Source organism: Nostoc sp., from assembly GCF_041747015.1.
In the GTDB taxonomy this organism is placed as follows: Bacteria; Cyanobacteriota; Cyanobacteriia; order Cyanobacteriales; family Nostocaceae; genus Nostoc.
Genome location: NZ_JBGTFY010000138.1, coordinates 1 through 57,671, shown reverse-complemented (window position 1 = coordinate 57,671; position 57,671 = coordinate 1). Strand labels below are relative to the sequence as shown.

Below are 57,671 nucleotides of genomic sequence, written 5' to 3'. Positions count from 1 at the left end.
ATAACGGGAAACCAAACCATAAGTTGGTTTCATCCCCACCACACCGCAAAAAGATGCAGGTTGCCGAATCGAACCACCAGTATCAGAACCGAGAGCAACCACACATTCTTGAGCCGCCACAGCTGCTGCCGAACCCCCCGAAGAACCACCCGGAACCCGTGATAAATCCCAAGGATTAGCCGTAACTTGATAAGCTGAGTTTTCTGTGGAACTACCCATTGCAAACTCATCTAAGTTGGTTTTGCCTACCATTACTGCCCCAGCATCTATCAGTTTTTGCGTCGCCGTTGATTCATAAGGCGGTACAAAATTTTCCAGAATTCGAGAGGCGCAGGTGGTAGGTATTCCCTTGGTACACAAATTGTCTTTTATCCCTACTGGAATCCCTGCTAGCAGCCCAATTTCTTCTCCGGCAGCAATTTTGGCATCCACAGCGCTTGCCTGCTCTAATGCTCGTTCTGTCGTCACACATAAAAAGCTGTGCAATTTCGGCTCTAACGCTTGAATGCGATCTAAAGCTTCTTGGGTAATTTCAACGGCAGAACGTTCTTTTTTAACTAGCTGTTCGTGCAACTCGCGGATAGATGCCATGATTGCTCTCTTTATGATTCAAGTCCTTGATTTTAATACATATTGGCCAAGATTGGGTATTGGGATAAGACAGTTCCGTTAGCGGATAGCTAAGGTTTATACCATTTTACGAAAACCTTGATACACATAGATTTCTCGTAGGGGCATGGCATTGCCCATTGGTGTCAACTTGAGCCTAGAAATGGCTTAACTGTTGCCTCCCTCACCCGCCTGGAACTAAAGTTCTCTGGCTTTTAGCTAAAGTCTACTGAAGTAGACTAAAAATTTTTGACTATATATTTAGTCATCTTTCAGATGACTTTAGCTATTAGCAAGGAACTTCAGTTCCTTGCGGGACATGACTTTTACGTTAAGTTGACACCTAGGGGCATTGCCATGCCCCTACCAACGTATTTGTATCATTATTAAAGTGAATGGCTCTTTAACACTACTCCCCCACTCTCCAGGCATTTGACTAAGCAGATAATTATGTATTGAAATGTGCTTAATAAGTTTTAGAAAGCAGCAAATATATGATTATTAGCTGTCTATTGAATGAGTTATCAAAGTTTTGATATATTAGCTACTTTCTTGTAAGAGTATGGCAGTCTTTTCTAGTGATATAATTATTTATTCCAAGCGCTATCGATATTACAAGTTTGATAATTTTATCAATTAATTAATTTAACAAAATTTTTTCGGGGGTAGGGTAGGATGGTCAAAATAGCCACACGCAAATATTTAGGCAAACAAAATGTCTATGACATTGGGGTTCAGTGTAACCATAACTTTGCGATTAAAAACGGTTTAATAGCTGCCAATTGTTTCAATAAATCTCATTCGACTGCCTATGGTTATGTAACTTATCAAACAGCATATTTAAAAGCTAATTACCCGCTAGAATATATGGCGGCACTGTTGACGGCAAACAGTGGCGATACAGATAAGGTACAGAGATATATTACTAACTGTAGTAATATGGGTATTTCGATAGATCCGCCAGATATTAATCGTTCTGGTGTTGATTTTACGCCGACGGCAGGAAAGATTCTGTTTGGATTTTCGGCGGTGCGTAACGTCGGACAGAGTGCGATCGCTTGTATTTTGTCAGCAAGAAATGACACAGAAGAGTTTAAATCCCTCGCTGACTTTTGCGATCGCGTCGATTTACGTGCTGTTAATCGCCGGACTATGGAATCGCTAATTTACTGTGGAGCCTTTGACAAAATTGAACCAAACCGTCAACAGTTAATTAACGACTTAGAATTAGTCTATGATTGGGCACAATCTCGCGCTAAAGACAGAGCCAGCGGTCAAGGCAATCTCTTTGATTTATTAGGCGATGGATTTTCTTCGACTCAGAATAAAAGAGCAAATAACGCCCTTGAAACTGCTCCCAAAACTAAACCTGTAATGGATTTCCTCCCACAGCAAAAGTTGCAGAAGGAGAAAGAATTACTGGGCTTTTATGTATCAGATCATCCATTAAAATCCTTACGGCAAATAGCACCACTTTTGACACCAATTAACCTTTCGCAACTCGGAGAACAAAGGGAAGAAATAAGGCTTTGTGCAGTTGTCATGTTGAATAACGTGAAAAAAGTGGTCACTAAAAAAGGCGACCCGATGGCAATTTTGCAAATAGAAGACTTAACTACACAATCAGAAGCTGTAGTTTTTCCTAAAACCTATGAACGCATTAGTTCCCTACTCCAAGTTGATACCAGATTGATTATTTGGGGAAAAGTAGATCGACGCGACGAACAAACTCAATTTATCCTTGAAGATGCAGAACCAGTGGAAACAGTACAAATGGTGATGGTGGATTTAACTCCCCAGCAAGCGGGTAATATCGAAGAACTACATCGCTTGAAAACAATTTTGCAAGAACAGTCAGGAGACAAAGAAAGGGCAAAAATGCCAGTAATTGGAATTATCCAAACTGAAAATTCTCGTAAACTTGTTCGCTTGGGTTGGCAATTTTGTGTACAAGATTCTCGAATAACTGTTCAAGCTTTGCAAAATGCCAGTTTTCTTGCTCATATAAAATCGCTGACTAGTAGCTAACGCTAAAAGCGAAAAGTCCTTCAGTACCGAAAGCAGCTTCAAATCAGTTTTACTGAACTGTCAACAGTAAATTGCCTTAAGTATTAAGGATTGCAATCGTTTTTTTAGTTACTTATGCGGATGATAATTTCCTGTAGGGAGTGGTATCGTTTTATGCCATAGCCCTTAAGGCTGCGACCGGGGGAAGGAGTTAAAACTTGATGATTGTCAACGATTTACATAAATTTGTTTCATACTGTAAAATAATTCAACCCCAAACTCAGGAGGACATTCAAAAGTTTTTTGAAGGGGTGATCTTGTTTCCTTATGATAAGGAACTCTTGTTGCAAGCTTATTTATTTCTGAATATTAAAGACTTGTTTCCCTCGTGCGCTGAATTGTTGTTATTTGAAAAATCTCCAATTTCAGATTATACGGATTTAGGTAAATGCGATTTTGTTTTCCTGACCTTTAAAGGTAGTCTGTTTTTAGTTGAAACTAAGTTTATTGATACAGAAGCAACAGGAGCGACAGAAAGGAAAAGAAGAAATAAACACAGAAACAAGGTATTTGAGCAAGTTATTACTTTGAAAGGACGATTTAGTGAATATTGGAATATGAGACTGGATCAATTAGAGTGCGGGGTTTTTACAACAGATTCAGAACTTGCTTGGCGAGGAAATGGGGTGAATGTCACATCTAAATCAATATCTATCAATCATCTGGAAAAGTGGCGAAGAAGTTATCACAGCAGTAAAAATCTTTCATCTCATCTAGATGAATCAAAGTTTGAGGGGAAGGTTAATTTGAAAGGTTGAGCCTTCACCAAGTATACTTTTGACAGTTATTTGCCCCCCGTATCCTTGGACGATTTGTTGAGCGATCGCAAGTCCGAGTCCAAAGCCACCTGTTTGACGCGATCGCACAGTATCTACACGATAAAAACGATCAAAGATGTGTGGCAAATCAGTGGCGGGAATACCAATGCCGTTGTCTTTGACTTGAATTACCGCACTGTGAGACTGGGTAAAAAGACGTAACTTTACTTTACCATCTGCTGGCGTATATTTGAACGCATTACTCAGGAGATTAATCACGGCTTGTTTGAGCAAATTTGCATCTGCTTGTAAAATGACCGATTGCTCTGGAATTTGAGCGGTGAAACTGAGATTTTGGGCGGGGGCTTGAGTTGCAAATTCATGAGCAAGCGATCGCACCAGTTCGTTTAAATCAACAGATTTTGATGTAGTTTCAGCCAGCGATCCGTCATGGCGCGAAAGAAAGAGCAGATTATTAATTAGGGTACTCATAGACTTGGCAGTTTCGGCAATCTTTTGCAACCGAAATTTTTGCTCAAAGGGGTCTTCGGGTGGTATGAGGGCAACTTGGGCATTGCTCAATACCGTTGCTACGGGTGTGCGTAGTTCATGGGAAGCATCAGCTGTAAATCGTTGTAATTGCTGGTAAGCGCGGAGAGTTGGCCGCATTGCCAATCCGCCCAAAAACCAACCTGTAATCCCGATAATCCCAAAGGTTACGGGAACACCCAAAGTTAAAAATAAACGGGCTTGATTCAAGCTGCTGCGTAGAGAGTTCATTGGAACTGCGGTTTGGAAGTAGCCAATCAGCACCTTATCTTGCAAAACTGGAAGAGTGATTTGACGAACCCAAGTCTTGACAATTGGCAACTGATCTGAGTCAAGAGACGCTTGCACTGTTTGAAATCCAAGTTCTGCGGTTAATTGTTTGACACCCGATGAACCGACAAATTGTAGAAGTTGTTTATTCGCGTCATACCACCGGGCGTACACCAGTCCGCCATTCAATGACACGCCGTTTTCTAAAGGAGTCTGGCCGCGCTGACTTTGATAAAACGAGTAATGGGTTTTTCCGGCAAAGGCTTTACTTTGAAGAAACAGTTCATCATCAAAAAACCGCAACTGCTCTTCCACATTAAGACAGTAGCCCAATCCTGCAAAAGCAAACAGAATTCCGCCCATCGACAGGGCAAACCAGTGAGCAAGATTACGGCGACTGTGATTAAACATTTAAGGGCATTGGGCATTGGTTATTCTCCCTGCCTCCTGCCTTCTTGACTTTACTCATAGGAATTTGGCGGATTTAACCGATAACCCATCCGATGCACCGTTTCTATCCAATCTTTGGCATCAAGGTTTTGCAGACGTTGGCGCAGGCGGCGGACTAATGTCGTAATGGCGTTACTTTCCGGTTCGTCTCCCCAACTCCAAAGGGCTTGCTCAATCTGGTTATGAGATAAGACTTGGCGGGGATGACGCATCAAATATTCCATTAATTGAAATTCTCGGCTGGAAAGTTGAGTGGTTACTGAACCACGTTCGATTGTCAAGTTGGATAAATGAAGTTGTAAATCACCCAAACTGAGTATATCTCCTTGCCACATTGGCGATCGCCTTCCCAATGCCCGTACCCGTGCTAATAACTCCAGCACATCCACGGGCTTGACTAGATAATCATCGGCTCCAGCATCCAAGCCTGTTATTTTATCTAAAACTGTGTCTTTCGCCGTCAGCATCAGCACAGGAGCCAATTTACCTGCCCGTCTATATACTTTACAGAGTTCTACCCCACTTACTTTGGGCAACATCCAATCTAGAATCAGCAAGTCATAGTCTTTACGAAAGGCAAACCATTCCGCCGTTTCTCCATCTGCGATCGCATCTACTGTATGTCCCACTTTTAATAATGCTGTCCGCAGTGGCTCTAACTGTGATGGGTCATCTTCCACGAGTAAGATCAACATCCCATTTACTCTGTTAACTGTGATTTTTGCTCTCCAGTTCTTAGATTAAGCTAAAAGGGTCACATACAGTTTGACAATAATCTATAGCACTGCACAGTATAAGTAAACCACCCATTCCAAATTAATGAAACGTTTGCGGTATAGAAATTACGAATCACGTAGCGCTTTGTGCTTTCCCAACAGGATTACTCATTCCGCAAATATGCGCCAACTTCAATTGTTTCAGGTGTTGCGATCGCTAGGCTTTGTGTTTTGGCTATCCTTGCCATTGATCGGGCTAATTTTTTGGCTGGGGAGCGGCTTTGTGGAAGATCAGATTCTAAATCGCTCCTACTACAACAAAAAATATCTGCTAGCTGATACACGATTAGCACGGCAGATGATGAAAAGGATAGTGGCAATTGAGGTGGAAATTCGACAAGAAGATGGGGTTTCGCTAGTAAATGTAAGAACGAATCACTCAGTTCTCAAAGCGATCGCTTTTGAATTTCCAATAACAGAGCGAAGCCAACTTGAAACCGCCCTCAGTCAGGAGTTAGGCTTACCACGCTATCAGGTTAAGGAACTAATCCGCTATTAAGCGGTAGGGAACGGGGCAGGACAGTAGGGTGATGAAATAATGGGAATAAATCTCTATAGTTGAGTGCGTTTTAAGCGGCATTTTTGACAGCAACAGCCGCCGCAACAACTTGGGGAAGTAATAGATACTTAAACAGTAGTGTTTTCACTGAAATAATGCCCATTCCTACTTGAAATTGAAATAATCTACCGCCGCATTTTCAGATAATTCCATAGATATGTGGTTTGATTGCGAGGTCTATTCAAATTAGCTGAGTGTAAAACTTTTTGATAAACTTGGCAAGCTGAATCATCATTTAAAATCCTGTCATGAATGATTTTTGTCCATTCAGGTGTATTGATCATTAATTGGAGTACAACTTTAATAAAAGCCGCAATTTGTTCTTCTATATCAAAAGATTCGAGAAAATGAATTAAGCTGAACATAGATTGTTTTGATTCATGGGTTTCAACCTACGTATTGCTTCAGCAGCTTTACTTAAAAATGTTATAATCAATATAAAACTTCAAAGATAAAAATATTATGAATTTAGCTATAAAAACTAACTCTACGACACCTGCACCAAAGTTAACTTATGATGTACTAATTGAAAATCAGCAAGATGGCACCATAAAAGCAATATTGTTAGGTTTACCAGACTGTCAAGGTTTGGGAAATACGGAAACTGAAGCAATAGAAAAACTCAGTCAAAGTTTGCAAACTCGGTTAAAAACAGCCAAGATTGTGACTTTAGAAATTGAAGCGCCCAAAGTAGAAAATCCTTGGTTGAAAATAGCTGGTAAATATAAAGATGATCCACAGTTTGATGAGATGCTGGAATATATAGAAGAATATCGACGTGAATTGGATGCAGACAATGAAGCGAGGTAAATTCAGAGGTGAATGATTTAAGGATACTAGATACAGATCACCTCTCATTGATGCAAAGAGGTAATCCATTTATTATCGAACGATTAAATACATTTAATACTCAAGATATTGCCATAACTATAGTTACAGCTACTGAACAACTACGGGGGCGAATGAATATTATTAACAGGGCTGATTCATTAGATGAATTAGTCTTTGCTTATGCCAGATTAAAAGATACATTAGAAGACTTAAATACTCTCAATGTGCTGCCATTTAGTCATGATGCTGGCAAAATTTGCGCTGAATTAGTTAAGCAAAAAATCCGCGTTGGGACTCAAGATTTACGTATTGCGGCAATTACGCTGTCACTGAATGGTATTTTGGTTACTCGCAACTGGAAAGATTTTGAAAAAGTGCCTAATTTGCGTTTAGAAGATTGGACTATATCTTAATTTTTGTCAAGGTTAATTTAACCTAATTTGTTTATAGTTAAAAACTTCAGAGTAATATTCTTAGCTTGCCAGTATTCTTTGGCTGAATTTAAAATATCCAATGCTATTTGGTACTGTGTCGGTTCAGCTTGAGCAAAGATATCAGTATGGTCATACAATATGACGTATTTTTCAGCCGGACACCATGTTAAATCGGTAATACACTCATCAAAAGCATCCCAGTTAGCACCAAAGTATGTAGGAAATTCCATCGCTTCAGCAGCTTGTTTTAAAAATGTTTCTTTGCTATTGATTTTTTGACCATCAAGATAAAAAACTTTAGTTCCTGCTTCACAGATATTTTGTTCTGGAGGTTGAAAACTATTCCTATACAAAACTATTTGTGGATTGTTATCACGAAAAGATGCAGGAAGTTTATCTAGAATTGCGTTAACCATTTCTGAAGCTGTATTGCAAGCCCAGAAAGCAGCTTTAGCATTGCTAACTTTCAAAATTATTGATGCCACTGGTGTGTCTGTAAATATCTTTTTGCTGCGAAGATTTTCAATTAGCTTTCTTCCAAAATATTGGATTTCACCATTATCTCTTTCTTCAATAATATCTTCGGGTTTAAGATGAACTAATCTATCACGTAAATTGAATAGATCGGCAAAATCCTGATAAAGTTTATCTCCTTGAGCAAAAGGACTTTCTAAGGCTTCACTAGCCCGCCTAAACTTATTTTGTGTGTTTTTCTTATTAGAGGTAGACTCATCAATGGCATCAATCAATTTATCTAAAAAAGCTTCAGTTGCTCCAGTTCGCTTTTCACATTTAGCAAGCGCTGGAATTTCATTAATAAAAGCCTCCAATGCTAGTGCGGAAAAAATTATAGATACTAAAGCATCATTTTTTGTGTGAATGTCAAACCCTTTGCTTGCTTTCAAATATCCATGCTTCGCAATTTGATAGAACCGATATGAATCTATAATAAATCCCTGGACTGGTTGCATATTCTTAGCTTGGATTTTACAAAATCTAGTATAGGTTAATACCTCTATCAATTATTGGACTGTTTCACTTAATAAATATTATTTTTTTGTATTTAGATGCTACGCTTTACTGACTAAAAATGATACATAAAACTAAAACAAAAATAAACACCGAAGAAATAAACAAAGCGAAAGCATCTACTCCAAAACAAATCCATATAAATAACCCAATCATAGCAATACAAATAATCAAACCTTTGTTATTAGAGTTTGAATTAGTTGTAGTGATAGATGATTCAGATTTAACCTGCCAAAGTTTAATGGTCTTGTCCCCACTGCCACTAGCCAAGGTTTGACCATCGAGACTAAAGGCTACAGATTTAACCCAGTCAGTATGATCGCTAAGGGTTTGCAATAGATTTCCCTTCCTCACATCCCACAGTTTGATAGTGTTGTCACTACTGCCACTAGCCAAGGTTTGACCATTGGAACTGAAGGCTACAGAAAAAACCGCGCAAGAATGACCAGTGAGGGTTTGCAATAAGTTTCCTTTCCTCACATCCCACAGTTTGATAGTGTTGTCGCTACTACCACTAGCTAAGGTTTGACCATCGAGACTAAAGGCTAGACAAGGAACCCAGCTAGAATGGCCCGTGAGGGTTTGCATTAGGTTTCCCTTATTTACGTCCCACATTTTGATAGTGTTGTCCCAACTGCCACTAGCCAAGGTTTGACCATCGGGACTGAAGGCTACAGAATGAACCGAGTAAGAATGGCCCGTGAGGGTTTGCAATAGATTTCCCTTCCTCACATCCCACAGTTTGATAGTGTTGTCACTACTGCCACTAGCTAAGGTTTGACCATTGGAACTGAAGGCTACAGAAAAAACCCCGGAAGAATGACCAGTGAGGGTTTGCAGTAGGTTTCCTATTACGTGATGATTAATAACTCGCGGTTGTGGTGTTGATTTCACAACAGCAGATGCTTTTGCTTTAACAACACTAGGAAATATATCAATACCAAGTTTTGTAGAGCGATCGCACCAATAACACTTACCATAAGTTTGGCTGTAGTAGTGGCTGTCTACCTTTCCACAGATAGTTAACTCATTAACAGCAAGTCTGAGCGCCTTTACCCAATCCCCAGCAGTTGGGCGCAAGTTAGAATTTTTATAACCATCGTTAAAGCATTTGAAAAAACATCGCTGAACCTCTGGGTGAATAATCTCAAGAGGAAGTGTCCTTTCTACAGGTTGAATCAAACGGTTTGGTGCATACAGCCATAAACCCTGACGGATAAGTTCATTAGTTTCTGGAGTTTCCCCCGCACCTATCCACTTTCCGGCAAAAGGACTTTGACCACCAAATAACAACTGATAGATAATGACTGCTAACCGGAAGCGATCGTGTACTTCCGTTTGATCAATGCTATCAAAATCTTTGCCAATCAGTTCCGGTGGTGTAAAGCCATCTGAACCAACTGAACAACGATAAATCTTGCCATTTACCGGATTCCGAACTTGAAAGGAATCAGTATCAATAATTGAAGGTAAGGCGCGATCGTTTACAAGAATATTTTGCGGCTTGATGTCACCCAAAACATAGCCAGAAATGTGAATTGCTTCAATAATTGAGGCGATATTTAGCGCCGTTGTGTGGAGAAAACGCCAATCAACCTCAAGTTTCAAATCCTTACGACGCTTGGGGTTGTATATATCAATAAGTTCTTTTCCTTCCTTAATTTCCGGCATCAAAAAGCCCACACAATTACCCTGAGCATCTTTTAGTACCGACTTAGGCCAAGCAAAAGAAATATGATTGAGATGAGAGTTTGGCTCTTTGGGTCGGTGCGCTATCATCACCGCCAACTTTTGCACACGTTCAAGAGTTTGGTCGTGGTAAATTTTCGCTAAGTAACCATTGCGATTTGTTTGCCAAACCTTCGCTTCACCACTAATTTTAGGTTTACCCAGCAGAGTAATCGCTTGACCCGTACTGGCACAGGTGAAAACTATCATCGAATTTTACTCTCTATCAAATAAGCACAAAAGTAAAGTTTTATCATCGTCAGTGCGAGAATTTAGCCGTTCAGAGTTGAGGAATTCTATCAGATATTTATCTTCCTCCTCTTGATTAAATTGCTCGTGCAAGTATTCCTCCAAAGGTTTAAAGAAAGGTGAAAAGGGTTCCCAGTCGCTCAAGCGAATTGCTACTTTTTCTACTCCATCAGTGGAAGCACAAATAAACTCTTGTTTTTCGGAAATAACCTTTACCTGCATTTCTTTTACTGCATTTGCTGAAGTAATAAAAGTCGTTTCATTAGCAAACTCACCTTTATCTGGCTGAAACAACAGTTGATACAGCACTTCCGGCAGCTATGAGGTACATCCTCATAGCTGAAAGTGATGATAGGAGAGAGGCAGGGATAAAAACTGTATTGCATAATAGCCGGAAGTGCTGTATTCTGAGTCTTGGAAACGCCTTACAATAAATCCATCCCCGATTTGCATAGCTGCAACCCAGTCAGGAGTTGCCACGAAAACCAACAATGTACAAGCTAAATCATTGACAGAATAATTTTCTTTGTCTGCTTGCTTATGTAACTTTGCAATAGCTATTTTCACAATTTTAGCAAACAGTTGATGAGCTTCTTCTTTGCATAGTGGTTGAGAAAAACCTTGCTCTAATTCTTCTTCCTTCTGAGGATATTCATTAATATCAGAAAAGCATTTGAGTACCGTTTCAACCGCCAACTTAGCACCAATATCCGAATATTTAGCACTACCAGCACCATCAGCAACCGCACCTACAATAATCACATCATTAAAGATGAGATAACGCCCATAATCTTGACAAGGTATTTTCTTGTCTTGATGACTTGTTCCAATCGCAGAACGCGCAACAGCTTTCCAATTCACAAAACTTTCTCCTAAGTGCTAATTTGACCCCATCCCATAGCCGGTAAAGCTACAGCTTGCCCTACTTTGCCACTAGAAACCCGTTTCACCGAAGCAGATAGCCAGACAAACAACTCACGAAAATCTAAGCCATTTAGGGTAACTGGTGGACGTTCAGGAGGAGAAATTTGTTTGAGGATATTCATATCAGCACCCTTTACACCAACCGCAAAAAATGACAGTCGGCTTTGTGCTTCTGCTTCTCTCAATCTTTGCGCGGCTGAATCCCAGGAGTCAGTTGGCGCTCCGTCTGTAATCAAAAACACCCAAGGGCGATAATAGAGAATACCGTTGTTTTGATAAGTCTTTTTCCGGTTTTCTAGAAAATCCAAAGCATACTCAATCGCTGCACCCATTGGGGTTAAACCATCTACTTCCAATATAGGCGGTGTAAATTGGTCAATCGTCACAAAGTCTTGCATCAGTTTAACTATGGGGCCAAATGTAATCATGGCCACTTCCACACTCAGCGATGCTTGGGAATCTTTTTGTACATCTTCTTTGAAAGCAGCAAGTCCTCGATTTAACTCTTGGATAGGCTGACCTGACATAGAGCCAGAAGTATCGAGTAAGAGAATTACAGGGCAACGATTTTCTGGATTTTCAACGAATTCTGGCAATCCTACAGCCATTCGGCACTCCTAATTAAGTAAAATTTTATACATAAAATATAATTCAACCATATTACTTAATAGATACTTAAACAGTAGTGTTTTCACTGAAATAATGCTCATGCCTACTTTAAATTGAAATAATCCACCGCCGCATTTTCAGATAATTCCATAGATGTGTGGTTTAATGCGATGTCTACGACGGGCTGCGCCTACGCAATTATTTGTCTACCTGAAGTGTCCAGCATTCGGTAAACTCAAAAATACTGCGTTATTCCTCATCATGTACCAGGACATTGTTTTATGGAAGGAATAAATTACTCTCAAATCATTCAAGATATTTTAAGCAACCATTCTGCTAATGACGTGGCTAATGGCACAGAAATTCAATTGTTGTTTGATGCAGAACGCCATCATTATCAAGTCTTAAATATTGGCTGGAAAGAACAACGGAGAATTTATGGAGTGATCATTCATGTTGATATCAAAGACAAAAAAATTTGGATACAAAGAGATGGTACAGAAATTGGCGTCGCTAACGAATTAATCGCTGCTGGGGTATCGAAAGAAGATATTGTATTAGGATTTCACGCTCATTATAAACGCGAATTTACTGACTTTGCTGTTGGATAAATAGCAGTAATTAAGCAATAGTAATCTTTGCCCTAATCATCCACTATCAGGTAAACTCAGAAATACTGCGTTATTCCTGATCATGTCCGATTCCCAAGCTGTTAGTGCTGCTGTTGCCAAACTCTACAATACCTACCCCTTTCCGCCAGAAGCCCTGTTAGATGAACCACCTCCAGGCTTTAACTGGCGCTGGAATTGGCTAGCTGCTCATAACTTCTGCACAGGTCAAAAACCTCAAAGGCAAGATATTCGGATTTTAGATGCAGGTTGCGGTACTGGCGTAAGTACAGAGTACTTAGTTCACCTCAATCCTCAAGCTTATGTTGTGGGAATTGACCTCAGTACTGGTGCTTTGGCTGTAGCAAAAGAGCGTTGTCAGCGTTCTGGCGCTACCCGCGTGGAATTTCATCACCTCAGCTTGTTTGACGTGGAACAATTACCGGGTGAGTTTGATTTAATTAACTGTGTTGGCGTTTTGCATCATACCGCTGATCCAATTCGCGGTATTAAAGCCTTGGCGAAAAAGTTAGCTCCAGGCGGCTTGATGCACATTTTTGTCTATGGTGAGTTGGGACGCTGGGAAATTCAACTCATGCAAAAAGCGATCGCACTTCTTCAAGGTGACAAAAAAGGCGACTACCGCAATGGTGTCAAAATTGGGCGACAAATATTCGCCTCTTTACCAGAAAATAACCGAATTGTCAAATATGATAAACAACGTTGGTCACTAGAAAACAAAAAGGATGAATGCTTTGCTGATATGTACGTTCATCCGCAGGAAATTGACTACAACATTGAGACGCTATTTGAATTAATTGATGCTTCGGGATTGGAGTTTATTGGTTTCTCGAATCCGAGTTTCTGGGATTTGGAGAGACTTTTAGGTAAAGCACCAGAGTTAGTAGAGCGATCGCCAGAATTAAGCGATGCCTGCGGCGGGCTAAACCAACGCCAGCTTTACCGCCTGATAGAATTATTAGATCCAGAAGTAACTCATTACGAGTTTTTCCTCGGTCGTCCTCCCCTCATCAAAGCCGATTGGTCAGACGACAACGACCTACTGGCATCAATTCCCGAACTGAATCCTTGTATTGAAGGATTTCCCAGTCAATGTTTCTTTAATTACGATTACCAGATTGTTAATTTATCTGTAGCAGAACTTGAATTTATGCAAAAATGTGATGCTAATTCCACAGTTGCAGAGATTTTAGCAGATGTACAACTGGGATTAGATGGGGTAAGAATGCTCCTCCAACAGCAGCTAATTTTATTGACACTTGGTTAAGTGTATTGTAATTTATACTTCGGTGATGAGCGATCGCCCATCACCACCTTTAGCAAATTAATGTAAATTAGGAAAGTACCCAAGAAATCGGGTATTGTACATCTTGGCGTTGCTGAATCAGGGTATGAAATTCCAAAATTTAAGTTTATTCAAGTCTTAATTCTTTGCGCCTTTGCGTGAGGCTAAATTCATACCTAACTTAATTCAAAAACCCAGATCCGATATAACGACTTTGGAAGACAATTATTTACTCAATAAAGCTGAAATTGGAAGAAATTTGGAATTTTCAAGCAGCGATTATTGATTACTCACCCCTTCACGCCCTGACATCATCAGCCGCTCTCTCGCTTCTGGTGGCGCGGTTTTACTGACTGTCTAACGTTGACAAGAAGTTAATTGTTTTTTCCTAAAGTATTGTTACCGCATCGTGATATGATTCATCTGATTGAATGTGCGGTCATCATAATTTAAGTGTACTGGTTTCAAGTCTCGTGAGCTTGTCAGACGAATCAATTGCGCCCACTCCGACAACGCAACAAGATCCTACAACTGGTTCTGAAAATACAGAATCAGGTAAATCCATGCAAGAGTACTATGAACTCTTCCAGAGGTTATTGTTAATCACGCTTGTCTTGACGGGGGTTATTTTTATCTCTGTGTGGATTTCTTATTCCTTAAACATTGCTCTTAATTATTTAATTGGAGCGTGTACAGGTGTGGTTTACTTAAAAATGCTGGCTAAAGATGTTGAGCAACTTGGTAGTGAGAAAACCCGGATGAGCAAAACTCGTTTTGCTCTATTTATTGGGTTGATTGTTTTGTCAACTCAATTGCACGAGCTAAAGGTTCTGCCCATATTTTTGGGATTTCTAACTTACAAAGCCACACTCCTCGTCTATACGGTGCAAATTGCGTTCCTTTCTGATTCTTAACCAAGTCAGGCTCACAAAGACAACACTCCCATCCTCGCTAGTTGGGGAAAATGCTTGAAGAATGCAAATGCTTAGTGTCTTAAACGCCTTTAATTCTTTTCCCCTCGCCGCATTAGAAGTAGGTCATCATTTCTACTGGCAATTGGGCAATCTTAAAATTCATGGGCAAGTTTTTCTCACCTCATGGTTTGTGATTAGCATTTTAGTAGTGGCTTCAATAGCTGCTACTCGCAACATCCAAAGAATCCCTAAGGGTATCCAAAATTTGATGGAATACGCCCTAGAATTTATCCGGGATTTGGCAAAAAACCAACTTGGTGAGAAAGAGTACCGCCCTTGGGTGCCATTTATTGGCACATTGTTTCTGTTTATTTTTGTGTCGAACTGGTCGGGGGCTTTAATTCCCTGGAAGCTCATCAAGCTACCTGCGGGTGAATTGGCGGCTCCCACCAATGACATTAATACGACTGTTGCATTGGCACTGCTGACCTCTTTAGCGTATTTTTACGCGGGTTTTAGCAAACGGGGTTTGGGCTACTTTAAGAAATATATAGAGCCAACACCCATTTTGTTGCCGATCGCAATTCTCGAAGATTTCACCAAGCCCCTCTCTCTAAGCTTCCGGCTATTTGGCAATATATTAGCGGATGAATTAGTAGTAGCGGTGCTGGTTCTGCTAGTTCCTCTATTTGTACCACTACCCGTGATGGCTTTGGGTTTATTTACCAGTGCAATTCAAGCCCTGGTTTTTGCTACCCTAGCCGGGGCATACATTCATGAGGCACTAGAGGGACATGGCGAAGAAGAGCATGAGGAGCATTAAGCTTCTCAGTTGATAGCACAGTTCCAGCGAGCGGTATAAGCTCAAAACGTCGCAACAGCGATTGGTAAGAACTCGGTGCAGTGTGAAAAACACGTTTCTAGTTGTTAATGTACATTTGTTAGTTCTGTAATTAAACCAAGGAAAATCAAAATGGATCCATTAGTGCAGGCTGCTTCAGTTCTTTCTGCTGCTTTAGCAATTGGTCTAGCTTCAATTGGGCCTGGTATTGGTCAAGGTAATGCTGCTGGACAAGCAGTAGAAGGTATTGCCCGTCAACCAGAAGCAGAAGGAAAAATTCGCGGTACTCTGCTATTAACCTTGGCTTTCATGGAATCTCTGACTATTTATGGTCTAGTTATTGCCTTGGTACTGCTGTTTGCTAACCCCTTCGCAGGATAAGACCTAAAAGTTTTTGTGAGTGTGGAGACGTGAACCATCACGCCTCTGCAATCTAAATATTTTGGGCATTAAGTTGTTGTAATGTAGTTGACCTTTGTTGGCTATGGGTCTCTAAAATATCAAAGGTTGGATGATGTTGCTAGCCATGAAAACTGCTACTCCAGCCAAAGAGGAGAGAAATGTTTGATTTCGATGCTACCTTGCCCTTCATGGCATTGCAATTCCTGCTATTAGCAGCTTTGTTGAATGTAATTTTCTACAAGCCACTGACCAAGGCACTAGACGATCGCGATAATTATATCCGAACTAATACCCTTGATGCGCGGGAACGCTTGGCGAAAGCTGAACGTTTAGCTACTGAATATGAGCAGCAACTTACAGACGCTCGCAGACAATCGCAAGCGACTGTAGAAGCAGCTCAACTAGAAGCTAAGAAAATTACTGCCGAAAAAATCGCTGAGGCTCAAAAAGAAGCTCAGTCTCAACGAGAACAAGCTGCTGTTGAAATAGAGCAACAAAAGCAGGAAGCTATGCGTACTTTAGAGCAACGAGTTGATGCTCTAAGCAGACAGATTCTAGAAAAACTATTGGGGCCAGTTCCAGTTAGATAAACTAACAAGACTGGTTCTCTTGAAAGCATAGGCGCAACTGGGCGCTAGTCCCAGAGCGCTTAATTAAGTGTAAAAAAGGCACTTTCTCCCTTTGAGGAAAGATACTTGATTTCCCTTTGGGGAAAGATACCTTAATTTCCCAGAAGGGAAAATACAACGTATTAGCAAGCGAGCAGCGCACTTGTAAATGGGTATCATGGGGACATTTTTATTACTTGCCGCAGAAGCGAACGCTGTTCATTCTGAAATGGCAGAAGGTGGTTTCGGTCTAAACCTAGACATATTTGAAACCAATATCGTCAATTTAGCGATTCTAGTTGGTACATTATTCTACTTCGGACGTAAAGTTTTAAGCAAGATCCTGAACGAGCGACAAGCTAATATTGCTACCGCAATTCAGGAAGCAGAAGGGCGCTTAAAAGAGGCACAGGTTGCCCTATCCCAAGCGCAAAAGCAGTTGACCCAATCTCAGGCAGAAGCACAACGCATCCGCCAATCTGCTGAAGAAAACGCTATCAAAGCTAAAGAAGCTTTGTTGACGAAAGCAGTGCAAGACGTAGAACGCTTGAGACAAACCGCAGCAGCCGATTTAAACACCGAAACAGAGCGAGCGATCGCTCAACTGCGGCAACGAGTTGCTACACTGGCATTGCAAAAAGTCGAATCGCAACTCAAAAGCGGAATTGCCGACGATGCTCAACAAAGTTTAATTGACCGCAGCATCGCACAACTCGGAGGCAATGTATGACAAGTCAAGTAGCGACAGTCGAAGTAGCCCAGCCTTATGCACAGGCACTTTTGTCAATAGCGCAATCGAAAAATTTGACAGAACATTTCGGGGAAGAGGCGCGTACTTTCTTAAGCCTGTTGAGAGCAGACAAACAGCTACAAAACTTCTTTGGCAATCCGTTTATTCAGTCTGAGAGCAAAAAGGCTCTGATCAACCAAGTACTCGGTGAAGGCGCTAATCCCTACTTACGCAATTTTTTGCTAATACTGGTAGATAAACGGCGCATTGCATTCTTGGAACCAATTCTTCAACAATATCTGGCGCTGTTGCGGCAGCTGAATCAAACCGTATTAGCGGAAGTAACTTCAGCCGTTCCCCTCACAGAAGCTCAACAGCAGGCAATCATCCAAAAGGTAATTGCCATCACTAATGCTCGCCAGGTAGAACTAGAAACCAAGGTAGACAACGAGTTAATTGGTGGTGTGATCATTAAAGTAGGCTCGCAGGTAATTGACGCTAGTTTACGAGGTCAGTTACGCCGCCTTTCATTGCGCTTAACCAGTGGTTAATAGGAGAGACGCGATTAATCGCGTCTGTACTGGAGTTAGGAGTTAAGTAAACAGTAATTTATTTTGACTTTTAACTTCTAATTTTTGCATTTTTAACTCATCACTCAGCACTCATTACGGGCTAAACGCCCCGCTAACGCTAACAGCACTCAAAAAATAGACACATGAGCATATCAATTAGACCTGACGAAATCAGCAGCATTATCCAACAACAAATCGAGCAATACGACCAAGAAGTCAAAGTTGCTAACGTTGGTACTGTTCTACAAGTTGGTGACGGTATTGCCCGGATCTATGGTCTAGAAAAGGCTATGGCTGGGGAACTCTTAGAATTTGAAGATGGCACAATTGGCATCGCCCAGAACTTAGAAGAAGACAACGTGGGCGCGGTGCTGATGGGTGAAGGGCTGGAAATTCAAGAAGGTAGTTCTGTAACCGCCACTGGTAAAATTGCCCAAGTACCCGTAGGAGAAGCCTTAATTGGACGAGTTGTAAACGCTTTGGGTCTTCCCATTGATGGCAAGGGAGACATCAAGAGCACAGAAAGCCGTTTGATTGAATCTCCAGCACCCGGTATTATTGCTCGTCGATCTGTACACGAACCGATGCAAACGGGGATTACAGCGATTGACTCAATGATTCCCATCGGTCGTGGTCAACGGGAATTGATTATTGGCGATCGCCAAACCGGTAAAACTGCGATCGCAATTGACACCATCATCAACCAAAAATCAGAAGATGTAGTTTGTGTCTACGTTGCCATCGGTCAAAAAGCTTCCACAGTTGCTAACGTGGTACAGACATTGCAAGAAAAAGGCGCGATGGATTACACCGTCGTCGTCTTTGCTAGCGCCAGTGAACCAGCAACCCTACAATACCTAGCTCCCTACACAGGCGCAAGTATTGCTGAGTACTTTATGTACAAGGGCAAAGCTACCCTGGTAATTTATGATGACCTCTCCAAGCAAGCCCAAGCTTATCGGCAGATGTCCCTGTTGCTACGTCGCCCACCCGGACGCGAAGCGTACCCTGGAGATGTATTCTACATTCACTCCCGCTTGTTAGAAAGAGCCGCAAAGCTGAGTGACGAATTAGGTAAAGGCAGTATGACCGCCCTACCAATTATCGAAACCCAAGCTGGTGACGTTTCGGCATACATCCCCACAAACGTAATTTCCATTACCGATGGTCAGATATTCTTGTCTTCTGACTTGTTTAACGCTGGTATCCGTCCCGCTGTAAACCCTGGTATTTCTGTATCTCGTGTGGGTTCTGCGGCTCAAACCAAGGCAATGAAAAAAGTTGCCGGTAAGATTAAATTGGAACTAGCCCAATTTGACGACCTGCAAGCCTTCGCTCAATTTGCTTCCGACTTGGATAAAGCCACTCAAGACCAGTTGGCACGGGGTCAACGGTTGCGCGAACTCCTCAAGCAGCCCCAAAATTCGCCACTCTCGGTATATGAGCAAGTGGCAATTTTGTATGCGGGGATTAATGGTTATTTAGATGATGTACCTGTAAATCAAGTAACCACCTTTACCAAAGGTCTGCGGGAATACTTGAAGAGTGGTAAACCCCAGTATGCCCAAGCAGTACAAGCCTCCAAAGCATTAGGTGACACAGAAGAAGCTGCTTTGAAGGAAGCACTGACCGAATATAAGAAGACCTTCAAAGCTTCAGCGTAATTAGTCATTAGTCATTAGTCATTAGTCATTGGTAAATAACTAATGACTAATGACAAAGCGCAAAGTCTAAGCGCCGGCTTCCGGCGATCAGAACTTTGTAAGAGAGGACAAGTGACAAATGACTAAGGACTAAGGACAAGAATATGGCCAATTTAAAAGCAATACGCGATCGCATTCAGTCGGTCAAAAACACCAAGAAAATCACCGAAGCCATGCGCCTAGTTGCAGCAGCTAGAGTGCGTCGGGCGCAAGAACAAGTACTAGCGACTCGCCCCTTTGCCGATCGCTTGGCACAAGTATTGTATAGTTTACAAAGCCGTCTGCGCTTTGAAGATGCAGACCTACCACTACTGAAGAAACGCGAAGTTAAGTCAGTTGGGCTGTTAGTAATTTCAGGCGATCGCGGACTATGCGGCGGCTACAATAATAACGTTATCCGTCGTGCCGAAAACCGCGCCAAGGAAATCAAGGCAGAAGGTCTAGACTATCAATTTGTGATCGTCGGACGCAAAGCTACGCAGTACTTTCAACGCCGCAATCAGCCCATTGATGCCACCTACAGCGGCTTAGAGCAAATCCCCACCGCAGCGGAAGCCAATGAGATTGCCGATCAACTACTTTCCTTATTCCTTTCGGAAAAAGTAGACCGGATCGAATTAATCTATACCAGATTCCTTTCCTTGGTTAGCTCTCGTCCTGTAGTGCAAACCTTACTGCCCCTCGATCCGCAAGGTCTAGAAGCAGCCGATGACGAAATTTTCCGCTTAACAACCCGTGGCGGTAAATTTGAAGTCGAACGTGAGAAAGTGACTAAGCAAGCCCGCACGTTGGCTCCTGACATGATTTTCGAGCAGGACCCAGTGCAGATTCTTGATGCTCTGTTGCCCCTGTATCTGAGTAACCAGCTATTACGGGCGCTGCAAGAATCGGCGGCTAGTGAACTAGCAGCTCGGATGACAGCCATGAGTAATGCCAGTGAGAACGCTGGTGAATTGATTAATACCCTCACACGGTCTTACAACAAAGCTCGACAAGCTGCAATTACCCAAGAACTCCTTGAGGTTGTTGGTGGTGCTGAAGCACTAACTTAGAAATAGCTAATTGTTGGTTGTGATAAATAGCTAGTTACTAATTGTTTTTAAATTAGCAACTAGCTATTTTTAAGTATTTGGGAAATTTAAATTAGTTGACATTGACGGCAGATGGTTTAAGAGGTTGTTTGAAAAGTCGCAAAGTATGCTACGAACCCCTCTTCAAACCTCTCCCCTACAGGGCTACAGTGTACACACAAATCTTTTAAAGTTACTGCGTAACATAGGGTAAGTTAATTCTTGCAAGTCGATGCAACTAAGGTGCGAGTCAATGCAACTAAAACGCAGGTCAACGCAACTAAGGTGCAGGTCGATACAACTAAGATGCGAGTCGATACAACTAAGGTGCAGGTTAATGCAACCAAGATGTAGGTCGATGCAACCAAGATGTAGGTCGATGCAACTAAGGTGCAAGTCGATACAACTAAGATGCAGGTCAAAAGACTTGTGTGTACACCGTAGCCCACAGGGAGAGAGGCTCTGAAACCCTCATTTTTGCACAAACTTTCGTCCACCTCCGTAGACTAACAAAAAATCAAAAATTTCTAACCCACGGATTATGGGTTTTGCCTGTGTAGCCGAGCCAGTGCCTTGGGGAGCCAGCACTGTTTGCGTAGCATCTTCTTTAGGAAACTTAGGAAAAGACGGGCATCCAACGAGCCACTTTAGTTGCAACTGACTGACGACTAAAAGTAGCTAGGGATTGTAATGATAAATTAGACTTTTTAAGTATCCTTTAAGAATATATTAAGAAAACATTTACGGTATAATGTCCCCTAATGTTTTCAATTTTGAATTGCTGTTAAGAATTATATGTGATATCTTCAAAGCAGTTTTAAGAATTCAACCTTCCTGTTTGGTATCGTACCTCTAAGTCAGGGAGAAATCTATGTATCGATTCCAGATAAGTGCATCCACCCAAACAGGCGAATCCATCGGTATCGTCGGTTCTACTCCCGAATTGGGATTATGGGACATTAAAAGATGTGTCCACCTTCGGACAAATGCCGATCGCTATCCTTTATGGTCGACAGACACAGAAATCGACATTCAGCCATCTTTGGAGTCAGGCGATGTCTCACGACAACCCACTCCGTATCTACCCCAAAGAGTTGAATATAAATATATACGTCTCGATTCAAACGGTAATGCGCGATGGGAAGCTTTAGGTTCAAACCGTTGGGTGCCCAGCAATACTGACGAGTCCAGTACTATTGTTGTTGATGATGGCGCATTCGGTTATTTGCAGCCTTATCCATTTGGATACATTGAAGAGCCTGCTGTCAAGATGCCCTTGAAGGAAGATTCTAAAGGACTAAAAATTGTAGTTATCGGCAGTTCCGTCGCCTTTGGTCATAAAGCCTGGTTGTTGAAAGGTTGGGTCTGGCTGTTGGCACAGGATTTGCAGCAAAAATACGGGCATCAACTCATAAATATGTCGGAGGTGGGGGCGAATGTCAGCAGAACGATCGCCCGATTTGCCTCAATTGTCACCCCAGAACAACCGGATGTAGTTATTATTGCCCTGTCTCTAGGCAACGAAGGGTTAGCCCACTGTGCCCCTCACCAACGACGGACAGTACAGCGGCGGTTTGAAAGTGGCTTGCAGCGGCTTGTCAAAATGACGCGGGAAATAGGAGCTATTCCGATTTTGGGCGGAGTCTATCCCAATGGCAACTATGAGTCAGAACATCATTGGTTGCTAAAGGAGACACACAACCGGATGCTGAATTGGGGCGTGACTGTACTAGATTGGTTGGCAGCAGTGGATAATGGGCAGGGACGCTGGAAAGCGGGGATATGCTTCGACCCGGCTCACCCAAACACGGTCGGTCATCGCCTCATGTATGAAGCGATCAATCTGCATTTGTTCCAGATTGACAAAAACAAATTAGCACAAGAAAAACAACGTTTCCGACAGACGAATGAAGTCTCCATCTACCTTGATAATGGGGGCTTCCATGTCTTGGCTCAGATCGAAGAGAATCGTTTACGGATCATCAATCCATCACAATACAGTTACACGATCGCTCCCCATTGGCATGAACTACAAACTGCACTCCAAAGTAAGGCAGGATTAATACCAGGTATTTACATTGCGAAATCTATTAAGGAAGGGATGATCCCCTTCTTTGCCGTGCAAGAGGATGGTGCGATCGCCACTACAATAAATATTCCCCCTAATGCTGACCTAGAATATAGCGCTGCCTTCAATCTCTTTTCGCCGAACAACTCACAAGTTTTGTTCTATGACGGAGACTTGGGGATTTTACAAGCAGATGAACGCCACCTCTGGGTAATCAACGAATCAGACAACGAATACAATATACAGCCGATGTGGCAAGAGGTACGCAAGGCACTGAAAGCTGTGCCATTGGGTGTATATGAAGATCCGCTTCATCCAGATGCACCCTTTCGCACCATGATGATTGGTAACGACGGGTTAGAAAGCCGGGTAAAAGCACCACCCAAGTCAGCAGTGTTTTTCCAATACAAGTGCGAATTATCGGACATTAGCCGTATCGCTATTCTCCCCTTGGGCGATCGCTGTGCCGTCCGCATGATGCTATATAAAATGGAGTATGATGGCCCCGCCTTTCCATTTGATCTAACGCGCACCACCAATATTGCCGATGTTGCCGATGCGATCGAAAACGGTTTTGATGATATGTGGAACCCTGACTTTCTGCACTACAGTCAAGACGCAGGCAGAATCTATCATAGTAAGTGGTCGGGTCTGTCCTTTGCCCATGAAGTCGAGGAGACAGAAGACCCTCTTAATGATATGTCTCCCGTCCATGAACGGATGCGCGTTCGGTACACGGCACGCTCAGAAAGGTTTTGGTATGCACTGCGGCACTGCGACAAAGTGCTTTTCATCCGCACCGGAATTAGCGATCGCGCTGGTGTAATAGATTTGGTTAACAAGCTGCAAAAACAATGCCAGGGGAAACCATTTCATCTTTTGATCCTTTCTCCCCAAAGCGATGATGAGTTTTTAAACCTTCCCAATGTGTTGCATTACAATGTCGAGTTTAATCCCGATCTCATGTATGACGATTTGGGACACTGGATGTACTGCACAGAGGTGATGCGTCAAATTCTTAAATCCCTTGGTGTGTCGAGTAAAAACCTCTTCTGGTGTCCGCCGAATCCTCCGAAGGAGTGAGAAATTAGGGTAGGGGCGATGCCTGCGGTGGTCACTGCGTTGCCCTGAGCTTGCGTTGCCCTGAAGTCAAGCGATCGCCAGAGTGACACCACTCGCGTTTGTTGGGGAGTATGTAGACGCAAAGTAATTTGTTGCTAGATATCGCCGCGTAGGCAGAGCTACAACTTAGGCGATGTCTACGACGCGCTATTCGGCGTCGCACTATTGGTTTGTGAAGCTAAAATTGATCAGTAAACAAGTTCAGCAAGATAACAATACTTCATGCGGCGAGACTCGATATTTTACAAACTATTTCAACAATCTCCCACATTATTATTTGAATTATTAACCAATCCGCCGACAAATGCAAGCGCCTATCGATTTGACTCAGTAGCAGTCAAAGAACCCAAATTTGAAATAGACGGCGTATTCCTCCCACCAGAAAATGCAGGTGCAGGGGTAGTGTATTTCTGTGAAGTCCAATTCCAGAAGGATGAACAGCTTTACGAAAGAGTATTTGCTGAGTCATCACTATATTTTTACCGCAACCGCCAGAGATTTAGCGATTGGCAAGTAGTGATAATTTACCCATCTCGCAGTCTGGAACAAAGCCAGATTCATCCCCATCGCTCATTGCTTAATGGCAGACAAGTGCATCGAATATATTTAGATGAATTGGGAGATATTCGGACTTTACCTTTATGGGTAGCGCTGATGGTATTAACAACAGTCACAGAAGAACAAGCACCAGAACAAGCCAAGTATTTATTAACCAGAACTCAGCAAGAACTATCATCGCCCACAAGTAGCGCCATAATAGAGATGATTACGACGATTATGGTGTACAAGTTTGAGCAATTAAGTAGAACAGAGGTAGAGTCGATGCTCGGAATCACACTCAAGGAAACGCGAGTTTATCGGGAGATTAAAGAAGAAGGGCGCGAGGAAGGGCGCGAGGAAGGACGCGAGGAAGGACGTGAGGAAGGACGTGAGGAAGGACGTGAGGAAGCAACAGTTAATCTAGTTAACCGACTGCTAACAAAGCGATTTGGCGAACTGACTCCAGAAATGCGTTTTGCCATCACTGGTTTACCTTTACCTGTTCTGGAAGACTTGAGTGAAGCACTGTTAGATTTTACCAGTGTGGCTGATTTGCAGTCGTGGTTAGCAGAACGATAAGCCCACTCCTCTCTAGGTGCTGCTAAAATAGAAGCGATCGCTCGCTTGACTTTTAAGAGACTCACTACAATCATGCTTAACTGAACCGTATTGAGGTCTAATTGGGCGTTTACGATCGCTAGGCTCGAAATAGTTCAACCACTGTCGGCTTAATCACTTTCCCCATAGCGTTGCGCGGTAATTCTTCAAGCGTCAAAATTTGGGTTGGCACTTTATAGACAGCCAATCGCTCTTTTGCCCAACTCCTGAAAGATTCTAATGTTAAAGTTTGTGACCGTTGCAATACTAACGCCGCACAGACTCGCTCACCCCACTCTATATCTGCAATCCCAACTACTGCACATTCTTGAATATCTGGGTGCGATCGCAACACTTCTTCAATTTCCAAAGCTGAAACTTTATACCCTCCCGTTTTGATGATATCCACGCTCATCCTTCCCAGAATCCGGTAGTTACCGTTCTCAACTACGGCAGTATCTCCAGTACAAAACCAGCCATCTCGGAAAGCTTTGGCGGTTGCTTGGGGATTTTGCCAATATTCTAAAAACACTCCGGGGCTTTTGACTTGGATCTCTCCTGGTGTCCCTGCTGGGACTAACTCCCCATTCTCATTCACTAATCTCACTTCAACTTGAGGTAGTGGTCTTCCTACATATCCAGACAACCGTTCACCATGTAAAGGGTTTGATAGCGCCATGCCAATTTCCGTCATCCCATAGCGCTCCAACAGAAAATGTCCGCTGATGCTTTGCCACTTTTCTAAAACTTGAACTGGTAACGCTGCTGAACCAGAAACCATCAGGCGCATTTTAGCACAACCTGCTGACATACTCTTTTGGCGATCGCTAGAGGCGTTTTCCCAAGCTGCAATCAACTTCACATAAATCGTTGGTACTGCCATAAATAGGGTTAAGTCACCTTCACAAATTCGGTTCCAAACAATTTCGGCATCGAACTTGCTCAACAGATGGCACTGTGCGCCAGCCCATAAAGCGCAAGTCAATACGTTGACAATTCCATGAATATGATGTAGAGGCAGTATATGCAAAATGCGTTCGCGCAGCGTCTCCGCAGGAGAATCGCTAGATGTCCATTCCCAAGCGGTGATTAAGCTAGTTACTTGCGCTTGAATATTTTCATGGGTTGTAACCACACCCTTCGGTTTACCTGTTGTACCGCTGGTGTAAAGAATCAAAGCGCGTCTAGTGATGTCTACTTCTGGGAGTGGAGCAATATCAGATGGGAGCGTTTCTGAGGTGAGGATAAATCGCAGATTTTGTTCAGTTGCGAGCGATGCCTGCGGCGGTAAACTACGCAGTATAGCCTCAAAATTAGGATGGGCAACGATAATTGATGCTCCAGAATTTGTAATAACATACTCTAATTCTGGTCGCGGGTGGGAAATACACAGAGGTACAGCTATGCCACCAGCCCGCCAAATTCCCCATTGAGTAGCTACATATTCAAACCCAGGTGGGATCAGAAAAGCAACTCGCTGCTCCTGTAAATCTTCAGTATTCTGAAGAAGACTTGTCGCTATTTGACTAGAGGTGTGGAGCAAATCCCGATAGGTAAATGCTCCATCCGTTGTAGCAATCGCTATTTTATCGTTGTGTTTTTCAGCACGAGTAATCAATGGGAGATTCACGTTAATTTACCGATTGAGGGTTGATTTCAGTCTAGTTACTGAAAGCATATAGCAATCCCGGCAGTGGTAAATATGTAATGATACAAAAGCCTGAAATCTTTGTTGGTTAGTGGATAACCAAGCTCCTCCGGGGTGGTAACAGGGAACTCTTAACTCCTGAGATGGAAGCTACTTTTTGATGTTCAGCTACCAGGCGTTGCTTTTGAGTATACTCATTCAGTTTGACTTGAGCTTGAGCATAAACTAGAGTATCTTTGGGAATATTTTGGAGAAGTTTTACAGCACTATTAAAATCACCAATAAATGCTTTTTTATAGGCTTTCTGTAAAAAGTATGCTGCTCTGATCTGCCGCTTTCGACTGTATTCGGCCAACTTGTCTTGAATTAAAGCCCCGGCAGAACTCTCTTGAGGAATTTGACGCAGATAATTTAAGGCAGTAGAAAAGTCTCTTTCTCTAGCTCTTTCGTAAGCTTTTGTTAATAAATATTCTGTCTGTACTTCAATGTTGACGTATGCTTGCTGAACTAGTTTATTTGTTTTAGATTGCCAATATGAAATATCTGGAACTTTAGCAGCCGCATCAAGAACATCTGACCATCTGCTCTCATTAAAAGCTGTTTCAGCTATTTGGTATTCCTGTGCTGCTACTTGCCATTGCTGTTGCCATTCTCCCATTGTGGCTTGAGCTTCTGGATAGACATTGCTGTGAGAGGGAATTGATTTAACCAGTGCGATCGCTTCTTGTAAATCTCCCCTTTGATATTCTTCTGTTGCTTTATATAAAGTGTCTGTTTCTGAGTATGCTGGTGAAGTATTAATTAAAGAATATACACCAAATCCCATCAATAAAGAATTAGCCGCCAGTCCTACTTTCATTCCTGTTAATAACGGGGATAAATTCCCAAATGTAGGATTTTGAGAATTATTATCTTCAATCGCCGCTTTTATCGGAAATTGATCATCTGCTTCTAATATTTCTGGTGGCTGAGTTTCCCAGATTATTTGTTTGAGTACCCGCAGTACGTCACCCGCAGACTGAAAGCGATCTTGGCAATCATAGCGGATCATTTGACTGAGAACAGCAGCTAGATAATCGTTAACTGGCGTGTTTGGCGATCGCCAAAAAATTTCATTAGTATAAGGATCAACTTTTAATTGTAGTGGTTCTAACCCTGTTAAAGCCTGGATGGCAATCATACCCAAAGCATAAATATCACTATTGGGCTGTGTTTGACCAATAAATTGCTCTGGCGGTATATACCCCAATGAAGTAACGGGAATTCTATAAATTGGCAATTCCGCACATATCCCAAAATCGATAGATTGGATTGAGCCAAAGTCAATCAATACTAACTTGCGTAGGGCTTCGTCATTACGTCTGATTAAGTTTTCTGGTTTAATATCGCAATGGATAATGCCTTGAGAGTGAACAAATTCTAGAATACCTAAGACATCTATCAAGAATTCTACAACTTCGCTTTCACTCCACAGACACCCCCACTGTTGATTGATGGGCAATTCCGCAGTCAGCGTATGTCCTTCAATACACTCTTGCACTAAATAAAATCGCTCGTTTTCTTCAAAGCAGGCGATGAATTCTGGAATTTGGTGATGGCTTCCCAGCAGCTTGAGGGTTTGGGTTTCAGTCAGAAACAGTGACCTCAGCATCTCCAAGTAGCCGGATTCGGAACTGCTAACTTTTATCTGCTTAACAACGCATTTGGGATTCTGTGGGTAATCTACGTCTATAGCAATGTATGTTTGTCCAAATACCCCTGAACTCAGGCTTTGGACAATTTCGTAACGCCCTTGTAGTAATTTACCGATTATGTGCTGGCTCATGACCTGGTTACTCAGTAAGTCCTTTTATTTAGTTTTTCTGACATTCCCTCCTAATTTCCGGAATGCTTTAGAAATAAAAAAATAGAATTTTGATACCTTAAATACTAGTTAATTTTTTAAGTATTTTTACGTAAGAAAACAGAATATAATATAAAGTTTATGTAAATTATATATAAAGTTTATGTATTTATATTTAGAATACCGTGTCTTATAATATTGTGATGTTGACGACAGCATTATTAAATGTTAATGAACAATTTTTAGTTTTGTGGATTTTATCTAAACAGTTCAAATTTAGAGAGGTATGCAATGAAAAAGTGTTACAAATTGGCAATTACGGCTGCTATTGTTGGATTCGGATTAGGAACGCTGAACGTAGCGCAAGCAGCAAATGTTAGTTTTAGTAGTTCAAATGAAGGTTGGTGGAGTGCGAGCGCTAGTAACAATAACAATAACGACAACTATCTAACTGGAAATTCCAACCCGGCTAATCTTCGTAGCTTTTTTACATTCGATCTTAGCGCTTTAGCTGGAGTCTCCTCAGCAACTTTGCAAGTTCAACGATTTGAGGGTTCAGGAAATCCAACACAGACTCTTGTTTTTTTTGATGTTTCAACATCTGCTGATGTACTTAGTCAAAAAGTTAATAATCCTAATATTAATATTTATAACGATTTGGGAAGTGGGAAAAACTATGGAACTTTTAACGTCAACACTTTTGGCGATTCAGACGAAATCCTAAGTTTTGTTCTAAACTCGGACGCTATTGCAGATATTAACGCCAGAAGTGGACAATTTTTCTCAATTGGAGGTGCGCTTTTGGGTGATATTGAAACTGGAAACCAGTATCTATTTGGATTCAGCGGTGATTCGTCTGCTACACTTGTGGTTGATGCCGATCTAGCCACCGTTCCAGAACCTGGCACTTTTGGCGGCGCAGCCCTTGCTGGTATTACGGGTTTTTGGCTAAAGCGCAAAAGAAAAGCGTTCCAAGGTCTATAGGCTAATTTAATTTGATGTCTATCCAAAAAAGTATTTTTTCCTAGAAAAATCTCAATGCTCTTGCTTTTTTGTAAGAGCATTTTTGACAGTAGTTTGTAAAAAAAGTTTATAGTTATTTAGAATTATTCTCTGCTTTCTTGTTCCTCGATCGCTTCAGATTTATCTTGTAAAGGCTTCACAACCCGCGCGATCGCTTCCTGAATAAAAGCCTTGATAAATTCATCTCTGCGATTAATTTGAAACTGTCGCTGTACAACCTCCGTCATTCCACCATCACCCCAATCTTGATCATGACGAAAATATTCAATAAAACTTTTACCAGCAATTCGCGTTAAATAAGCTGCTGTTACGCCTTGAATGGCTCTACCAATAATAAAAGTAGCAACATTGAGTTGCAAAGCGGTAGAAAGTAATTGAATTGCTCCCTTAACAATGCCTAAACTGGCGATCGTTTTCGCTAAAGAAAGGGCTAATTCTCGTCCCCGTTCCATATTCAATTCACAGCCGTACACTCTCCCGATTTCGACAACCATTTGAGCATTGACTGCGGCTGTTGCTAATAAATCTACAACTGGTATAGGCGTGACTGATACCACACCAGCACCAATCCACTGAAACCGATCCACAATTTTGTCAGCTTGACGGCGACGCTGGCCGTCGATGAGTTTTCGCGCCTCGTCTCCCAATCGCAGAGATTGCAAAAGAATGTTATCCGCCACCAAATCTTCACCCTCGGCGCGTAAAACAGCAGCCGTGCGCCGCAACAAAGGAACAATATCCGGTTCTGGCTGAAAGGTTTCGCCAGTTTCTAGTTGTGCAGATTGGGGATTAGCAGCGATCGCCACCACATCATTAGTAGCAATAAATCCCCGTACTCTTTGACGCAACCGTGCAAGGATGGCTTCTTTGTCTTCATCTGTGTATAAATCAGTTTTGTTGAGAACTAAGAGCGATCGCTTACCAATTTCTGCTAATCCCCGTAACGGCTCATATTCTGATCGTCGTAAATCATTATCGACCACAAACAACAGTAAATCTGCTTCCGTCGCCAGTTCTCGCGCCATTTGTTCCCGTTCTGTTCCCGCCACACCCGCTTCTAAAATCCCAGGCGTATCCGTAATTAAAATCTTGCGTTCTAACCCTTTTAACCGCAGACAATAGGTTTCCCCAACCTGAGTTGTACCCATCGGTGCATCCACCTGACCAACCATGCGCCCCATAATGGCATTAACTAGGGAAGTTTTACCTGCACTCCCCGTACCAAATACCACTACTTGAATTTCACCCCGTGCTAAATTCGCCTCAATCTCACGCGATTTACTTAATAAAGCTTGACGTGCTACTTCATCTTGAATTTGCCCTACCTGTTGCCGCACGGCCTGTAAAGTTGTGGAAGCAGCGTCAGATTTGCCAGCCGGAATTTGTGCCGCAGTCACTCGCTTCGGGTTGCGGCGCGATCGCTTTTCCCCAGCCCGAATCACCACTACATAATAGACAAAAGCGGCAACCAAAGCTCCTATAAGCACAATCAGCAGCAACAGCAGCAGATTGCCAAGCAACGGTGAATAGGACAATTGCCAGTAGAGCCGTGATAGGGAATCAATTAGCCATAGGGCTAGCCCCAAAATAACGATCAGACCAACAATCAGCGTTATTATGCGTGACAGAGGCATGGTTGGGATAGGTTAGTGGGTATTTGAGTAAGCAGATGCTTCTGATCTTAATAGTTTCAGTATTTTTTACCAGAGTAGTCAGAAGCAGCTTTTGATCAACGAGGCTGAAGTTGAGCCTTTGAGGGTGAAACTTTAAGTTCTAACTCTCCACTACCCGATACTTCTAATATTCATAGCTCCAGTATTTTTAACTAGGGTAGAAAAAAGCAACTATTTGATAAACTAAGAGCGCATTTTGGATCAAATTTGCTTTTACTCACTTCTTAATTACGAATTGGTATTAACCGAACCGTATTGCCTCAGAACTCACACCGATATATTAAAGGGGACAGATGACATTCGCTTGTGGCGAAGCACCCATCCCCGAATAGCTGATGATAAACTTAGAATCCTATAGTCCGGTATCTATTCATCTTAGTATCGACCGAGATATGGCAATTGTCACTGGGATAGATACTGATTTACAAGATATCTGCAAAAAGATAGTTAGACAATTACTTTTGTTCACCGTTTCTTCCTTCCCCCATCGCCAACAGCGCCGTCCCGTAAGCAGCTTCCGTGTACACTGACGCAACTACAGGAACCTGTAAATGACGCGCCCTAATTGCAGTCCAAGTATCATTCGCTGCGCCACCGCCAGCAGTATAAACACGGCTTAACTTGTCTGCCCCCATTTGTTGTAATAATTCATAACCCCGTGTTTCTATGCGGGCAATACTTTCTAACAACCCATGTAGAAATTCCACTGGATTATCTGGGCGGGGTGACAAACGTGGGGGTAAATTGGGATCATTAATCGGAAAGCGATCGCCTGCTTTCAATAATGGATAATAATCTAACTCGCTAGCAATTGAAGCATCAATCTCACGGCTAAGGCTTTCTAACTCAGCGTTTGTGAAAAATTGCTTTAGCACTGCACCCCCAGTATTAGAAGCACCACCAGTCAACCACAAATTATTTAGACGATGGCTGTAAATCCCATATCTGGCATCTTCTACACGGGTACGACTTAACAATTTTAGTACCAATGTTGAACCCAGGGAAGTCACCGCTTCACCAGGCAATTTTGCCCCACTGGCGAGAAAAGCAGCAATACTATCAGTTGTACCAGCACATACCAGACAATCACGGCGGAAACCGAACTTATTTGCAATCTCAGGACGCAATTCTGCAATTGGAGTCCCAGGAGTTAAAACTTTGGGTAGCTGAATCGGTATTTGCAACTTTTCTAGCCATTCTGGGTATTTCAAATCTTCCACGTCATAACCCAGCTTTAAAGCATTGTGGTAATCGCTAATACCTAAATACCCATGCAGGAGAAACGCCAGCCAATCTGCTTGATGCAGGAAATATCTAGCTTCATTAAAAGTAGGTAACTGCCTCATCCACAAAAGTTTGGCCAGGCTGGAGGTGGCACTCAACACGTTATGATTTGGAGGTGCGACACTCTTCAAATGCTCTAGCACTAATGATCCCCGCGCATCGTTGTACAGCATTGGTGCATCTACAGGATTACCAACAGCATCAACTAGCAAGACGGTTGAAGAAGTACCATTAATTGCGATCGCTTTAATTTCTCGCCGCAATTCTTCAGGTATTTGTTCCACCAGCACAAACAAAGCCTCCTGCCAAATTTTTGGCGTAACAGCAGCTGGTGAGTCTTGGAAAGGATATCGCACCTCAGCCTGGATACAAAAAGCTTCCTCGTTAATCACTACCGCGCGCGCGCCAGATGTGCCGAAATCGATACCCAAATACAAACTCATATTTTTATAAATTTTTCTCAGGTCGAATAACTAACGACTACTGATCAATAACTGCTTTTGTTGCATCTTGTAACAAGATATTCCCCAATCTTGGCAAAACAAGGAAAAGTAGTAAACGAACTGTTCAAAATCTATTCAGGTTAGGAGGTTTTCAGCCATGCCTATCTTAGATACTCTGTACATCGCTCAGGTGTCTTCCATCTCAGATACTCAAGTTTACATCGCTCTAGTTGTAGCCTTGATCCCCGGAGTTCTAGCTTGGCGATTAGCCACAGAACTTTACAAATAACGCTACGATGTGACACAGTTAAAAAGCTAATAATCCTGGCAGTACGGGGTGCAGTTTCTAGACCTTGCGGCTTTATGCCATAAGTAGCTAGAAATCTTACACTTACGTAAGCCAGGTTATTTTTTAACTTGGGCAACACTTGTAGCTATTTCAAAAAAATGAAGTAATATGACAGCTAAATCAAGCAGTAATTAGCGCCAGAGGGCTTTTACAGTGCTTCCCTTCACTAAGCGAGGTTATTTTTTAGCATCATGAACGCGATTCAACCCTCCAGACCACCGTTACAGCCTATACAAAAACGCCGGGTCGTTCCTCGACCAAAGCGGCATCTTCGTCAACGTTCCTACCAGGTGATGGCACTGGAAAGCACAGCCAAAATAGCGGTTAATCTTGTCGTTACAGGCGTTGCAGCATCTGCATTGGCACAACTTTTGCCTTATCATTGGTTACAGCAAGGAAAGTTGCGAGAAATTAGTACTGAAGTCAAGCTGATGGAAGCGCGTGTCAATGGTTTGCAGGCAGAATTTGGCCGTAACTTTGACCCTCAGCAAACTAAAACTATTATGCAACAACAAGGATATCGATTTGATCCCAGCCAGCGCCGGGTCGTATTGATGAATCAGGATCGCCGAAAAGATGAACAAATAGAGTCATCACCCTAAGACAGGCGAATTTGGAATTATTTAGATTTCTGGTGATTAAGGCTACGTGTGAACTGGGTGTTAATTTATATTATTGCTAACAAATAACAGCGTCGCTACGCTCCAATTGAAAATCGTTCATCTACCAATTAGGACGCTGATTCAGATAGCAACTCCTTTAGCCAATTTTCGAGATGCAAACGCAAGCGAGAACCACTAATATCCCTATTGTTGTCAATAGAGGACAGTTGAGTCAGGGCGCGACGATAATCAGCGATCGCACAATTCCAGTCGCCCCAAAGATGGTAAGTCCTGCCGCGTTCAGCCCAAATATGACCTTCTAGTTGACCGAAAAGCAGTGCTACCTCAAAATTCTCAATTGCCTCTTCGTACTGCCCCAAATCACGCCAGGTAATCCCTCGGTTAATCCACGCCCGGACATGGCGAGGATTCAAATCAATTGCTTGATCGTAGTCGGCAAGTGCTACTGCTAATTCCCCACAAGCAGCGTAGTAATTTGCCCGATTATTATAAGCACTAGCCAGATTAGGATTAAGTTTGAGGGCGGTATTATAGTCGCAAAGAGCTTTTCGCGTTTCACTACTTTGGAAATAAATCAGCCCTCGATTGTTGTAATCCACAGCATTGTCGGGATGGCGGTAAATTAGTTGGCTTAACATGGCGATCGCCTCAGTGTAATCTCCTTGTTGAGCCGACCTTAAAGCACAAGAACGTAAGTAGCTATCCTCTAAAGTAGATTCGCTGCGATCGTTTGTCCTCTGCTCTGGGATTTTATTTGTACTATTTAAAACATATTTGGATTGGTTATTTTGCTGGTTGTCGGAAGCTAAAAATGGGTGAATATTCATCTTTCCCTGCCTGAAATACGTGCTTTTTGAAATTAAATTCTAGTTTTTAGGCGCTGGTGGTTTTAACTACTATGTATATTATTAAGGTATTTATGGTTACTTGAAAGCCATCTCAAGACTGAATTTAAACTACTCGCACCAATAGAAATCTACGCCCTAAATAAACAATTGATTCTCAAACCTAACTATGGATACTTCATCTCCAAGCTGAATTCCAGAAATAGCAGATGTTAATTTCAAAGACTAGTTAAGTAGTGAGAGCAACAAATTGGTAGAATGCCAGCAAGACAGATGAGAAAGAGGACAGGGGGACAGGGAAAATAACCAATGCCCAATGCCCAATTTCTAGATGTAATTTTTAAGTTTTGAAAAATTTTCCAATGACAACCGCAATTTCCTATCCCAATGCCCCCGATCTAGCAGCCGACGATTACATTGTTATCGGCTTGGCAACTTGCTTCGTCAAAGAAGATGGCGAAGTTTATCAAATCGAAGTTATAGAACCAATTCCCTCTGCGGCTTTGGAAGCGCTTTTAAAGGGCATTCCTACCTCCTATAAGCTGGCTCATGCAACAACTTTGGGTTCTTTGCTTGATGGCGATTTACAAGTCCTGCCAGATGGCTTCCCAGAATCGGCTCAGTTTGGAGAGGAATTTGTGCCACGAGCATTTGCAGCAGCTCGTACCTACAAGCGTCGTGAATGTGCAAAATCCCTGATTCCCTTAGGTACAAACTACAGTGAGTTTAAGTATTCTATTGAGCGCAAGCGGGTGCTAAATGCTGCTAGAGTTGTTACCAAAGAAGACAACATTAAACAGCATTCTCACACTCACAAAGTTCTTTAGGTAATTATGCTAAAACTTTGTTTTCCAATTGAAGATGTTATTTCTAGCATCTTCTTTACCATCTGCTGATTCACCCTTTGGGGTTCGCCAGTCCATTCGGCGGCATAGCCGCACGTGTGGCTGGACTCACTTTGTGGACTAGTTCTGTACTTATTCTTTCTCGAAAATGGACTAACATTGATACATTCAATGGAGCCTGAATATCTTGACGACAAAAACGAAAATAATCCGATCTTATACAAGTTTATAGTAACCTATGGCTTACACTGCTTCACTAAAGAATCAAATGAGCTTTCCAGCGACGAATCAAAATTCTTGATGTACCACGCACCAAATGAGTCCAGACAATTCAATTTTGAAAGATATGAACTCTCAAAGCAGTTACCTAGCATTATCAAGTCACTATCTGAGAAGACAACGTTAGTCTGCCACGCTGGATATGGGAATTTTGCAACCGTTAAAGTTTTGGATTCAAACAGTATTGAGGTTGATTATTATGTTGTTTTCAAAGTATTTAAAGAAACTAAAAAGCTTAGATTACATATTATAACTGCCTACCCAAAATACGAAGGTATAGGTAGAGTAAAAAAAGTAAGCTTTTTCATCATAGCCAAAAACTTATTGAATAATCGGAAATTACCGAGTTTATAAATAACAAAGGCTCCTTAAGGAGCCTTCGCCAAAAAATAAATTTTTGGTATTCAGAACGTCTTTACCGGAATTCCTCGACCTAAAAGGTAACGGGATGTCATGTTTGGGACATGTCTGCTGCATCCATCTATCTTGCATATCTCCAAAAACAATTATTAACCCTAGTTACACAGGGGTTGTAGATTCGTTCTTTGAGATATATATAGTATAGTGTATAGTTCTATTTAGATCAAGTCCAATGGCAGTAGATTTTGAGTAGTAGTTATCTGAGCGTCCGGCATTTCAAAAAAGTATTGGCACAGGGGCTTAAAATAATTCGTAATTCGTAAATAATTCAATTACGAATTACGAATCTATTAACGATAATTTGTAAATTGCAAAGCCACTGGGTAGTCTTCTTGTTTCAACCTCTGCATGACAACTTGCAAGTCATCTTTAGATTTGGCAGAAACCCGCACTGCGTCACCTTGAATTGAAGCTTGTACCTTTTTGAATTCGTCCCGAATTAATTTAGAAATTTGTTTGGCGATTTCCTGACTGATGCCTTTTTTGAGTTTGATTTCTTGACGCACGCGATTACCGCTGGCTGATTCAACTGTGCCAAAATCAAAGATTTTTTGGGAGAGGTTGCGCTTGGCAGCTTTATCCCGCAGGATGTCGTGTAAAGAATTTAGGGTAAACTCGCTGTCAGTGCTGACATTAATGCTTTCTTCGACTAACTCGACAGTAGTTTGAGTATCTTTGAGGTCATAACGACCTTTGATGTCTCGTATAACTTGATCGACAGTGTTAACCAATTCTTGTTGGTCAAAGTCGCTTACAATGTCAAAGGAAAAAGTGGAAGCCATAAAGCATTTTGGATTTTAGATTTTGGATTTTAGATTGAGGGTTGGTATTAGTCCCCACTCCCTACTCCCCACTCCCCAATTATCTATTAGCTTGGATGATGCTCAAGAAAATGAGAGTGGCAGAGCTAACGGAGCCAATGCCAAACATCAGCGATCGCAAAAGGGGTATATTCAAAATATAAAAAATTGAGTATAGCAAACGGGCTACCACAAAGGCGATCGCAGCGACCATTGCTGTAGAAGAATTTACCCCAGTTACGTATGCCATTAATGCGGCTGCGGCAAATATCATAAACGCTTCAAAGGTGTTTTGATGTGCCCAAGTAGCTCGTTGGGCATAAGGTGGCAATTTATCAAGCATAGCGCGAGGAGTAGAAAACATTTCATACCCAATACGCACACGGGCATAAGCTACCACAAAGAATGGGACGTAAATTAGAACAGCAGCAGCAGCGATCGAGTATAAAAAAATTATCATAACTTATTAGTTATTGGTTATTAGTCATCAGTCATCGGTCATTAGTCAAATATAAAAGACAAATGACAAATGACAAATGACTAATCAAAATAGAAAAGCGTCACCACTTTTCTTTGTTCTTCTGCATCCTGACAAGTTTGCAACAAAGTGCCACTGTCATGAAACGCAAAGCAGATCAGTTGCTGGCAACGAGAAACAATTTCCTTATTGCACAGGTAACTAGCTTCAGCGAGAGACAAGTTATCATTACTGGTATTTTCCACTAAATGCATTACCTGTTCTAGTTGCTGGCGCGATTCCAAAGGCTGGCGTTCTAAGCTTTGGGGTAGAATCACCGTTAACAAATTCGGATCAGCCCGCGTTGCTCCCCGGATGGCAGCTGAATTTGTACCTGTAGCACCGGAAGTAATGATGCGATTACCCGATAAAACTAGGGCATATGTCATCATTTCAATCAGATGCTGATGCGTAATCGGGACATGACGAGAACCCAGCAAGGCAATTCTTTTAGAACCCGTTTGCTGGATTGTCGCCAGTTCTTGCGCTAATGTGTCGAGGTTAATAAGGTCTGTTGATTGGCTCAAAGATGGAGATAATCCAATTAAACAACCCACATATTTTACCAAACAGCGTGTAGGTGTGCGGCCAAACTGAGCTAGACATTGCCACTAATTTTTGATTCTTTGGTTTATTAAATGAATTACTTGGTCACACCAAACCAGCCAATATGTTTTATGAGTAGTGCGATTCAAGAGAGTCCACTATGCAGAATCTTGAAAAATACTCCAGAAAGGAGATGCATCAACGGTTAACAGTACTCATGTCAGGGTAGCGCTCACCTGCTGCTACATTTTTCGGTGCAGTTGCTTCAAGTCGATTCAACTCTTCTGAATTCAAGGTAATTTCAGTAGCCCCGATATTCTCCTCCAAATAAGTACGGCGTTTTGTACCCGGAATTGGGACAATATCTTCTCCTTGAGCCAAAAGCCATGCCAATGCCAGCTGACTAGAAGTTACTCCTTTTTCGGTGGCGATCGCTTTCACTTGCTCCACTAATTGCAGGTTTTTAGAGAAATTCTCACCTTGAAAACGAGGAGAATTTCTTCGATAGTCATCAGGCGCAAGGTCATCAGGGCTAGTGATTGCACCTGATAAAAACCCTCTTCCTAATGGGCTATAGGGAACAAATCCAATTCCTAATTCCCGGACAGTAGGTAAAATTTCATCTTCTGGCTCTCGACTCCACAGAGAGTATTCTGTTTGCAGGGCGCTAATGGGGTGAACTGCCATAGCCCGGCGAATCGTGGCAGGAGCAGCCTCTGAAAGACCCAAATAACGCACTTTTCCTTGCTGCACTAGCTTTGCCATCGCCCCGACAGTATCTTCAATGGGTACGGTTGCATCTACCCGATGTTGATAATAGAGGTCAATCACTTCAACTCCCAGACGTTTTAGCGAGGCTTCACAAGCCGTTTGGACGTATTCTGGTTTGCCATTAATTCCTTTCCAACCGCCATCTTCCGTGCGAACATTACCAAATTTGGTTGCTAATACTACTTGATCTCGCTTCTGTTTGATTGCTCTGCCGACTAATTGCTCATTAGTAAAGGGTCCATACATATCAGCAGTATCGAGAAAATTAACTCCAAGTTCCAATGCCCGATGAATTGTGGCGTAGACGCGAAGCGGCTTGTCGTAGACATCGCCTCCTGTTCATCACGACCACTATAAAACTCAGACATTCCCATGCAACCAAGTCCAATCTGTGAAACTTCCAATCCTTGTCTGCCTAGCTTTCTGGTTCTCATGAAATAATCTCCTGTTTAATGCAGTATTATGTCATAATTCGATTTTATAATTTTGAACTTTAAATCGTAAATTACTTATGCCTTGTTTTGCCACTCTAACTCAACTAGTTGAAGTTCTTTTGGCCTGTCCGATAAATTTATCTGAAACTGCCCTAATACAAGTAATTAACAGTATCCAAACAGATAGCCGTAGCCTAAAACCGGGTGAAATATTTGTGGCTTTACGAGGCGATAAGTTTGATGGACATGAATTTGTGCCAACAGCGATCGCTAAGGGTGCAATAGCTGCCATTGTAGATTTTGAATACGAAAATCCCGGATTTCCTGTATTACAAGTAAAAGATACCCTCAAGGCATATCATAAAATTGGCAGATGGTGGCGCGATCGCTTTAACATTCCGGTAATTGGTGTCACAGGTTCTGTGGGCAAAACTACAACCAAGGAACTGATTGCGGCAGTTTTGGCATCACAGGGAGCAGTTCACAAAACTTATGGAAATTACAACAACGAAATCGGTGTCCCGAAAACTCTCCTAGAACTTGGCGCAAAACATGAGTACGCTGTGATTGAAATGGCCATGCGGGGTAGGGGACAAATTGCCGAACTAACGCAAATAGTACATCCAACCATCGGAGTAATTACCAATGTGGGGACGGCACATATTGAGTTACTGGGTTCCGAAGAAGCGATCGCTGAGGCAAAATGTGAATTATTAGCCGAAATGCCTGCTAATAGCGTGGCAATCCTCAACTACGATAATCCTCTACTAATTGCCACGGCGGCGAAAGTCTGGCACGGAGAAGTTATGACTTACGGTTTTTCTGGTGGGGATATCCAAGGGCAATTAATTGATAATGAAATTGTGGAAGTCGCCGGAATCCAACTGCCCTTGCCACTACCTGGTCGTCACAATGCGGCTAATTTCTTGGCAGCTTTAGCGGTGGCAAAAGTGTTGGGAATTGATTGGGCAAGCCTCAAAGCAGGTGTGGTGGTGAATATGCCCACAGGGCGATCGCAGCGATTTACCTTGCCCAATGATGTAGTAATCTTAGATGAAACTTATAATGCTGCACCAGAAGCTATGATCGCAGCGTTGCAATTATTGGCAGACACACCCGGAAAGCGGAAGATTGCCGTATTGGGTGCAATGAAAGAATTGGGAGAGCGATCGCAGCAGTTGCATCAGGGAGTCGGAGAAACAGTACGCAAGTTGAATTTAGACGGCTTGTTGGTTTTGGTAGATGGAAAAGATGCCGAAGCGATCATCAAAAGTGCCGAGGGTATTCCATCAGAATGCTTTGCAACTCATGCCGAGTTAGTGGCTAGATTGAAGACATTTGTGCAAGCAGGCGATCGTTTATTGTTCAAAGCCGCTCATTCAGTCGGACTAGAACGGGTTGTAAATCAATTACGTGCAGAATTGACCAAATAAAATAAATAAGTTAGGACTTACGCACTGTACAAATTTATCGTAGCGATCGCAATATTTGGGTACTCCAAAACAATATTTGGGTACTCCAACACGATATTTGGGTACTCCAACACGATATTTGGGTACTCCAAAACGATATTTGGGTACTTCAAAACGATATTTGGGTACTCCAAAACGATATTTGGGTACTCCAAAACGATATTTGGGTACTCCAAAACGATATTTGGGTACTCCAACGCGATATTTGGGTACTTCAAAACGATATTTGGGTACTTCAACGCGATATTTGGGTACTTCAAAACGATATTTGGGTACTTCAAAACGATATTTGGGTACTTCAAAAGAATAGACTTCTTGCATAAATATATTTTTATCTCATGCAGAGGCGCAGAGAAGAGAACACAAAGAAGGACTTCTGCAATATATGTAAAATTTATACTTTAGATTATAATATTTTTCAGTAAAATTAATGAACAAATATTAGATTTTACTGTAGACCATACTTTAGTTTTAGTTGTTTTTGCTCAGGGCAATGGGGATGGTAGATAGCTAGAGTAGAAACACAACTATGTATTAATTTTCACATAATCTTTGGAAGCAGACGCATATATGGCAAGATTAAAACGCAGTTCTACGGTATTGAATAAGGCAACGCGACGGATTGCAGGGATGCGAGCGATTAGTGAAACGCTGGAATTTAGTAATATCTTGAGTTTGACGGAGTATGAGAAGCGGATTCAAACGTTACAAGCAAATCTATCCAGCTACAACACTATGCTTTCTACTCTGGATGAAGTAGTGGGACAGATTCAATTACTAGAGCAGGATTTGAGCAACTATTCGGAAAATATGTTGATGAGTGTGAGGACGCGCTACGGCAAAAACAGTTTGCAGTATGTGCAAGCGGGGGGAAAGCGACGCCAGAGTAATAAGCGTGCATCTACCACTCAACCGACTACAACGATGATAATACCAAATGTAGACAAGGCAATGACGAATGGCAAAAGTACGGAGACAGCAGTAAATTAGGGGAGTAAACATCGCCCAGCCACAAGCCAATACTTACAGTTGCTCCGGCCAAAGGCGATCGCATTAAGGATACATCTAAAGTGCGATCGCTTCAGCGTGGTTATTAGATCCCCCAACCCCCTTAAAAAGGTGGTAAAAGACTCTAGTTCCCCCTTTTTTAAGGGGGGTTAGGGGGGATCAAAAATCTAGGTGGTACATCGAAAAATTTTTAAATGCTTATCAGACTACGCTTTCACGTTAAGTTGACACCAATGCTTCCAGTCGCCAGGGCTAGTAATAAATTAGACTTTTCAAACATCCTCTTAGTCAAATTCGATCTAGTCTACCCGAACTAACTTACAATTAGACAATGGCTAAGTGAGTTAAGTTGCCTTTGTAGCCACTAATCTCAATCACGGCATCCGTGAGGGCAGAAAATCCATCAGTACTGTAGTGCGGCTAGTCAAAACTCATGGCAGGTTGTCAAACCTATTTCTGCTGTATCAGCAATTGAAAAGATGATATGGTCAAAAAACTTTTTTAGTCAGTGATATATGTCACATCATTGCGGTTCTTCAGCCAATTAGTTATGAAAGTTAGCCATTGCAATATAAGAATAATTACCCAAAAGCTAAACCTAAAACGTAAAAAACATCCTTGTCAAACCCGCTCTCTAATAAAAGTAGAACAGCAGGGTTCAAAACTTCTACTCTTGGTCTGATCTTTAGCTAGGAGGAAAAACACTGAATTTATACTTAAATTCTCTAGTTAGATTTGCACCTACAAGCGCAAAAATACAGATTTAGTAATTATGACGATATTAAAGGCTATTGGTAAAGCTGAGTTTAAGACAAAGTTGAGATTTAGTTGACGTGACGTAGGGTTAATCGAGTCATTGCTGCTTTGAGCAACAACATCACAAAACGCAAGTAGCAGGATATTAACTTGTCTTTAATCTAAAATCTGGTGGGCTATGTCTAACGACAAGCCGATATGCGTCTATGCAGGAATTTACCTTACCAGAAGCTATAATAGTATTGTTGCAATTATTGGCAGACACACCCGAAAAGCGTAAAATTGTCGCCTTGGTGCAATAAAAGAATTGAAACGGCGATGTCTAACGAAAAGCCGCTATGCATCTACGCACTAGTTGCACCAGCGAATTGGAGAAATAGTGCAAGTAGTGCGATGCAGAGTACTTATAGATTTCAGGCGTTGTTGGAAAGACTAAGGCTATTACCGTAACGTCTTTGAAAAAGAATTGCTGCCAAATTAGTCACTAAACAAGTGATTGCTAACCACAGCAAGATATAAGTAGGAGCCATCACCACGCCAATCATGAACCAAGTATATACGTGTATTATCATTACAGAAGCGAAAAAGCCGGCAATTCCAGCAGATTGCCATACTTGATACGATGGGCGACGTAAGGCTACTAGGCTCATCGTTAAAATTGTGACAAGCAAGTTTGCTGGTACGAGAAACGCACAAATACCTATGCAGTTGCCACAAGAGAACTCTACTAAGGTGTTAAAATCGAGCATTAATTTTCTTGGGATAGATGTTAGCTTTTTCAGAACTTAATTTATTTTAAAATAACTAAATTTATATTAACAGATGAGTGAGTAATCACATTGGAAACATAACATAAATTAAAATATTGAGTCGCGTTTTGATACTACTCAATAGTTAGTTAATTATAAAGATTTTGGATAAGTAGGGTGGATGTTTTCCACCCTGGCTGAATTAACCGGGTAAAATCACGGTATCGATAACGTGTACTACGCCATTATCAGCTTCGATATCTGCTGCTAAAACTGTGGCATTTTTAACTTCAAAACCATCAGAAGAATCGATTTTAATGGGTGAACCTTCTACAGAATTAACCGTACCTAGTTGTGCCAAATCAGCTTGTAGCAGCTTTCCGGGAACAACATGATATTTTAAAATCCGCGTTAGTTGGGGAATGTTCTGTAACAGAGTTTGGATAGTTCCCGCTGGTAACTTGGCAAAGGCATCGTCATTTGGTGCAAAAACAGTGAACGGCCCAGGACTTTTTAATGTTTCTACTAAACCAGCAGCTTGTACGGCTGCCACCAGTGTTTTGAAAGACTCAGCGCTAACTGCAATATCAACAATATCAGCCATATATCTTACCTAAATCTCTGCAAAAGATTTTAAAGGATAATAAACCTATTTTAAGTTTTATTAAACAAAATTACTTTAAAATCAGGCGGTGAATAAACTACACTTACGTCACACGTCGCCTTATAATCTTTCTAAGAAAATTCCTTTATAGAAGAAATGTCCGATCGCACGTATGCCATTCTGGGAACTGGAGCATTAGGAAACTATTTACTACTAAAGATGTTGCCACCTATGGTTAAAGATGATGGGAAGGAAAATCAGGGGTTTTGAAGCCTACGGAGGCAGCCTTGGCTTGGGTAACTGCGATTTTAATCGTTAGGTGCTATCAATCTTTCGTCAGAGATGGGAAATCAAATTAACACAAAATAACTTGCTATGAGTCAAGACTTCACACAACAGTGGTTGACAGAAATTCAGGCATTTAAAGAGCAGATGGCGGGACTTCAGGGCGATCGCGATGCAGCTTGGGAAAGTGCCCAAAAATGGCGTCAACTTTATAACATAGAAGCCGAACAACGCCGCACAGATGCTCATCTGTCCCAACAGGCGATCGCATCTCTCAAGGCTGATATGCATAAACTCCAGAGTCTTGAGGTAGAGACACTCGCTGGTGGTACACCAGTAATAGCTATCCAACAAGAAATAGAACAACTCAAATCTGTGGAGGATTTACAAGCTAAACTGATTGCCGTGATTAAAGAACGCGATCACCTTTTGCAAGCTTTGAAAACTGAGCAGGATAATCACGCCCAAACCCGCAATAGTCTGACTACTGCCTTGGGTGATGCTATTGATAGCTTGACGCGGGAGCGAGGGAGCGAGGGACAAGGGGACAACAGAATATCCTCGTAAATTATGGTCAACCAGAAAATTCATGATTGTGATTCAAGCTTGGCTCTTCTTGCTTGAAGCTTGGCTCGAATCGCTTCTGTTCCAGGCTTTGGAGGTTTGGCAGCAATGCGAGCAATCCGCTCACGATTTTGCTCTTCATAATACTGCCGCAGTTCCTCGGCTTCTTTGAGAACGAGTTGATACTCTGCTTCAACCTCCGTACGATGTGCCTCGATGTAAGCCAGTGCAGCACTCACCTGCTCATCAGTAAGGTCAAGCATGGCACGGATAAACTTAGACGGATATTGAGCCGTTACATAGTCCATCACATCGTAGAGGGTGATGCGCGTTCCTGCAATTGTGAGTCCTCGTTCTGTGCGGATAATAGCAGCTTGTTCATCAGGCGCTAAAGTCATAGCTGTAGCCTCTTGAAAACCAACTTCATACTACCCTAATGAAGAGCAGGTGGATGTTTCCTTGGCTCCACCTGCTGCAAACTCTAGAGTGAAGTAGCTATGGGACTACAAATCTCGATCTCTGACTCTATTGTGCAAGCTCTTCGCCTACCTGAGCAGGAATTACGTAGGGAATTAGCCATTGCTCTTTATGCACAAGACATCCTGTCTTTTGGTAAAGCGCGAGAACTAGCTGAGATGGACAAATACGAATTTGGGCAATTGCTCTCTCGTCGTGGAGTGGAACGGCATTATGGTTTCGCAGAATTAGATGATGACTTAACTTGGCGATTGTGGATCAGATTGAACTCCTACATCGGCAATTTGGCGAAATTTTGATTCCCAATGCGGTATTGGATGAATTGAAAGTGCATGAAGAACGACCCGGTTCTCAAGCAATTCGTGAAGCAATTTTATCTGGATGGATTCAAACTCAAGATGTGAGCAATGAACCTCTTGCCCAACTGCTTAAGCAAACACTAGATCGAGGGGAAGCAGAGGCGATCGCCCTTGCCGTTGGACTCTGTCAATGCGTAAGTCCTACTGCCTACAAAACACCCATCAACACCGTAGGATTGCGTATCAGAAGTCCAAATTGGCTGGCTGTTTCTGTCCAGTAAAATGACACTGACTGCTCCCGTAAAACCTGCGAGTTTCACCCCACTACGAGTATTGGTCACAGCTGTGAGTTGTCCGCTAGAGGTAAGGGTGAATGACGTACTCATGCGTCCATTTGAGACTGCATCATCCCGATTACCTGCAATTGGAAAGCTAGCTACTGATGGGCGTTCAAGACTTCCGGCACTACTGAGAAAATAGTTCTCTACTTGACCATTGTCATCTCTAAAATCCCATAGCTTCGGCTACTGCTCCTAGTTCCGCTGCGATGCCTTGTTTAAATCGACTGTGATTGTGTTTAATTGCTGTATCTGGGTCTTTTAGACCATTACCAGTCAGGACGCAAACCACGGTTGCCCCTGTGGGAACTTGGTCTTTCACTTGCAACAACCCGGCTACAGAAGCGGCGCTAGCAGGTTCGCAGAAGATGCCTTCAGATGATGCCAAAAGTCGATAAGCATCCAGAATGTCGGCATCGGTAACGGCGTGGAAATTTCCCTGACTTGCTGTTTGGGCTGCGATCGCTAACTCCCAGCTAGCAGGGTTGCCAATGCGAATTGCTGTCGCTAAAGTTTCGGGATGCGCTACTGGCTTCCCATGCACAAAAGGGGCTGCACCTGCGGCTTGGAATCCCATCATTCGGGGTAAGCGATCGCATTTTCTGGCTTGATGATATTGACAAAATCCCATCCAATATGCTGTGATATTTCCCGCATTGCCTACGGGGATACAAACCCAGTCTGGAGCATCACCCAGCACATCGACAATTTCAAAGGCTGCTGTTTTCTGCCCTTCTAGGCGGTAAGGATTGACCGAATTTACCAAAGTTACGGGATAGCTTTCGGCCATTTCGCGGACAATTTCTAGCGCTTGGTCAAAATTACCTTTAATTGCCAATACTTCTGCACCGTATAGTAATGCTTGGGCTAACTTGCCCAGTGCCACATAGCCTTCGGGAATCAGCACAAAGGCATTCATCCCCCCACGCTTTGCATAGGCGGCGGCGGCGGCTGAGGTGTTGCCCGTGCTGGCACAAATTACTGCTTTTGCCCCTTCTTCCTTGGCCTTGGAAATTGCCATAGTCATCCCCCGGTCTTTGAAGCTGCCGGTGGGGTTCAGACCGTCGTATTTTACAAAAACACGTACTTGTCTGCCAATGCGTTCTGCGATCGCTGGCGCTGGTATTAGGGGTGTGTTACCCTCCAACAAAGTGACAATCGGTGTTTTTTCGCTGACAGGCAAGTATTCACGATAGGCTTCTATCAGTCCAGGCCAGGGTTGGCGATGAGATTTAGCAGTAGACAGGCTCAAAGTCACGGGATTTAAAATTTCTGAATGTAAGGATTGGATATTTAGAAAGGGTGGCATGGGGAAGCGCAGAATGAGGAAGAGCAAGAAAGTGAATTTTTCTTTGCCAGTTCCCAGTCCGCTAATTCCACAAAGAATATTATTTTTTGTGGTGCAGGCGTTTTATTTTATTTTTAACGTCAGTTTATCATAACTGCCACGGCTACCTTCGGTTTAACGAATTAGCCTGGGGATGCTGACGGAGTGAAAAATGATAGACAAATGTATGGGAATTACGTGATAACTCTATAAAACTCTTATTTCTAATCTGCGGAAAACCATTTCTGGTGTGTCCGCTCCGAGAGATTGTCTATGTGTATTTTGCCACGCTAATCGCTTCAACTGCCGGGGGAAATACACAACATCTGCCTTTTCTTTGCGGTAGCCTTCTCCTTCAAATATGCTACGTCTAGCTTATATAGCAGGTACTTCGCCCTAAGTTTTTTCATAATTTGGCGTAATTATTAATATAGCCTATATATACTTTGTTGCGTAAATTACTTAAAAGCAGCGGTAATAATTCATCAAGCTATAATTGACAGGCTGGCAATTAAGTACTGTTAAGTATCATCGATTGGACGGAAACTTTGCACATTTGGAGCAATGTTTTCTCAGGAACACAGCCATTATGATCACCGTCTTTGATGATTGAACCTGAAATCCATTAGAGTAATTGATTGAAAATATATAATAATTTAATAAAGCTTAAAAGAGGATTATTATAATATTTCTAGTGGTGTGAGTTAAGTTTTGGATTTAATTAGCGATGCCTACTTGTTTATCTAGTGTTTCCGATCGCGAGTCCCAGGCTACCTGGGTCAGCAATTTAACTAAGTCTTATTATCAAGACGATCAGCAAGCTAAATTTATACATTTACAAGCCGAGGTAGATTCTCTGTTGCAGCAGTTGGAAAACCTGAAGCACCAACGTCTAGTCGCTACTAGCCAAAAAGAATAAGTCAGTTTTGGAGATAGCGATGTCTACGACGGGCTACGCCTACGCTTTTGTTCGCGCTAATGTAAACTTTAGTAACGGAGCTATTCAAAGCGCTGATTTTTCTGTGACCAGCGCCTCAGACTGTATTTGTTAGCATTTTCTACTAACAAGGCTAAGGATTGTACATCTGAAAGCTTGGCGATCGCAGAAAGTCTTTGACGGTAATTTCCTGTAAAATCTGTGTAAATCACTTCACCACGATCAGATAAAATTATAGTCCGGTCAGGGGATTGATTTGTATTTTCCCCTTGACTTTTAGGTGTAGGATGATTCAAGGATGCGATCGCTGCTGCTGAGATAGTCAGTATTATTTCTGGCTGAGTATTATTTGTTAAATCAATTACTTGAACAGGCCAATCACCCAACTTTTGCTGCATCTGCTCAAAGCTAGGAATAGCCCCAGTCGGAATCTCATCGGCTTGCTGTAAAGATTGCCACACACTCGATAGCATTACCTTAACCCCTTGGGGATTTTGTTGATACAGTTCTTGGAGAGTGATTGGAGATGGTTGCACCCATTCCAGTGCTGCATTTGTCAAGGCTAGAGGTCTGGGTTGAAAAACATCGTTTTGATTTTCCAAAATTTTTGGGCTAGCAACTAATAGACGCAAGACTTTACCCTGTAGTTGCACCGCTTTGATAACGGCTATAATAATTTGCTGTTCTCCGTTTGGCAACCAGACTACAATCTGAATTTCCGGGTCAGAACTGATTCCTAAAGTTTTCCAGAAAAATTTGGCAGGGGAAGTTTTGGGTGGGTTCAAATTCTCAAAGGAGGAATTTAACCAGCGTTTTCCGTCATGAAATGCACTCACCTCCACCTGATACCAAACTTGGTTATCTGTGAGTTTCAGGTCTGTTGTAGAATTTGGTTGCAGCCAGTCAGTGCTGTTAATTTGAGTGATTGGTTGCAGTGTACCGACAATTTGACTAGGGTGAGTCGAAGATATTTGCGACTTTGTAACCCCATCATTGAGTCTTTTTAACAGACCTTGAATATAGGCAAGGTTATCTTTTGTAATTTTTGGTTGCGTCTTTAACCAAGAATTAGCATATCCTTCTCCTCGCTGAACTGCTAAAATTAGGGCTGCCCAAGCTTGCACCTCTTGTCGATTTGGGTTTACCCGCAACGCCGCAGCTGTACGATTCCATAATCGGTTTTCATCAGCTTTGAGTAGGGTGACAATTTCTTGGGCATTATGTGGTGACGCTTCAAACACTTGTAAGGCTTTTTCCCAGCGACCATCAATTAAATCTGCTAGCACTTGTTGACTAGGACTTGCCCAATTTTTATCAGCTTGAATTTTGGTAAGTTGGGAGTGCAAGCGAATCAAATCCATTTGTGCTTGCGCCGCTTCTGGCAAAACTCCTTTGCGCTGTTTTTGGATGAACTTCAACCACTCAAAAGCTGGTGTCCACAGTCCACTACGGGCAATTGACAGGGCATTTTGGTACGCAGAATCCTTAATGGCTGGTAAGTTGAGGGTAACTGCCTCCAATTGAATTGGTTTGAGGAATAACTTCAGAGCCTTAACTTGGTAGACTTGTAAGTACGGTTCTAAACCTACTGTTTGATCAACAACTAACTCTTTTGTATCATCACCAGTTACCTGCTGCCATTTGGGCAGTTGTCCGTTAAGGCTTGTCCAAGACAACATTTGTAGTAAATTGGTGCGTTCTGGATTGTAGTATACGATGTGACCGTAGGCGAACGCATCAGTTCCTTGTTGGCGCTGACCCCGCAAATCAAACCAAACCCCTGGTGATGGTGTACCGTCTCCAAAGCGTTGCACTTCAGTTAAAGACAGAAAAATACTGACATCTTCGGGTTCTGATGTTCCATCGACTAGAGAAGAAATCACAAAGGATTCTTCTGGGCCCGTTATAGCTAATTGAGTCGCTAGATAGTAGTAATTTTCTGACTGAGATTTAAACTCTAACTCTTGTGAGCGCTGGTAAACCCTGAGTTCAACAAGTTCTTCACAATTAGATTGACAATTAGGACGCTGCTGAAAAACTGGCAGTAAAAATGAGTTTTCTGCATCCTGATGCAAAGGCAGAGTTTCTCCGATAATTTGCTTTTTTTTACTCAAATCGAGTTGAATTTGTTTGAGGCTTTGAGGGCGTTCGTGATTACCAAGGGGGATTTGCGCCCATGTAGGTAAAACTTTATTTAGCCAGCTTACCTGATCTGGATTGAAGATGAAGAGAACGCTAATCCAGGCAAAAGCCACAATTAGAATAGCACTACTTAAGAGAATTGCGTAGCTTGCCGCCGTAGGCATCGCTAACCAACTTCCCCGTTGCTGCTTTTTCTGGGGTTTTTTGGCGACACGTCTCATCGCACCTGTATGAGGTTTATTTACTTTAGAAGCTTTTGGCGTCAGCTTGCGTGAGCGATTTGCCATATTAGTTTTCAATCAATCCAGTGAGTCTTTTTAGGTATTGGGTACTGGTGCTTCTCCCTTATCTCCCTCAACCTCTTAAAAGTCCCAGTACTTAATACTCTGTTATACTCGTCCTTTCAAAAGTTGCCCAGAAAGATGTAAGTCTAATTTTGGACAAAATCAGTAAATTTACTCATGTGAATATTAGATGAGTACGAGTACACTTTTCGCTTAAGTATGTGAGCAGAGTGTAAAAAGTTGAAAGGTAGACTTATTAGCCGCAGTCATCACAAAACCTGGATACTCGCATGGTTACTAGTTGCGGGAGTAAACGGAGTTGCCCAAAAAGCGATTGCACAAGAGTACACAGAAACTACTCAGGTGCAAGAGAGTATAGATTTAAATTCTCCTCCCCTCTCCTCAGTAAATCCGATGGCGCAAGTTACATCGGTTTCTCAACTCAAGGATGTACAACCCAACGATTGGGCATTCCAAGCATTGCAGTCTTTGGTAGAACGCTATGGTTGTATAGCGGGTTATCCAGATAGCAGCTATCGCGGTACTCGTGCATTAACTCGGTATGAATTTGCTGCCGGGGTAAATGCTTGTTTAGATAGAGTTAACGAGTTAATCACTACAGCCACCAGCGATTTACTCACCCGCGAAGATTTAGCAATATTACAAAAATTGCAGTCAGAATTTGCCCCGGAATTAGCAACTTTGCGGGGTCGGGTCGATAGTTTAGAAGCCAAAACCGCCGAAATCGAAGCCAACCAATTCTCAACAACAACGAAACTCGGCGGACTACTGATAGTTGGTATTCAAGGACGGACTAATAATCGTGGTGATGTTAATCCTAGAGATGGACAAAAAGATACAGATGATGCAGGGACAAACACTAATATTATGTCTCTGGGGCAGCTGTATTTAACTAGTCAAATCACTCCCCGTAGTTACTTATTTACGGGTCTTTTAGATACTACGGGTACTACTGGCCCCAGATTTACTAATAGTGTTTCTCGAAATGATGTTTTACTTGGCTACGAATTTCCTACAGATAACTTGATTGTAAGTGACCTCAATTTTCATTGGCTGGTAACAGATAATTTAGCAGTGATGGTGGGAACAGAAGGCGTAAGTATGCCAACTGCTTTCCGAGGTCCCAATCGGGTAGAAAGTGCTGCAACAGGACCACTATCTTATTTTGCCCAAAGAAACCCAATTTTAAATATGGGATTTGGTCACGGTGGTATAGCTATTGATTGGCAATTTGCTAAACGCGCTAGTTTGCAAGCAATTTATACCAGTTTTCAACCAGGAAATCCTGGTCAAGGTAGCGGTTTATTTGATGGAACCACCACTACAGGCGTACAATTACTGCTGACACCAACTGATACTCTAGATTTTAGTTTGTATTATGTTAACAATTATTCTTCAAATGGTTGTTTATTAACTTTTGTTGGCGATGAATGCTTAACTGCCGTTGATACCAGTACCGGACAATCAGCACCTCTGCAAACAAACGCTGTAGGTGCGACTCTAACTTGGCAAATTTCACCCCGGATTAGCGCAGGCGCGTGGGGTGGTTATACTAGATCTTATATTCCGGGGCGAGCGGGAAATGTCGAGACGACTAATTATATGGTGTTTCTGAATTTCCCTGATTTATTTGCTAGAGGAAATTTGGGCGGAATTTATGTCGGTCAACCTCCTAAAATCACCAGTAGCGATTTACCTGTAGGGAATAATGTCCCTGATTTTGTTAATACAGGTTTAGGACGTGCAGGTGGACAGCCAGGGACAACTACTCAAATTGAGGCATTTTATCGTTTTCAGCTAACAGATAACATCAGCATTACACCGGGCATCATTCATATATTGGAACCTGGTCACACACCAGATAGTGACTCAGTTACCGTTGGCATTCTGCGGAGTACTTTTCTTTTTTAATTCTGTTTTCATTAAAATAAAAGACGGGATAAAGAATCCCGTCCAAATAGCTTGAAAGTGGTAATAAACCTTGGACTCCGAAAAAAATAGTCCAAAATTAACCACCAGCAACAGCAGGGACAATACTTACTTCATCGCCATCTTTCAGGGGTGTATTTATCCCATCCAAATAGCGGATATCTTCGCTATCGACGTAAAAATTTAGAAACCGACGTAGCTCCCCTTTTTCATCGCACAACCGCGATTTAATCCCAGGAAAGCTTTGTTCTAAGGAGTCCAATAATTCAGCAATTGTGCTGCCATTGGATTCTAGAGTAGCTTGGTTATCAGTCAAATTTTGCAGAGCAGTAGGAATTAAAACTTTTACAGCCATAGAAGTAAAAAATGAAGAGTGAGGAGTTAGGAATAAAGTTAAGAGTTATGAATAAAAAACTCATAACTCATAACTCATAATTAAACGAGAACTTGTTGCCATTCTAAGCGGTCGAGAGTACGCGATCGCTCTAAAGCTCGTTCAAAACTATCGAGTTTAGCATCAATAGTCAAGGGTTCGCCAACGTAGCCTTGAATTGCTTCTTGAGTTTTCAGACCATTGCCAGTGATGTAAACCACGGTAGTTTCATCTGGATCAATTTTGCCAGCTTCTACTAATTTTTTCAGCACGGCAACGGTTGTACCACCAGCCGTTTCTGTGAAGATACCTTCGGTTTCTGCTAGCAGCTTGATGCCATCAATAATTTCTGCATCATTGACTGATTCAATATTACCGCCAGTCTTCTTAGCTATATCCACTGCATAAATGCCGTCTGCTGGGTTGCCGATCGCAATGGATTTAGCAATTGTATTCGGTTTCACTGGTTTAATAAAGTCACGCCCTTCTTTAAATGCTTGAGCGATGGGTGAACAACCTTCAGCTTGAGCGCCGCTGAAACGGACATTCTTGGCTTCTACTAAACCAACTTCGACAAACTCTTTGAACCCTTTATAAATTTTTGTAAAGAGGGAACCAGATGCTAAAGGAGCAACGATATGGTCAGGTAACTCCCAACCTAGTTGTTCTGCAACTTCAAAACCTAGTGTCTTGGAACCTTCGGAGTAGTAAGGACGCAGATTAATATTGACAAAACCCCAGCCGTATGTATTAGCAACTTCCGAACAGAGACGATTTACTTGGTCGTAATTGCCCTTAACAGCCATCAGGGTGGGACTGTAGATTAGGCTACCGATAATTTTACCTGCTTCTAAATCTGCAGGGATGAATACACAGCAGTCTAAACCGGCATGAGCTGCGATCGCAGCTGTAGAATTTGCCAAGTTACCGGTGCTAGCGCAAGAAACAGTAGTAAAACCCAACTCCCGCGCTCTGGAAAGGGCGACTGACACCACCCGATCCTTAAAGCTGAGGGTGGGCATATTAACGGCATCATTTTTAATATAAAGTTTATTTAAACCCAGGCGACGGGCAAGACGGTGGGAACGAACCAGGGGAGTCATACCCGTTCCCACATCTATAACATTATCAGTTGCAACAGGCAAAAAGGGACGGTAGCGCCAAATTGAATTGGGGCCAGCTTGAATTGTCTCACGAGTGACGGTCTGACGTAGGGCGCTGTAGTCATACTTTACTTCTAATGGTCCAAAACATAACTCACAAACATTCTTGGCTTTGAGTTCATATTCAGCGCCACATTCCTTACATTTCAAGGCATGAAAGTAGGCAGTGCTGGCTTTGGTTTGGGTTGTGATTGCTTGAGTCATAAACTAGCTTTCCCTGTTTGTCTGTCGACTGTCGCTTGATGCTAACACGAGCAAAAATACCAGTCAAACATACCCGACTAAATTTGTCGGGTATATTAAGTGTAAAAATATATATTTTAGTGATACTTTGTATCAGTAATTGTTGCATTGATTATATACAGGGGTTTGGGGAGCGAGAATGAGGTGTAGACTCCCCGTTTTTATCTGTTTACCTGGGTTTGATCTGTGGTATTTTGATCTTCTACTAAAACTTCTTCAATACGTCCAAAGTAACGTTGCGATCGCTCGGCTAGTAAATATTTATGTTTATCTACTTACCATACTTTATTTAAATTCAATTCAAACCCAGGTAAAATATCTTCACCAAATACACTTGTAGGAGATTCTAATATTTCTACCTCTTTCTCTAAACGAAAAATTTCTACTGTTTTATTCTTCGGGTCAAGCAACCAACCTAAACGAACGCCATTGTTAATATATTCTTGCATCTTTTCTCTGAGTTTTTTCAAAGAATCACTACTAGAACGCAATTCCACCACAAAATCAGGTGCTAGAGGGGAAAATTCTTCTTCTTGTTGAGTCTGAGTTAAAGCCTCCCATTTTTCATTACTTACCCAAGAAGCATCGGGTGAGTAAACCGCACCATTGGGTAAAGTAAAACCACTGGAGGAGTCAAATACAATACCTAAATTTGTGCGATCATTCCAGTTCCATAGTTGAGCATTCAAACCAGAGTTTTTCTTACCTGTCCACGGATATGTTGGAGGCATAATTAGAACTTCTCCAGTTGCAGTACGTTCTAACTGCAAATTTTGATTAGCTTGACAAAGTTCATAAAACCCCTCAATACCCAGATTGGGAATATTCAAAATGATGGCGTTCATAAGCTTTAAGAGCGAGGTTTTGTCCTTATACCAATTTTATGTAAGGTTACGCTTTATCGAGGGCGTAGTTATAAAATTGACATCATGTGCGCCTAATTTGTTTGACCTCAACTGGTTCACCAGTCAAGCTAAAAGGGCGGACTTCGGTAATTTTTACCTTAACTAACTGCCCTTGCAATTCTTTGATGTCGCCACTGAAGAATGTCAGCCGATTACCGCCAGTGCGTCCCATTACCTGGGTTTGATCTTTAAGATTTTGGTCTTCTACTAAAACTTCTTCAATACGTCCAAAGTAACGTTGCGATCGCTCGGCTACCTTCAAATTTACTAGATAATTGAGCCGTTGCAAGCGATCGCTTTTAATTTCTTCACTCAGTTGATTGTCCCACAAAGCGGCGGGTGTCCCTGGACGCGGCGAATATGCGGCTGTATTCAACATATCAAAGCCAATATCTGCCGCCAATTTCAAAGTATTTTCAAACTGCGCTTCTGTCTCCCCAGGAAAACCGACAATTGCATCAGCACTAATTGAGGCATCTGGCATATACCGCCGAATGGTATCGATAATCCGGCGATATTTTTCATGGGTATAGCCCCGCGCCATCGCCTTTAAAAGTTCATTATCCCCAGATTGAAAAGGGATGTGGAAGTGTTTGCAGACTTTGGGCAATTCCGCACAAGCTTTGATTAATCTCTCGGTAAAATAACGGGGGTGGCTAGTAGCAAATCTTAACCTTTCAATCCCCGGCACATCATGCACATAATAAAGTAAATCTGTGAAGTTGTGCAGATGCCGACCTTCTGGTGTCGCTCCAGGCAAATCTCTGCCGTAAGCATCAATATTTTGACCAAGGAGAGTAACTTCTTTATAACCTTGCCGTCCTAATTCTTCGATTTCAGCCCGGATAGCTGAGGGCGTGCGAGATTGTTCGACACCGCGCACATTGGGAACCACGCAGTAAGTACAGCGTTCGTTACAGCCATAAATCACATTCACCCAAGCGCTCACTTTACTATCCCGTCGTGGCTGGGTGATATCTTCAATAATGTGAACTGGCTCAGTTGCCACAACTTGGTTGCCGTTAAACACTGACTCCAACAAATCTTTGAGACGGTTGGCGTGTTGTGGTCCCATTACCAAGTCTAATTCTGGCACACGTCGCAACAGCGCTTCGCCTTCTTGCTGGGCAACACAACCAGCAACGATGAGAGTTAGATTAGGTTGCTCATGTTTGCGCTTCGCCTGTCTACCGAGGTAGGAATATACCTTTTGTTCAGCATTATCCCGAATTGTGCAGGTATTGTAGAGAATCACCTCTGCATTATTCGGGTCTTGACACCACTCAAAGCCCATGTCTTCCAAAACGCCAGCCATGCGCTCTGAGTCAGCTTTATTCATCTGACAACCGAAGGTAATGATGTGGTAATGGCGTTTAGAAGTGGTCATGGGCAATTATGCTTAATCAATGTATGTAAGCTTTATTTCTATTCTATTAAAGTATAGAAGAAGATACCCAATGCAACAGGCGATCGCTTGGATGGAAATGCAAAACAACTAAGGTTGAAGCACTTACATCAAGTATTAGTTAAGCAAACCTTGTTCTTTCCTTGGCTCTGAAGAAGATTGTGATTGATTATATATATAAGTTACCAATGCTAAAGTAAGTCCAATTGCTAAGATAATTCCCAGTATTCGCAATAAATTTGGAGTAATTCTCGTAGCTGGCTGTTCATTTTGCTTTAGTTGGTAAATAGTGTCATCAGTTCGCCCTTGTGGTCTGTCTTGATGAGATCCAGGTCGTGGTTGATACAACGTTGCATCGGTCGGCACTTGTGGTCTGCCTTGATGAGATGCAGGTCGCGGTTGATACAACGTCTTATCTGGTGGCACTTGTGGTCTGTCTTGATGAGATGCAGTCCGTGGTTGATACAATGTCTTGTCTGGTGGCGCTTGTGGTTCGCCTTGAGGAGATTCAGTCCTCGGTTGATACAATGTCTTGTCTGGTGCCGCTTGTGGTCTGCTTTGATTAGATGCAGTCCGTGGTTGATACAAGGTATTATCTGGTGGCGCTTGTGGTTCGCCTTGAGGAGATACAGGTCGCGGTTGATACAACGTATTATCTGGTGGCACTTGTGGTCTGCTTTGATTAGATGCAGTCCGTGGTTGATACAACGTCACGTCGGGTTTGGTAGCTGGAGGATTATTCACAGGACTCTGTTGAGGATTTATATCCTCAGGTTGACTTTGCTCAACTGGGTTAAACTGTCTCGCAACAGTTTCGTGATTTGAACCTTGATTGTACCCAGCCTGAAGAGGAGGAACGGTTTGCTCAGATTGGCTTTGCTCAATCGGGTTAAACTGTCTCGGAACAGTTTCGTGATTTGAACCTTGATTATCGGAAGATGGAGGACGAAGAATGGTATCGTCGTTCGATTGTCTCGGAACAGTTTCGTGATTTGAACCTTGATTGTCGGAAGATGGAGGGCGAAGAATGGTATCGTCGTTCGATTGTCTCGGAACAGTTTCGTGATTTGAACCTTGAGTAGATGAAGGTTGCGGCTGCCCAAGAGTTTGACCGGGTACACTAG

Annotated in this window: 55 protein-coding genes and 5 pseudogenes (1 of these 60 running past the window's edge); 30 read left to right on the top strand and 30 right to left on the bottom strand. The window is 42.3% G+C overall.

What is annotated here, in order from left to right:
* Window positions 1–591, bottom strand: partial view of an Asp-tRNA(Asn)/Glu-tRNA(Gln) amidotransferase subunit GatA gene (gene gatA / locus ACEW80_RS10575; protein WP_373526529.1) — the 5' end (the start) only. It extends 873 nt beyond the left edge of the window; 591 of the gene's 1,464 nt are visible here — the first part of the coding sequence; the start codon lies at window positions 589–591; its stop codon lies beyond the left edge, outside the window.
* 693 nt (window positions 592–1,284) lie between these two features.
* Here gatA and ACEW80_RS10570 point away from each other — a divergent pair.
* Window positions 1,285–2,637: an OB-fold nucleic acid binding domain-containing protein gene (locus ACEW80_RS10570; protein WP_373526528.1), complete on the top strand. Its 1,353-nt coding sequence runs from the start codon at window positions 1,285–1,287 to the stop codon at window positions 2,635–2,637.
* A 200-nt stretch (window positions 2,638–2,837) separates the two neighbouring features.
* Entirely contained in the window at window positions 2,838–3,434 is a 597-nt protein-coding gene (locus ACEW80_RS10565) for a hypothetical protein (RefSeq protein WP_373526527.1), read from the top strand.
* On the opposite strand, the gene ACEW80_RS10560 is transcribed toward ACEW80_RS10565, so the two are convergent.
* Together ACEW80_RS10560 and ACEW80_RS10555 are read right to left on the bottom strand one after the other, a co-directional pair.
* Complete coding sequence (locus tag ACEW80_RS10560; RefSeq protein ID WP_373526526.1) at window positions 3,399–4,664, bottom strand: sensor histidine kinase; 1,266 nt, start codon at window positions 4,662–4,664, stop codon at window positions 3,399–3,401. The genes ACEW80_RS10565 and ACEW80_RS10560 overlap by 36 nt on opposite strands.
* Before the next feature lie 50 nt (window positions 4,665–4,714).
* A complete protein-coding gene (locus ACEW80_RS10555) occupies window positions 4,715–5,398 on the bottom strand; it encodes a response regulator transcription factor (RefSeq protein WP_373526525.1) in 684 nt (227 codons plus the stop codon).
* 202 nt (window positions 5,399–5,600) lie between these two features.
* Between ACEW80_RS10555 and ACEW80_RS10550 the strand changes: the two genes are divergently transcribed.
* Complete coding sequence (locus ACEW80_RS10550) at window positions 5,601–5,978, top strand: hypothetical protein (protein ID WP_373526524.1); 378 nt, start codon at window positions 5,601–5,603, stop codon at window positions 5,976–5,978.
* Window positions 5,979–6,163: 185 nt separating this feature from the next.
* Here the strand turns inward: ACEW80_RS10550 and ACEW80_RS10545 are convergent.
* Window positions 6,164–6,406: pseudogene (locus ACEW80_RS10545) on the bottom strand (Imm30 family immunity protein); the annotation flags it as partial.
* Between the two features lie 94 nt (window positions 6,407–6,500).
* Between ACEW80_RS10545 and ACEW80_RS10540 the strand changes: the two are divergent.
* Entirely contained in the window at window positions 6,501–6,848 is a 348-nt protein-coding gene (locus ACEW80_RS10540; RefSeq protein WP_373526523.1) for a hypothetical protein, read from the top strand.
* A gap of 8 nt (window positions 6,849–6,856) precedes the next feature.
* Window positions 6,857–7,282 carry a type II toxin-antitoxin system VapC family toxin gene (locus tag ACEW80_RS10535; protein WP_373526522.1) on the top strand — a complete coding sequence of 142 codons (426 nt, stop codon included), beginning with the start codon at window positions 6,857–6,859 and terminating at the stop codon, window positions 7,280–7,282.
* A 17-nt stretch (window positions 7,283–7,299) separates the two neighbouring features.
* Here the strand turns inward: ACEW80_RS10535 and ACEW80_RS10530 are convergent, their stop codons facing one another.
* The 4 genes and pseudogenes from ACEW80_RS10530 to ACEW80_RS10515 form a co-directional block, all read right to left on the bottom strand.
* Window positions 7,300–8,208 (bottom strand): barstar family protein, encoded by a 909-nt coding sequence (locus ACEW80_RS10530; RefSeq protein WP_373526521.1) that lies wholly within the window; start codon window positions 8,206–8,208, stop codon window positions 7,300–7,302.
* 172 nt (window positions 8,209–8,380) lie between these two features.
* A complete protein-coding gene (locus ACEW80_RS10525) occupies window positions 8,381–10,270 on the bottom strand; it encodes a hypothetical protein (protein ID WP_373526520.1) in 1,890 nt (629 codons plus the stop codon).
* Between the two features lie 6 nt (window positions 10,271–10,276).
* A pseudogene (locus tag ACEW80_RS10520) lies at window positions 10,277–11,170 on the bottom strand (PP2C family serine/threonine-protein phosphatase).
* Between the two features lie 11 nt (window positions 11,171–11,181).
* Window positions 11,182–11,841, bottom strand: coding sequence for a VWA domain-containing protein (locus ACEW80_RS10515; RefSeq protein ID WP_373526519.1), 660 nt, complete (start codon window positions 11,839–11,841; stop codon window positions 11,182–11,184).
* Between the two features lie 282 nt (window positions 11,842–12,123).
* On the opposite strand from ACEW80_RS10515, the gene ACEW80_RS10510 reads away from it, so the two are divergent.
* From ACEW80_RS10510 to ACEW80_RS10460, 11 genes are all read left to right on the top strand, one after another.
* Complete coding sequence (locus tag ACEW80_RS10510; RefSeq protein WP_373526518.1) at window positions 12,124–12,453, top strand: XisI protein; 330 nt, start codon at window positions 12,124–12,126, stop codon at window positions 12,451–12,453.
* Between the two features lie 82 nt (window positions 12,454–12,535).
* A complete protein-coding gene (locus ACEW80_RS10505; RefSeq protein WP_373526517.1) occupies window positions 12,536–13,738 on the top strand; it encodes a methyltransferase domain-containing protein in 1,203 nt (400 codons plus the stop codon).
* Window positions 13,739–14,187: 449 nt separating this feature from the next.
* Window positions 14,188–14,670: an ATP synthase subunit I gene (locus ACEW80_RS10500; protein WP_373526516.1), complete on the top strand. Its 483-nt coding sequence runs from the start codon at window positions 14,188–14,190 to the stop codon at window positions 14,668–14,670.
* Between the two features lie 61 nt (window positions 14,671–14,731).
* Window positions 14,732–15,493: a F0F1 ATP synthase subunit A gene (atpB, locus tag ACEW80_RS10495; RefSeq protein WP_373526515.1), complete on the top strand. Its 762-nt coding sequence runs from the start codon at window positions 14,732–14,734 to the stop codon at window positions 15,491–15,493.
* A 150-nt stretch (window positions 15,494–15,643) separates the two neighbouring features.
* Complete coding sequence (atpE, locus tag ACEW80_RS10490; protein WP_373526514.1) at window positions 15,644–15,892, top strand: ATP synthase F0 subunit C; 249 nt, start codon at window positions 15,644–15,646, stop codon at window positions 15,890–15,892.
* A 179-nt stretch (window positions 15,893–16,071) separates the two neighbouring features.
* Entirely contained in the window at window positions 16,072–16,503 is a 432-nt protein-coding gene (locus tag ACEW80_RS10485; protein ID WP_373526513.1) for a F0F1 ATP synthase subunit B', read from the top strand.
* Between the two features lie 187 nt (window positions 16,504–16,690).
* Entirely contained in the window at window positions 16,691–17,251 is a 561-nt protein-coding gene (locus ACEW80_RS10480) for a F0F1 ATP synthase subunit B (RefSeq protein WP_373526512.1), read from the top strand.
* Entirely contained in the window at window positions 17,248–17,802 is a 555-nt protein-coding gene (gene atpH, locus ACEW80_RS10475; protein ID WP_373526511.1) for an ATP synthase F1 subunit delta, read from the top strand. The genes ACEW80_RS10480 and atpH overlap by 4 nt, the downstream gene beginning before the upstream one ends.
* Before the next feature lie 164 nt (window positions 17,803–17,966).
* Complete coding sequence (atpA, locus tag ACEW80_RS10470) at window positions 17,967–19,487, top strand: F0F1 ATP synthase subunit alpha (RefSeq protein WP_373526510.1); 1,521 nt, start codon at window positions 17,967–17,969, stop codon at window positions 19,485–19,487.
* Window positions 19,488–19,630: 143 nt separating this feature from the next.
* Window positions 19,631–20,578 (top strand): F0F1 ATP synthase subunit gamma, encoded by a 948-nt coding sequence (locus ACEW80_RS10465; RefSeq protein ID WP_373526509.1) that lies wholly within the window; start codon window positions 19,631–19,633, stop codon window positions 20,576–20,578.
* A gap of 240 nt (window positions 20,579–20,818) precedes the next feature.
* Window positions 20,819–20,950 carry a hypothetical protein gene (locus ACEW80_RS10460; RefSeq protein WP_373526508.1) on the top strand — a complete coding sequence of 44 codons (132 nt, stop codon included), beginning with the start codon at window positions 20,819–20,821 and terminating at the stop codon, window positions 20,948–20,950.
* A 117-nt stretch (window positions 20,951–21,067) separates the two neighbouring features.
* Here ACEW80_RS10460 and ACEW80_RS10455 read toward each other — a convergent pair whose 3' ends face one another.
* Window positions 21,068–21,253 (bottom strand): hypothetical protein, encoded by a 186-nt coding sequence (locus tag ACEW80_RS10455; RefSeq protein ID WP_373526507.1) that lies wholly within the window; start codon window positions 21,251–21,253, stop codon window positions 21,068–21,070.
* Between the two features lie 214 nt (window positions 21,254–21,467).
* Between ACEW80_RS10455 and ACEW80_RS10450 the strand changes: the two genes are divergently transcribed.
* Together ACEW80_RS10450 and ACEW80_RS10445 are read left to right on the top strand one after the other, a co-directional pair.
* Window positions 21,468–23,747 carry a DUF1796 family putative cysteine peptidase gene (locus ACEW80_RS10450; RefSeq protein WP_373526506.1) on the top strand — a complete coding sequence of 760 codons (2,280 nt, stop codon included), beginning with the start codon at window positions 21,468–21,470 and terminating at the stop codon, window positions 23,745–23,747.
* A 261-nt stretch (window positions 23,748–24,008) separates the two neighbouring features.
* Window positions 24,009–24,905, top strand: a complete 897-nt coding sequence (locus tag ACEW80_RS10445; protein ID WP_373526505.1) for an Rpn family recombination-promoting nuclease/putative transposase — start codon at window positions 24,009–24,011, stop codon at window positions 24,903–24,905.
* A 118-nt stretch (window positions 24,906–25,023) separates the two neighbouring features.
* Here the strand turns inward: ACEW80_RS10445 and ACEW80_RS10440 are convergent, their stop codons facing one another.
* Together ACEW80_RS10440 and ACEW80_RS10435 are read right to left on the bottom strand one after the other, a co-directional pair.
* Window positions 25,024–26,553, bottom strand: a complete 1,530-nt coding sequence (locus ACEW80_RS10440; RefSeq protein WP_373526504.1) for an acyl-CoA synthetase — start codon at window positions 26,551–26,553, stop codon at window positions 25,024–25,026.
* A 106-nt stretch (window positions 26,554–26,659) separates the two neighbouring features.
* Window positions 26,660–28,396: a protein kinase gene (locus ACEW80_RS10435; protein WP_373526503.1), complete on the bottom strand. Its 1,737-nt coding sequence runs from the start codon at window positions 28,394–28,396 to the stop codon at window positions 26,660–26,662.
* Window positions 28,397–28,705: 309 nt separating this feature from the next.
* Here ACEW80_RS10435 and ACEW80_RS10430 point away from each other — a divergent pair, with 309 nt between their 5' ends.
* Window positions 28,706–29,398, top strand: coding sequence for a PEP-CTERM sorting domain-containing protein (locus tag ACEW80_RS10430; protein WP_373526502.1), 693 nt, complete (start codon window positions 28,706–28,708; stop codon window positions 29,396–29,398).
* Between the two features lie 122 nt (window positions 29,399–29,520).
* Here ACEW80_RS10430 and ACEW80_RS10425 read toward each other — a convergent pair whose 3' ends face one another.
* Both ACEW80_RS10425 and ACEW80_RS10420 read right to left on the bottom strand, forming a co-directional pair.
* Window positions 29,521–31,071 carry a YcjF family protein gene (locus ACEW80_RS10425; RefSeq protein WP_373526501.1) on the bottom strand — a complete coding sequence of 517 codons (1,551 nt, stop codon included), beginning with the start codon at window positions 31,069–31,071 and terminating at the stop codon, window positions 29,521–29,523.
* Window positions 31,072–31,565: 494 nt separating this feature from the next.
* Window positions 31,566–32,837 carry an FGGY-family carbohydrate kinase gene (locus ACEW80_RS10420; protein ID WP_373526500.1) on the bottom strand — a complete coding sequence of 424 codons (1,272 nt, stop codon included), beginning with the start codon at window positions 32,835–32,837 and terminating at the stop codon, window positions 31,566–31,568.
* 157 nt (window positions 32,838–32,994) lie between these two features.
* On the opposite strand from ACEW80_RS10420, the gene psaM reads away from it, so the two are divergent.
* On the top strand, window positions 32,995–33,126 hold the full coding sequence (gene psaM, locus ACEW80_RS10415; RefSeq protein ID WP_190912801.1) for a photosystem I reaction center subunit XII: 132 nt from the start codon (window positions 32,995–32,997) through the stop codon (window positions 33,124–33,126).
* 251 nt (window positions 33,127–33,377) lie between these two features.
* Window positions 33,378–33,788 carry a hypothetical protein gene (locus ACEW80_RS10410; RefSeq protein ID WP_373526499.1) on the top strand — a complete coding sequence of 137 codons (411 nt, stop codon included), beginning with the start codon at window positions 33,378–33,380 and terminating at the stop codon, window positions 33,786–33,788.
* A 128-nt stretch (window positions 33,789–33,916) separates the two neighbouring features.
* On the opposite strand, the gene ACEW80_RS10405 is transcribed toward ACEW80_RS10410, so the two are convergent.
* The gene (locus tag ACEW80_RS10405; RefSeq protein WP_373526498.1) at window positions 33,917–34,636 is read right to left on the bottom strand and encodes a tetratricopeptide repeat protein; all 720 of its coding nucleotides are present in this window, start codon (window positions 34,634–34,636) and stop codon (window positions 33,917–33,919) included.
* A gap of 380 nt (window positions 34,637–35,016) precedes the next feature.
* Here ACEW80_RS10405 and ACEW80_RS10400 point away from each other — a divergent pair, with 380 nt between their 5' ends.
* Both ACEW80_RS10400 and ACEW80_RS10395 read left to right on the top strand, forming a co-directional pair.
* Window positions 35,017–35,481, top strand: a complete 465-nt coding sequence (locus ACEW80_RS10400; RefSeq protein ID WP_373526497.1) for a hypothetical protein — start codon at window positions 35,017–35,019, stop codon at window positions 35,479–35,481.
* Window positions 35,482–35,670: 189 nt separating this feature from the next.
* Window positions 35,671–36,132, top strand: coding sequence for a heat-shock protein (locus ACEW80_RS10395; protein WP_373526496.1), 462 nt, complete (start codon window positions 35,671–35,673; stop codon window positions 36,130–36,132).
* Between the two features lie 356 nt (window positions 36,133–36,488).
* Here the strand turns inward: ACEW80_RS10395 and ACEW80_RS10390 are convergent, their stop codons facing one another.
* The 4 genes and pseudogenes from ACEW80_RS10390 to ACEW80_RS10375 form a co-directional block, all read right to left on the bottom strand.
* Window positions 36,489–36,980: a YajQ family cyclic di-GMP-binding protein gene (locus ACEW80_RS10390; RefSeq protein ID WP_373526495.1), complete on the bottom strand. Its 492-nt coding sequence runs from the start codon at window positions 36,978–36,980 to the stop codon at window positions 36,489–36,491.
* Window positions 36,981–37,059: 79 nt separating this feature from the next.
* Window positions 37,060–37,458, bottom strand: a complete 399-nt coding sequence (locus ACEW80_RS10385) for an MAPEG family protein (protein WP_373526494.1) — start codon at window positions 37,456–37,458, stop codon at window positions 37,060–37,062.
* An 80-nt stretch (window positions 37,459–37,538) separates the two neighbouring features.
* Entirely contained in the window at window positions 37,539–38,042 is a 504-nt protein-coding gene (locus tag ACEW80_RS10380; RefSeq protein WP_373526555.1) for a DNA recombination-mediator protein A, read from the bottom strand.
* Window positions 38,043–38,259: 217 nt separating this feature from the next.
* A pseudogene (locus ACEW80_RS10375) lies at window positions 38,260–39,266 on the bottom strand (aldo/keto reductase).
* A gap of 77 nt (window positions 39,267–39,343) precedes the next feature.
* Between ACEW80_RS10375 and murF the strand changes: the two are divergent.
* On the top strand, window positions 39,344–40,699 hold the full coding sequence (murF, locus tag ACEW80_RS10370) for a UDP-N-acetylmuramoyl-tripeptide--D-alanyl-D-alanine ligase (protein ID WP_373526493.1): 1,356 nt from the start codon (window positions 39,344–39,346) through the stop codon (window positions 40,697–40,699).
* Here murF and ACEW80_RS10365 read toward each other — a convergent pair.
* On the bottom strand, window positions 40,676–41,059 hold the full coding sequence (locus ACEW80_RS10365) for a hypothetical protein (RefSeq protein ID WP_373526492.1): 384 nt from the start codon (window positions 41,057–41,059) through the stop codon (window positions 40,676–40,678). The genes murF and ACEW80_RS10365 overlap by 24 nt on opposite strands.
* 249 nt (window positions 41,060–41,308) lie before the next feature.
* On the opposite strand from ACEW80_RS10365, the gene ACEW80_RS10360 reads away from it, so the two are divergent.
* Complete coding sequence (locus ACEW80_RS10360; RefSeq protein ID WP_373526491.1) at window positions 41,309–41,728, top strand: hypothetical protein; 420 nt, start codon at window positions 41,309–41,311, stop codon at window positions 41,726–41,728.
* A 342-nt stretch (window positions 41,729–42,070) separates the two neighbouring features.
* Here the strand turns inward: ACEW80_RS10360 and ACEW80_RS10355 are convergent.
* From ACEW80_RS10355 to ACEW80_RS10345, 3 genes and pseudogenes are all read right to left on the bottom strand, one after another.
* Window positions 42,071–42,151: pseudogene (locus ACEW80_RS10355) on the bottom strand (bluetail domain-containing putative surface protein); the annotation flags it as partial.
* 764 nt (window positions 42,152–42,915) lie between these two features.
* Entirely contained in the window at window positions 42,916–43,251 is a 336-nt protein-coding gene (locus tag ACEW80_RS10350; protein WP_373526490.1) for a hypothetical protein, read from the bottom strand.
* Window positions 43,252–43,453: 202 nt separating this feature from the next.
* Window positions 43,454–43,855 carry a fasciclin domain-containing protein gene (locus ACEW80_RS10345; protein WP_373526489.1) on the bottom strand — a complete coding sequence of 134 codons (402 nt, stop codon included), beginning with the start codon at window positions 43,853–43,855 and terminating at the stop codon, window positions 43,454–43,456.
* 375 nt (window positions 43,856–44,230) lie between these two features.
* Here ACEW80_RS10345 and ACEW80_RS10340 point away from each other — a divergent pair, with 375 nt between their 5' ends.
* Entirely contained in the window at window positions 44,231–44,707 is a 477-nt protein-coding gene (locus ACEW80_RS10340; RefSeq protein ID WP_373526488.1) for a hypothetical protein, read from the top strand.
* Window positions 44,708–44,727: 20 nt separating this feature from the next.
* Here ACEW80_RS10340 and ACEW80_RS10335 read toward each other — a convergent pair whose 3' ends face one another.
* Entirely contained in the window at window positions 44,728–45,102 is a 375-nt protein-coding gene (locus ACEW80_RS10335; RefSeq protein WP_373526487.1) for a DUF433 domain-containing protein, read from the bottom strand.
* A 99-nt stretch (window positions 45,103–45,201) separates the two neighbouring features.
* Here ACEW80_RS10335 and ACEW80_RS10330 point away from each other — a divergent pair, with 99 nt between their 5' ends.
* The gene (locus ACEW80_RS10330; RefSeq protein ID WP_373526486.1) at window positions 45,202–45,480 is read left to right on the top strand and encodes a UPF0175 family protein; all 279 of its coding nucleotides are present in this window, start codon (window positions 45,202–45,204) and stop codon (window positions 45,478–45,480) included.
* Complete coding sequence (locus ACEW80_RS10325; protein ID WP_373526485.1) at window positions 45,435–45,761, top strand: hypothetical protein; 327 nt, start codon at window positions 45,435–45,437, stop codon at window positions 45,759–45,761. Before ACEW80_RS10330 ends, ACEW80_RS10325 begins: the two co-directional genes overlap by 46 nt.
* 223 nt (window positions 45,762–45,984) lie before the next feature.
* Here the strand turns inward: ACEW80_RS10325 and thrC (ACEW80_RS10320) are convergent, their stop codons facing one another.
* Window positions 45,985–47,076: a threonine synthase gene (gene thrC / locus ACEW80_RS10320; RefSeq protein WP_373526554.1), complete on the bottom strand. Its 1,092-nt coding sequence runs from the start codon at window positions 47,074–47,076 to the stop codon at window positions 45,985–45,987.
* A gap of 796 nt (window positions 47,077–47,872) precedes the next feature.
* Between thrC (ACEW80_RS10320) and ACEW80_RS10315 the strand changes: the two genes are divergently transcribed.
* On the top strand, window positions 47,873–48,064 hold the full coding sequence (locus tag ACEW80_RS10315; RefSeq protein WP_373526484.1) for a hypothetical protein: 192 nt from the start codon (window positions 47,873–47,875) through the stop codon (window positions 48,062–48,064).
* 80 nt (window positions 48,065–48,144) lie between these two features.
* Here the strand turns inward: ACEW80_RS10315 and ACEW80_RS10310 are convergent, their stop codons facing one another.
* Window positions 48,145–50,511: a hypothetical protein gene (locus ACEW80_RS10310; protein WP_373526483.1), complete on the bottom strand. Its 2,367-nt coding sequence runs from the start codon at window positions 50,509–50,511 to the stop codon at window positions 48,145–48,147.
* A gap of 237 nt (window positions 50,512–50,748) precedes the next feature.
* Here ACEW80_RS10310 and ACEW80_RS10305 point away from each other — a divergent pair, with 237 nt between their 5' ends.
* Entirely contained in the window at window positions 50,749–52,440 is a 1,692-nt protein-coding gene (locus tag ACEW80_RS10305; RefSeq protein ID WP_373526482.1) for an iron uptake porin, read from the top strand.
* Between the two features lie 97 nt (window positions 52,441–52,537).
* Here ACEW80_RS10305 and ACEW80_RS10300 read toward each other — a convergent pair whose 3' ends face one another.
* The 5 genes and pseudogenes from ACEW80_RS10300 to ACEW80_RS10280 form a co-directional block, all read right to left on the bottom strand.
* Window positions 52,538–52,813, bottom strand: a complete 276-nt coding sequence (locus ACEW80_RS10300; RefSeq protein WP_373526481.1) for a MoaD/ThiS family protein — start codon at window positions 52,811–52,813, stop codon at window positions 52,538–52,540.
* Between the two features lie 80 nt (window positions 52,814–52,893).
* Entirely contained in the window at window positions 52,894–54,198 is a 1,305-nt protein-coding gene (gene thrC, locus ACEW80_RS10295; RefSeq protein ID WP_373526480.1) for a threonine synthase, read from the bottom strand.
* Window positions 54,199–54,512: 314 nt separating this feature from the next.
* Window positions 54,513–55,082, bottom strand: a complete 570-nt coding sequence (locus ACEW80_RS10290) for a Uma2 family endonuclease (protein ID WP_373526479.1) — start codon at window positions 55,080–55,082, stop codon at window positions 54,513–54,515.
* 82 nt (window positions 55,083–55,164) lie between these two features.
* Window positions 55,165–56,529, bottom strand: a complete 1,365-nt coding sequence (miaB, locus tag ACEW80_RS10285; RefSeq protein WP_373526478.1) for a tRNA (N6-isopentenyl adenosine(37)-C2)-methylthiotransferase MiaB — start codon at window positions 56,527–56,529, stop codon at window positions 55,165–55,167.
* A gap of 135 nt (window positions 56,530–56,664) precedes the next feature.
* Window positions 56,665–57,671 (bottom strand): annotated as a pseudogene (locus ACEW80_RS10280) (serine/threonine protein kinase); the annotation flags it as partial.

Excerpts from the sequence above, each read along its gene's own strand:
- miaB (WP_373526478.1), bottom strand. The coding sequence starts at position 56,529 with ATGACCACTTCTAAACGCCATTACCACATCATTACCTTCGGTTGTCAG.
- ACEW80_RS10425 (WP_373526501.1), bottom strand. The coding sequence starts at position 31,071 with ATGCCTCTGTCACGCATAATAACGCTGATTGTTGGTCTGATCGTTATT.
- ACEW80_RS10290 (WP_373526479.1), bottom strand. The coding sequence starts at position 55,082 with ATGAACGCCATCATTTTGAATATTCCCAATCTGGGTATTGAGGGGTTT.
- ACEW80_RS10555 (WP_373526525.1), bottom strand. The coding sequence starts at position 5,398 with ATGTTGATCTTACTCGTGGAAGATGACCCATCACAGTTAGAGCCACTG.
- ACEW80_RS10445 (WP_373526505.1), top strand. The coding sequence starts at position 24,009 with ATGCGGCGAGACTCGATATTTTACAAACTATTTCAACAATCTCCCACA.
- ACEW80_RS10540 (WP_373526523.1), top strand. The coding sequence starts at position 6,501 with ATGAATTTAGCTATAAAAACTAACTCTACGACACCTGCACCAAAGTTA.
- ACEW80_RS10315 (WP_373526484.1), top strand. The coding sequence starts at position 47,873 with ATGCCTACTTGTTTATCTAGTGTTTCCGATCGCGAGTCCCAGGCTACC.
- ACEW80_RS10465 (WP_373526509.1), top strand. The coding sequence starts at position 19,631 with ATGGCCAATTTAAAAGCAATACGCGATCGCATTCAGTCGGTCAAAAAC.
- ACEW80_RS10430 (WP_373526502.1), top strand. The coding sequence starts at position 28,706 with ATGAAAAAGTGTTACAAATTGGCAATTACGGCTGCTATTGTTGGATTC.
- thrC (WP_373526480.1), bottom strand. The coding sequence starts at position 54,198 with ATGACTCAAGCAATCACAACCCAAACCAAAGCCAGCACTGCCTACTTT.
- ACEW80_RS10480 (WP_373526512.1), top strand. The coding sequence starts at position 16,691 with ATGGGTATCATGGGGACATTTTTATTACTTGCCGCAGAAGCGAACGCT.
- atpE (WP_373526514.1), top strand. The coding sequence starts at position 15,644 with ATGGATCCATTAGTGCAGGCTGCTTCAGTTCTTTCTGCTGCTTTAGCA.
- ACEW80_RS10365 (WP_373526492.1), bottom strand. The coding sequence starts at position 41,059 with ATGCAAGAAGTCTATTCTTTTGAAGTACCCAAATATCGTTTTGAAGTA.
- ACEW80_RS10515 (WP_373526519.1), bottom strand. The coding sequence starts at position 11,841 with ATGGCTGTAGGATTGCCAGAATTCGTTGAAAATCCAGAAAATCGTTGC.
- ACEW80_RS10505 (WP_373526517.1), top strand. The coding sequence starts at position 12,536 with ATGTCCGATTCCCAAGCTGTTAGTGCTGCTGTTGCCAAACTCTACAAT.
- atpB (WP_373526515.1), top strand. The coding sequence starts at position 14,732 with ATGCAAATGCTTAGTGTCTTAAACGCCTTTAATTCTTTTCCCCTCGCC.
- psaM (WP_190912801.1), top strand. The coding sequence starts at position 32,995 with ATGCCTATCTTAGATACTCTGTACATCGCTCAGGTGTCTTCCATCTCA.
- ACEW80_RS10390 (WP_373526495.1), bottom strand. The coding sequence starts at position 36,980 with ATGGCTTCCACTTTTTCCTTTGACATTGTAAGCGACTTTGACCAACAA.
- ACEW80_RS10395 (WP_373526496.1), top strand. The coding sequence starts at position 35,671 with ATGGAGCCTGAATATCTTGACGACAAAAACGAAAATAATCCGATCTTA.
- ACEW80_RS10550 (WP_373526524.1), top strand. The coding sequence starts at position 5,601 with ATGCGCCAACTTCAATTGTTTCAGGTGTTGCGATCGCTAGGCTTTGTG.
- ACEW80_RS10565 (WP_373526527.1), top strand. The coding sequence starts at position 2,838 with ATGATTGTCAACGATTTACATAAATTTGTTTCATACTGTAAAATAATT.
- ACEW80_RS10335 (WP_373526487.1), bottom strand. The coding sequence starts at position 45,102 with ATGACTTTAGCGCCTGATGAACAAGCTGCTATTATCCGCACAGAACGA.
- ACEW80_RS10525 (WP_373526520.1), bottom strand. The coding sequence starts at position 10,270 with ATGATAGTTTTCACCTGTGCCAGTACGGGTCAAGCGATTACTCTGCTG.
- ACEW80_RS10510 (WP_373526518.1), top strand. The coding sequence starts at position 12,124 with ATGGAAGGAATAAATTACTCTCAAATCATTCAAGATATTTTAAGCAAC.
- ACEW80_RS10405 (WP_373526498.1), bottom strand. The coding sequence starts at position 34,636 with ATGAATATTCACCCATTTTTAGCTTCCGACAACCAGCAAAATAACCAA.
- ACEW80_RS10500 (WP_373526516.1), top strand. The coding sequence starts at position 14,188 with ATGTGCGGTCATCATAATTTAAGTGTACTGGTTTCAAGTCTCGTGAGC.
- atpH (WP_373526511.1), top strand. The coding sequence starts at position 17,248 with ATGACAAGTCAAGTAGCGACAGTCGAAGTAGCCCAGCCTTATGCACAG.
- ACEW80_RS10570 (WP_373526528.1), top strand. The coding sequence starts at position 1,285 with ATGGTCAAAATAGCCACACGCAAATATTTAGGCAAACAAAATGTCTAT.
- ACEW80_RS10340 (WP_373526488.1), top strand. The coding sequence starts at position 44,231 with ATGAGTCAAGACTTCACACAACAGTGGTTGACAGAAATTCAGGCATTT.
- ACEW80_RS10400 (WP_373526497.1), top strand. The coding sequence starts at position 35,017 with ATGACAACCGCAATTTCCTATCCCAATGCCCCCGATCTAGCAGCCGAC.
- ACEW80_RS10345 (WP_373526489.1), bottom strand. The coding sequence starts at position 43,855 with ATGGCTGATATTGTTGATATTGCAGTTAGCGCTGAGTCTTTCAAAACA.
- ACEW80_RS10420 (WP_373526500.1), bottom strand. The coding sequence starts at position 32,837 with ATGAGTTTGTATTTGGGTATCGATTTCGGCACATCTGGCGCGCGCGCG.
- ACEW80_RS10310 (WP_373526483.1), bottom strand. The coding sequence starts at position 50,511 with ATGGCAAATCGCTCACGCAAGCTGACGCCAAAAGCTTCTAAAGTAAAT.
- ACEW80_RS10385 (WP_373526494.1), bottom strand. The coding sequence starts at position 37,458 with ATGATAATTTTTTTATACTCGATCGCTGCTGCTGCTGTTCTAATTTAC.
- murF (WP_373526493.1), top strand. The coding sequence starts at position 39,344 with ATGCCTTGTTTTGCCACTCTAACTCAACTAGTTGAAGTTCTTTTGGCC.
- ACEW80_RS10435 (WP_373526503.1), bottom strand. The coding sequence starts at position 28,396 with ATGAGCCAGCACATAATCGGTAAATTACTACAAGGGCGTTACGAAATT.
- ACEW80_RS10330 (WP_373526486.1), top strand. The coding sequence starts at position 45,202 with ATGGGACTACAAATCTCGATCTCTGACTCTATTGTGCAAGCTCTTCGC.
- ACEW80_RS10560 (WP_373526526.1), bottom strand. The coding sequence starts at position 4,664 with ATGTTTAATCACAGTCGCCGTAATCTTGCTCACTGGTTTGCCCTGTCG.
- ACEW80_RS10300 (WP_373526481.1), bottom strand. The coding sequence starts at position 52,813 with ATGGCTGTAAAAGTTTTAATTCCTACTGCTCTGCAAAATTTGACTGAT.
- ACEW80_RS10360 (WP_373526491.1), top strand. The coding sequence starts at position 41,309 with ATGGCAAGATTAAAACGCAGTTCTACGGTATTGAATAAGGCAACGCGA.
- ACEW80_RS10485 (WP_373526513.1), top strand. The coding sequence starts at position 16,072 with ATGTTTGATTTCGATGCTACCTTGCCCTTCATGGCATTGCAATTCCTG.
- ACEW80_RS10410 (WP_373526499.1), top strand. The coding sequence starts at position 33,378 with ATGAACGCGATTCAACCCTCCAGACCACCGTTACAGCCTATACAAAAA.
- ACEW80_RS10350 (WP_373526490.1), bottom strand. The coding sequence starts at position 43,251 with ATGCTCGATTTTAACACCTTAGTAGAGTTCTCTTGTGGCAACTGCATA.
- atpA (WP_373526510.1), top strand. The coding sequence starts at position 17,967 with ATGAGCATATCAATTAGACCTGACGAAATCAGCAGCATTATCCAACAA.
- ACEW80_RS10450 (WP_373526506.1), top strand. The coding sequence starts at position 21,468 with ATGTATCGATTCCAGATAAGTGCATCCACCCAAACAGGCGAATCCATC.